Annotated in this window: 50 protein-coding genes (1 of these 50 running past the window's edge); 16 read left to right on the forward strand and 34 right to left on the reverse strand. The window is 68.2% G+C overall.

What is annotated here, in order from left to right; translation table 11 throughout:
• Positions 1-91: 91 nt before the first annotated feature.
• From groL to EV643_RS20915, 8 genes are all read right to left on the reverse strand, one after another.
• Complete coding sequence (gene groL, locus EV643_RS20880) at positions 92-1,783, reverse strand: chaperonin GroEL (RefSeq protein ID WP_133801790.1); 1,692 nt, start codon at positions 1,781-1,783, stop codon at positions 92-94.
• A gap of 47 nt (positions 1,784-1,830) precedes the next feature.
• Positions 1,831-2,856 (reverse strand): NAD(P)-dependent alcohol dehydrogenase, encoded by a 1,026-nt coding sequence (locus tag EV643_RS20885; protein WP_133801791.1) that lies wholly within the window; start codon positions 2,854-2,856, stop codon positions 1,831-1,833.
• Positions 2,853-3,569 (reverse strand): iron-sulfur cluster assembly protein, encoded by a 717-nt coding sequence (locus EV643_RS20890; RefSeq protein ID WP_133801792.1) that lies wholly within the window; start codon positions 3,567-3,569, stop codon positions 2,853-2,855. Before EV643_RS20890 ends, EV643_RS20885 begins: the two co-directional genes overlap by 4 nt.
• 2 nt (positions 3,570-3,571) lie before the next feature.
• A complete protein-coding gene (locus tag EV643_RS20895; protein WP_133801793.1) occupies positions 3,572-4,612 on the reverse strand; it encodes an amidohydrolase family protein in 1,041 nt (346 codons plus the stop codon).
• Positions 4,613-4,629: 17 nt separating this feature from the next.
• Positions 4,630-5,001 carry a propane 2-monooxygenase effector subunit MimD gene (mimD, locus tag EV643_RS20900; protein WP_133801794.1) on the reverse strand — a complete coding sequence of 124 codons (372 nt, stop codon included), beginning with the start codon at positions 4,999-5,001 and terminating at the stop codon, positions 4,630-4,632.
• Positions 4,998-6,179: a ferritin family protein gene (locus EV643_RS20905; protein ID WP_133801795.1), complete on the reverse strand. Its 1,182-nt coding sequence runs from the start codon at positions 6,177-6,179 to the stop codon at positions 4,998-5,000. Before EV643_RS20905 ends, mimD begins: the two co-directional genes overlap by 4 nt.
• Positions 6,176-7,249, reverse strand: coding sequence for an NADH:ubiquinone reductase (Na(+)-transporting) subunit F (locus EV643_RS20910; RefSeq protein ID WP_133801796.1), 1,074 nt, complete (start codon positions 7,247-7,249; stop codon positions 6,176-6,178). Before EV643_RS20910 ends, EV643_RS20905 begins: the two co-directional genes overlap by 4 nt.
• 77 nt (positions 7,250-7,326) lie before the next feature.
• Positions 7,327-8,976: a ferritin family protein gene (locus tag EV643_RS20915; RefSeq protein WP_133801797.1), complete on the reverse strand. Its 1,650-nt coding sequence runs from the start codon at positions 8,974-8,976 to the stop codon at positions 7,327-7,329.
• Positions 8,977-9,299: 323 nt separating this feature from the next.
• On the opposite strand from EV643_RS20915, the gene EV643_RS20920 reads away from it, so the two are divergent.
• From EV643_RS20920 to EV643_RS20930, 3 genes are all read left to right on the forward strand, one after another.
• On the forward strand, positions 9,300-11,102 hold the full coding sequence (locus tag EV643_RS20920; RefSeq protein ID WP_202869669.1) for a sigma-54-dependent Fis family transcriptional regulator: 1,803 nt from the start codon (positions 9,300-9,302) through the stop codon (positions 11,100-11,102).
• Between the two features lie 119 nt (positions 11,103-11,221).
• A complete protein-coding gene (locus EV643_RS20925) occupies positions 11,222-12,253 on the forward strand; it encodes an LLM class flavin-dependent oxidoreductase (protein WP_133801798.1) in 1,032 nt (343 codons plus the stop codon).
• A gap of 1 nt (position 12,254) precedes the next feature.
• The gene (locus EV643_RS20930; RefSeq protein WP_133801799.1) at positions 12,255-12,962 is read left to right on the forward strand and encodes an NADPH-dependent F420 reductase; all 708 of its coding nucleotides are present in this window, start codon (positions 12,255-12,257) and stop codon (positions 12,960-12,962) included.
• Here EV643_RS20930 and EV643_RS20935 read toward each other — a convergent pair.
• Both EV643_RS20935 and EV643_RS20940 read right to left on the reverse strand, forming a co-directional pair.
• Entirely contained in the window at positions 12,959-15,715 is a 2,757-nt protein-coding gene (locus EV643_RS20935) for an ATP-binding protein (RefSeq protein WP_133801800.1), read from the reverse strand. The two genes, EV643_RS20930 and EV643_RS20935, sit on opposite strands and share 4 nt — an antisense overlap.
• Positions 15,716-15,781: 66 nt before the next feature.
• Entirely contained in the window at positions 15,782-16,411 is a 630-nt protein-coding gene (locus EV643_RS20940; protein ID WP_133801801.1) for a sigma-70 family RNA polymerase sigma factor, read from the reverse strand.
• Positions 16,412-16,640: 229 nt separating this feature from the next.
• Between EV643_RS20940 and EV643_RS20945 the strand changes: the two genes are divergently transcribed.
• A complete protein-coding gene (locus EV643_RS20945) occupies positions 16,641-18,371 on the forward strand; it encodes an L-aspartate oxidase (protein WP_133801802.1) in 1,731 nt (576 codons plus the stop codon).
• A 106-nt stretch (positions 18,372-18,477) separates the two neighbouring features.
• The gene (locus EV643_RS20950; RefSeq protein ID WP_202869670.1) at positions 18,478-20,076 is read left to right on the forward strand and encodes an alkaline phosphatase D family protein; all 1,599 of its coding nucleotides are present in this window, start codon (positions 18,478-18,480) and stop codon (positions 20,074-20,076) included.
• A 37-nt stretch (positions 20,077-20,113) separates the two neighbouring features.
• Here the strand turns inward: EV643_RS20950 and EV643_RS20955 are convergent, their stop codons facing one another.
• From EV643_RS20955 to EV643_RS20965, 3 genes are read right to left on the reverse strand one after another with little or no spacing between them, the layout of a single operon-like run.
• Positions 20,114-21,052 (reverse strand): hypothetical protein, encoded by a 939-nt coding sequence (locus EV643_RS20955; protein ID WP_133801803.1) that lies wholly within the window; start codon positions 21,050-21,052, stop codon positions 20,114-20,116.
• Positions 21,049-21,528, reverse strand: a complete 480-nt coding sequence (locus EV643_RS20960) for a hypothetical protein (protein ID WP_133801804.1) — start codon at positions 21,526-21,528, stop codon at positions 21,049-21,051. Before EV643_RS20960 ends, EV643_RS20955 begins: the two co-directional genes overlap by 4 nt.
• Positions 21,529-21,531: 3 nt before the next feature.
• Positions 21,532-22,755, reverse strand: coding sequence for a macrolide family glycosyltransferase (locus EV643_RS20965; protein ID WP_133801805.1), 1,224 nt, complete (start codon positions 22,753-22,755; stop codon positions 21,532-21,534).
• A gap of 164 nt (positions 22,756-22,919) precedes the next feature.
• Between EV643_RS20965 and EV643_RS20970 the strand changes: the two genes are divergently transcribed.
• Complete coding sequence (locus EV643_RS20970) at positions 22,920-25,676, forward strand: helix-turn-helix transcriptional regulator (RefSeq protein WP_133801806.1); 2,757 nt, start codon at positions 22,920-22,922, stop codon at positions 25,674-25,676.
• Here EV643_RS20970 and EV643_RS20975 read toward each other — a convergent pair.
• Entirely contained in the window at positions 25,673-26,512 is an 840-nt protein-coding gene (locus tag EV643_RS20975) for an alpha/beta fold hydrolase (RefSeq protein WP_133801807.1), read from the reverse strand. The two genes, EV643_RS20970 and EV643_RS20975, sit on opposite strands and share 4 nt — an antisense overlap.
• A gap of 145 nt (positions 26,513-26,657) precedes the next feature.
• On the opposite strand from EV643_RS20975, the gene EV643_RS20980 reads away from it, so the two are divergent.
• Positions 26,658-26,885 carry a hypothetical protein gene (locus EV643_RS20980; protein WP_133801808.1) on the forward strand — a complete coding sequence of 76 codons (228 nt, stop codon included), beginning with the start codon at positions 26,658-26,660 and terminating at the stop codon, positions 26,883-26,885.
• A 39-nt stretch (positions 26,886-26,924) separates the two neighbouring features.
• On the opposite strand, the gene EV643_RS20985 is transcribed toward EV643_RS20980, so the two are convergent.
• A complete protein-coding gene (locus tag EV643_RS20985) occupies positions 26,925-29,144 on the reverse strand; it encodes an NADP-dependent isocitrate dehydrogenase (protein ID WP_133801809.1) in 2,220 nt (739 codons plus the stop codon).
• A 129-nt stretch (positions 29,145-29,273) separates the two neighbouring features.
• Positions 29,274-29,783, reverse strand: a complete 510-nt coding sequence (locus tag EV643_RS20990) for a MarR family winged helix-turn-helix transcriptional regulator (RefSeq protein WP_133801810.1) — start codon at positions 29,781-29,783, stop codon at positions 29,274-29,276.
• Between the two features lie 96 nt (positions 29,784-29,879).
• Here EV643_RS20990 and EV643_RS20995 point away from each other — a divergent pair, with 96 nt between their 5' ends.
• Positions 29,880-30,452, forward strand: coding sequence for an NADPH-dependent F420 reductase (locus EV643_RS20995; RefSeq protein WP_133801811.1), 573 nt, complete (start codon positions 29,880-29,882; stop codon positions 30,450-30,452).
• An 18-nt stretch (positions 30,453-30,470) separates the two neighbouring features.
• Here EV643_RS20995 and EV643_RS21000 read toward each other — a convergent pair whose 3' ends face one another.
• Complete coding sequence (locus EV643_RS21000; protein WP_133801812.1) at positions 30,471-31,817, reverse strand: FAD-binding oxidoreductase; 1,347 nt, start codon at positions 31,815-31,817, stop codon at positions 30,471-30,473.
• Between the two features lie 168 nt (positions 31,818-31,985).
• On the opposite strand from EV643_RS21000, the gene EV643_RS21005 reads away from it, so the two are divergent.
• Positions 31,986-32,918: a GTP-binding protein LepA gene (locus EV643_RS21005; RefSeq protein ID WP_133801813.1), complete on the forward strand. Its 933-nt coding sequence runs from the start codon at positions 31,986-31,988 to the stop codon at positions 32,916-32,918.
• Entirely contained in the window at positions 32,915-33,514 is a 600-nt protein-coding gene (locus EV643_RS46510) for a TetR/AcrR family transcriptional regulator (RefSeq protein ID WP_202869671.1), read from the forward strand. Before EV643_RS21005 ends, EV643_RS46510 begins: the two co-directional genes overlap by 4 nt.
• Before the next feature lie 15 nt (positions 33,515-33,529).
• Here the strand turns inward: EV643_RS46510 and EV643_RS21015 are convergent, their stop codons facing one another.
• The 6 genes from EV643_RS21015 to benA form a co-directional block, all read right to left on the reverse strand.
• A complete protein-coding gene (locus EV643_RS21015) occupies positions 33,530-35,776 on the reverse strand; it encodes an outer membrane protein assembly factor BamB family protein (RefSeq protein WP_133801814.1) in 2,247 nt (748 codons plus the stop codon).
• Positions 35,777-36,103: 327 nt separating this feature from the next.
• Positions 36,104-38,773: a helix-turn-helix transcriptional regulator gene (locus EV643_RS21020; protein WP_133801815.1), complete on the reverse strand. Its 2,670-nt coding sequence runs from the start codon at positions 38,771-38,773 to the stop codon at positions 36,104-36,106.
• Positions 38,770-40,104 (reverse strand): MFS transporter, encoded by a 1,335-nt coding sequence (locus EV643_RS21025; RefSeq protein ID WP_133801816.1) that lies wholly within the window; start codon positions 40,102-40,104, stop codon positions 38,770-38,772. Before EV643_RS21025 ends, EV643_RS21020 begins: the two co-directional genes overlap by 4 nt.
• Positions 40,105-40,150: 46 nt before the next feature.
• On the reverse strand, positions 40,151-42,790 hold the full coding sequence (gene benC / locus EV643_RS21030) for a benzoate 1,2-dioxygenase electron transfer component BenC (protein ID WP_133801817.1): 2,640 nt from the start codon (positions 42,788-42,790) through the stop codon (positions 40,151-40,153).
• 14 nt (positions 42,791-42,804) lie between these two features.
• Positions 42,805-43,326 carry a benzoate 1,2-dioxygenase small subunit gene (benB, locus tag EV643_RS21035; protein WP_133801818.1) on the reverse strand — a complete coding sequence of 174 codons (522 nt, stop codon included), beginning with the start codon at positions 43,324-43,326 and terminating at the stop codon, positions 42,805-42,807.
• 11 nt (positions 43,327-43,337) lie between these two features.
• On the reverse strand, positions 43,338-44,714 hold the full coding sequence (gene benA / locus EV643_RS21040; protein ID WP_133801819.1) for a benzoate 1,2-dioxygenase large subunit: 1,377 nt from the start codon (positions 44,712-44,714) through the stop codon (positions 43,338-43,340).
• A 201-nt stretch (positions 44,715-44,915) separates the two neighbouring features.
• On the opposite strand from benA, the gene EV643_RS21045 reads away from it, so the two are divergent.
• Genes EV643_RS21045 through pcaD form a run of 5 tightly spaced genes read left to right on the forward strand, consistent with a single transcriptional unit; the run spans position 44,916 to position 48,924 of the window.
• Positions 44,916-45,824, forward strand: a complete 909-nt coding sequence (locus tag EV643_RS21045) for a LysR substrate-binding domain-containing protein (RefSeq protein WP_133801820.1) — start codon at positions 44,916-44,918, stop codon at positions 45,822-45,824.
• A complete protein-coding gene (locus EV643_RS21050; protein ID WP_133801821.1) occupies positions 45,821-46,924 on the forward strand; it encodes a mandelate racemase/muconate lactonizing enzyme family protein in 1,104 nt (367 codons plus the stop codon). Before EV643_RS21045 ends, EV643_RS21050 begins: the two co-directional genes overlap by 4 nt.
• Positions 46,925-46,945: 21 nt before the next feature.
• Entirely contained in the window at positions 46,946-47,785 is an 840-nt protein-coding gene (gene catA, locus EV643_RS21055) for a catechol 1,2-dioxygenase (RefSeq protein WP_133801822.1), read from the forward strand.
• Entirely contained in the window at positions 47,785-48,060 is a 276-nt protein-coding gene (catC, locus tag EV643_RS21060) for a muconolactone Delta-isomerase (protein ID WP_133801823.1), read from the forward strand. The genes catA and catC overlap by 1 nt, the downstream gene beginning before the upstream one ends.
• Entirely contained in the window at positions 48,061-48,924 is an 864-nt protein-coding gene (pcaD, locus tag EV643_RS21065) for a 3-oxoadipate enol-lactonase (RefSeq protein WP_133801824.1), read from the forward strand.
• On the opposite strand, the gene EV643_RS21070 is transcribed toward pcaD, so the two are convergent.
• The 6 genes from EV643_RS21070 to EV643_RS21095 form a co-directional block, all read right to left on the reverse strand.
• A complete protein-coding gene (locus EV643_RS21070; RefSeq protein ID WP_133801825.1) occupies positions 48,921-49,151 on the reverse strand; it encodes a hypothetical protein in 231 nt (76 codons plus the stop codon). The genes pcaD and EV643_RS21070 overlap by 4 nt on opposite strands.
• Positions 49,152-49,234: 83 nt before the next feature.
• Complete coding sequence (locus EV643_RS21075; RefSeq protein ID WP_133801826.1) at positions 49,235-49,675, reverse strand: Imm1 family immunity protein; 441 nt, start codon at positions 49,673-49,675, stop codon at positions 49,235-49,237.
• Entirely contained in the window at positions 49,672-50,391 is a 720-nt protein-coding gene (locus EV643_RS21080; protein ID WP_133801827.1) for a DddA-like double-stranded DNA deaminase toxin, read from the reverse strand. Before EV643_RS21080 ends, EV643_RS21075 begins: the two co-directional genes overlap by 4 nt.
• A 6-nt stretch (positions 50,392-50,397) precedes the next feature.
• Entirely contained in the window at positions 50,398-50,658 is a 261-nt protein-coding gene (locus EV643_RS21085; RefSeq protein WP_133801828.1) for a hypothetical protein, read from the reverse strand.
• Positions 50,659-50,826: 168 nt separating this feature from the next.
• A complete protein-coding gene (locus EV643_RS21090; RefSeq protein ID WP_133801829.1) occupies positions 50,827-51,036 on the reverse strand; it encodes a hypothetical protein in 210 nt (69 codons plus the stop codon).
• Positions 51,033-51,227: a hypothetical protein gene (locus EV643_RS21095; RefSeq protein ID WP_133801830.1), complete on the reverse strand. Its 195-nt coding sequence runs from the start codon at positions 51,225-51,227 to the stop codon at positions 51,033-51,035. Before EV643_RS21095 ends, EV643_RS21090 begins: the two co-directional genes overlap by 4 nt.
• 72 nt (positions 51,228-51,299) lie before the next feature.
• Here EV643_RS21095 and EV643_RS21100 point away from each other — a divergent pair, with 72 nt between their 5' ends.
• Entirely contained in the window at positions 51,300-52,496 is a 1,197-nt protein-coding gene (locus EV643_RS21100) for a helix-turn-helix domain-containing protein (RefSeq protein ID WP_202869672.1), read from the forward strand.
• A gap of 383 nt (positions 52,497-52,879) precedes the next feature.
• Here the strand turns inward: EV643_RS21100 and EV643_RS21105 are convergent, their stop codons facing one another.
• The 5 genes from EV643_RS21105 to EV643_RS21125 all read right to left on the reverse strand — a co-directional run.
• Positions 52,880-53,878: a sugar phosphate isomerase/epimerase family protein gene (locus EV643_RS21105; RefSeq protein WP_133801831.1), complete on the reverse strand. Its 999-nt coding sequence runs from the start codon at positions 53,876-53,878 to the stop codon at positions 52,880-52,882.
• 15 nt (positions 53,879-53,893) lie between these two features.
• Positions 53,894-55,066 carry a Gfo/Idh/MocA family protein gene (locus EV643_RS21110; protein ID WP_133801832.1) on the reverse strand — a complete coding sequence of 391 codons (1,173 nt, stop codon included), beginning with the start codon at positions 55,064-55,066 and terminating at the stop codon, positions 53,894-53,896.
• Positions 55,063-55,872 (reverse strand): ATP-binding cassette domain-containing protein, encoded by an 810-nt coding sequence (locus EV643_RS21115; RefSeq protein ID WP_133801833.1) that lies wholly within the window; start codon positions 55,870-55,872, stop codon positions 55,063-55,065. Before EV643_RS21115 ends, EV643_RS21110 begins: the two co-directional genes overlap by 4 nt.
• 2 nt (positions 55,873-55,874) lie before the next feature.
• A complete protein-coding gene (locus EV643_RS21120) occupies positions 55,875-56,864 on the reverse strand; it encodes an ABC transporter permease (protein ID WP_202869673.1) in 990 nt (329 codons plus the stop codon).
• A 152-nt stretch (positions 56,865-57,016) separates the two neighbouring features.
• On the reverse strand, positions 57,017-57,671 hold the 3' portion of the coding sequence (locus tag EV643_RS21125; protein WP_166665521.1) for a sugar ABC transporter substrate-binding protein. The gene runs 416 nt beyond the window's last position; the window shows 655 of its 1,071 coding nt (coding positions 417-1,071); the start codon falls outside the window, past its right edge — the gene reads right to left on this strand; its stop codon occupies positions 57,017-57,019.

A 57,671-nucleotide genomic window follows, 5' to 3' on the forward strand; every position in this document is an offset into this window, starting at 1 on the left:
CTGCGACGACCCCAAACCACTGAAACCGACCCGCTCGACCCAAACCCGTCCGTCGAGACCGACCCGGAAACGCACCTATTTCAGCGGCCTCCTAGGCGACCGAGGGTCCCAGCCCGAGGGACTGTGGCGTGCTGGAGTCCGGGGATGGCTGGTGCAGGCCTTCGTCGAGGGCGCCGAACTCGGTCATGAGCGCGGCGCTTCCACCCCACGGGGTCTGCTCCTCGGCGATCAGCGTGTTGGTGGTGAGTAGCAGGCCGGCCACCGACGCGCCGTTCTGCAGAGCCGATCTGGCCACCCTGAGCGGATCGACGATGCCCATCTCGAGCATGTTCCCGTAGCGGCCCTCGAGCGCGTCGAACCCGTCGTCCGGGCCGAGCTGCCCGATCCGCTCCAGCACCTCCTCGCCGTTGTAGCCCGCGTTCGCGGCGATCAGGTACGCCGGCTCGCGGAGCGCCCGTCGTACGATCTCGACGCCCGTCGCGTAGTCGTCCTTCACCTCGAGATCGTCGAGTACCGACGCGGCGTGCAGGATCGCCACCCCGCCACCGGCGACGATCCCCTCGGCCATCGCCGCCCGGGTCGCCGAGAGCGCGTCCTCGACGCGGTGCTGAAGCTCCTTCAACTCGGCCGGTGTCGGTGCTCCGACCTGGATCACCGCGACCTTGCCGGACAGCGCACCGATCCGCTCGGTCAGCACGTCCTCGTCGACCCCGAACGTGGCCCGCTCCAGCTCGGCCCGGAGCTGGGTGAGCCGGAAGCCGACCTCCTGCTCATGGCCCGGGGAGGCGATGATCGCGGTCCGGTCGGCGGTGACCCGCACCTGCTCGGCCCGGCCGAGCCGGCCGACATCCATCGACTCGAGGGTGAAGCCCGAGTGCCGGCTGAGCACCGCGCCACCGGTGATCGCGGCGATGTCCTCCAGCTTGTGCAGCCGCCGGTCGCCGAATCCCGGTGCCTTGATGCCGACGCACTGGAAATGCCCGTTGACGTGGTTGTGCACGAGCATGCTGAGCGCTGTGCCCTCCAGGCTCTCGGCGATGATCACCAGCGGCTTCGGATCACGCATGATCTTGTCCAGCAGCGGCATCAGCTCCTGCACCCTGGTGATCTTCTCGCTGCAGAGCAGGATGTACGGGTCGTCGAGCACCGCCTGCAAACTGCCGGGATCGGTCACCATGTACGGCGACAGGTAGCCGTTGTCGAACTCGAATCCCTCGACGAAGTCGACCCGCATCCCGTGCGCGGCCGACTCCTCGATCGTCACGATGCCGCCGTCGCCGACCGAGTGCAGGGCCCTGGCGATCACCGCGCCGACCAGGTCGTCGTCGTTCGCCGAGATCGCCGCCACCCGGGCCAGGTCGTGCTCGGTGGCGACCGGGTGCGCGACCTGGCGCAGCCGCTCGACCAGGCGCGCGACCGCGACGTCGATACCGCGCTTCACCAGCACCGGGTTGCCGCCGGAGCCGATCGCCCGCATGCCTTCGCGGACGATCGCGTGCGCCAGCACCGTCGCGGTGGTGGTGCCGTCGCCGACGATGTCGTTGGTCTTGATCGCCGCTTCCTTGACCAGCTGGGCGCCCATGTTCTCGAACTGGTTCTTGAGGTGGATCTCCCGGGCGATGGTGACGCCGTCGTTGGTGACCACCGGTGAGCCGGTGATCTTCTCCAGGATCACGTTGCGGCCCTTCGGCCCCAGCGTCGACTTCACCGCCTCCGCCAGCTGGTCCACCCCGGCCAGCATCAGCTCGCGCGCCTGCTCACCGAATCGCAGTTCCTTGGCCATCGGTCCCTCCTCCTTGCCTGCCCGGTCAGGGCGAACGGTGTGTTGTGCTAGGGAACGAGGATCGCGCGGCCCCGTACCCGGCCGGCGTCGAGATCCGCGACCGCCTCGGCGGCCGCGTCCAGCGGGTAGGTCCTGGTGTGCAGCGTGACCTTGCCGGCCTGGGCGAGCGCCATCAGCTCGGCCAGCTCGTTGAACGTGCCGACGATGTTGCCGATGATGTTTCGCTCGGTGGAGATGATGTCCAGGGTCGGGACCTGCAGCTGGCCGCCGTACCCGATCACGAAGTACGAACCGTTCGGGGCGGTCATCGCGAAGCCGTCCTGCTCCGCGCCCTGCTCGGCGACGAAGTCGAGTACGACGTGCGCGCCCGCGCCGCCGGTCAGCTCATGCACCGCCTGGATCTGGTTGCCGTCAGCAACGACCGTGTGGTCGGCGCCGAGTTGTTCGGCGAGCTTCAGCGCGTCCGGGTTGCGGTCCACCACGATGATCGTGGTGGCGGTCAGCGCGGCAAGGCACTGGATGCCGATGTGGCCGAGGCCGCCGGCGCCGATGAGCACGCAGGTCGTCCCGGGGTACAGCTGCGGGATCGCCTTGCGGACCGCGTGGTAAGCCGTGATGCCGGCGTCGGCCAGCGCCGCGACGTCCTTCGGCTGCGTCGTCGGGTCGAGCTTCACGCAGGCCCGCGCGGAGGTGAGCAGGTACTCGGCCATCCCGCCGTCGCTGCCCAGGCCGGGGAAGGTGCTGGTCGCGCAGTGCATGTCGTTGCCGGCCCGGCAGGCTTGGCAGAGCCCGCAGGTGGGAGTCGGGTGCAGGATCACCGTGTCGCCGACCTGCACGTTGGTGACCGCCGAGCCGATCTCGTGCACCCAGCCCGCGTTCTCGTGGCCGATCGTGTAGGGCAGCGTGGGGTGCATCGCCTCCGCCCACTGGCCCTCGATGATGTGCAGGTCGGTGCGGCACACCCCGGCGCCGCCGATCTTGACGACTACGTCCAGCGGACCTTTGACGCTCGGCTCCGGGACGTCCTCGACCACTGGTTGCTGGTGGTATCCGTGCAGTCGAACGGCCTTCATTCCTCGTCCTCCTCCTCACCCACACCGGCGGTTCCGTAGCGGTGTCGCAGCATTCCCCGGCAGATGCCGGTGTTGGCCTCGATGCCGACCCTCGTGATCCGTGCTCTGCCCAAGTGCAGCGACACCGCGGCACCGGTGATCGGGTCACCGGTGCCAGGGTCGACGAGCAGGGGCGCAGCGGGGTCCGTACGTAGGCCGAGCTCAGCCCGCCGCCGGCACAGCCTCTCCAGCTGTGCCGACTCCTGCATGTCCCCGAGCGTCATCGTCGTCAGCGCTGCCGGATCGAGTCCGGCGGCCAACAGCGGACGGCAGACCTGGTCGGTGCCGGCCAGCACCGCCTTCACCAGGAACGTCCGCCGTAGCTCGTCCAGTTCGCCGATGGCTTCACCGGCGAACGACACGGCGAAACCGGCCCGCGCCGCCACGCCGGCGTTGATCTCCGCCGACGCGAAATGATCCTCCAGCGCGACGTCGGCGCTGCGTACCTCGGGCAGCGCCGACACCACGTCGTACGCGTCGGCGACCATCAGGAACGCGAAGTTGGGCGCACAGAAGTACGTCGGCAGCCGGAGCCGGACCACGACGTCACCGGCCGCCGACACGACACACGACGACACGAACCCGAGCGTCGTGATCGGCTCGTCGAGCTCCGGGTCCCGCACCGCGTCGAGCGCGGTGAGGACCCGGGACCGCTCCGCGACCGCGGCCGTCATTACTACGTGACCAGTTTCGCGTCGTCCTGCGCGGCGGGCCTCCCGCCGTCGAGCTGCAGCTCGTCCGGCACCTTGATGTCGTAGAGCTTCGCCGCGTTCAGACCGAGGATCTTCTTCTTGCCCGCGGTGCCGAGCCGCGGGTAGTCCGAGAACTCCTCGTCGGCCGGGAAGTCCCAGTCGACGAAGCCCTCGACCTGCCACTTCGGCTCCCAGATGCCGTAGTCGCTGCCGAAGGTCATCTTGTCCTCGCCGACCCAGAACAGCAGCTCGCCCATCACCTTGGCGAAGAACCGCGGCCGCGCGTGCATCAGACCGCCGATGACGACCGCCAGGCCGGCGTACACGTTCGGCTCCTGAGTCGCCATGAAGCAGAAGTCCTCGATCCGCGGCAGGCCGACGTGCTCGACGATGAAGTTGAGGTCGGGGAAGTCCGTCGCCGCGTGGTCGACGTCCGACACGTCGAACGCGTCCTTGTCCAGCGGCCAGATGGTGGGGCCCTTGTGGACGTGGATGTTCTTGATGCCGAGCTGCTGGCAGGCCTCCAGGTAGCGGTAGGCCTCGGGGTCGGTGAGCTTCCAGCCCCGGGATCCCTGCCGCCACTCTGCGGTGTAGAGCTTCACTCCGCGAGAGCCGTAGCGGTCGACGTTGGCCTTCAGCTCGTCCAGGCCGGCATCGCCGTCACGGGGGTCCCAGCGAGTGTTGTGGATGAACATGCCCGAGTGCTTCTCACCCAGGGCGGCGTTCCGCTCGGTGGTGTTGAACCCTTCCTTGTACCACTCCTTCAGGTACGTCGGCTGGAAGATCGCGACGTCGACGTGGCCCTCGTCGAACACGTCCTTCATCAGGTCTTCCTCGGAGTACTTCATGAACTTCTCGATCGGCCAGTGGGTCTCCTTCGGTGCCAGGCTCATGTACGCGTGGAAGCACTCGATCCACCCCTTCGCGTACTGCTCGGCACCCGGGACCCAGTTGTCCGGTGCGGCGTTCCAGAAGTGCATGTGGCTGTCGACCACGAAGTACTTCTCGCCGTTCTTCTCGTACACGGTCGCCTCCTGGGTTCTCAGACGGCGGTGAGGTCGAAGCCGAGGTATTCGGCGGCGTCCTCGGGGTTGGCGACCAGGATCGTCCGGTCGTCGGTGTGGATCATCCGGCCGTAGTGCGTCGACATGTTCTCTTCGAACTCGGCCTGGTCGAAGTAGCCGGGCTCCTCGCCCAGGGCTTCGGAGATCTCGTCGTAGACGACCTCCATCTTGCCCACCGCGTCGACCCTGATCATCGACGGCAGCGGCGTCAGGGTGACGTTGTCCAGCTGACCCATCACCTCGGCGACGACCTCCCCGACCTGGTTGTTCATCAGGGTGAAACCGCACCGGTTCGACGCGGTGTTGTCGGACTTGAAGGGACTCTCTGCGGTCGTGAAGGTGGTGCTCACTGTGCCAGCTCCTTCGGCTCCTCGAGGCCGAGTCCGATGACGATGCCGCTGAAGCGGCTCTTCGCCCGGTCCAGCCCGTCTTCGAATCGTGGCGGCTTGCTGTCCGGCTGCGACCAGAGCGGTTGCAGCGTCCGGGCTGCCTCGATCGCGCGCGTCGTCCAGTCGGACAGCCAGTCCTGCAGGATCGCCTTGTTGTGGTCGGCGAACTCCTTGTCGGCGGTCAGCAGCTCGAACATCGCCTTGGTGTAGCGCAGGTCCCGCTCGGCGAAGTCGTACTCCGCCGCGCCGACCAAGGTGGGCGTCACGAAGTCGCCGTTGCCGGGGGCTGCCTGCTGGACCAGATGGCTGCGGAACAGCTCGCCGACGAGCGGTTCGAACACGACGTTGGCGGCGAAGATCGCCTCGCACCAGTCGTCGATCGCGGTCAGCCGCTCGGCCAGGTCACGCACACCCTGCCAGGCCGAGTCGGATTTCCAGGTCTCCAGGTGCGCCGTACCGTCGAAGCCGTCGAGTTCCTCGCTCAACGTCAGGTTGTAGAGGGCGAGGTCCTGCGCCGCGCGGATCCGGTGCATGCTGTTCACCGAGATCGCGTTGTTGTGCATGTTGGTCGGCGCCCGCCGGTTCGCGTTCGCGAACAGGTAGAGACCGAGGCCGTGGTCCACATGCATCCAGGCCCCGACGTGCTGCTCGATGAACCGGACCCAGTTGCGGTTCCACTGCTCGAAGGCCTTGGACTGCTTGGCCGCCTCGACGTTCTGGGTGACCTGCCGGACGACGTTGGAGTTGTACCGGTAGAGCGTCATCTCCCATTCTTCGTTCGGGTCCCGGAACTCGTGCCAGCCGGTCGCCGGCCAGTCGTAGCCCTTGCCGCCCGTGCCCGGACCGCGCTCCGGCTCCGGCCGGTCCGAGCCCCAGGCCTTCAGTACGGTCCAGTCCAGCGGGTAGCCACCGCGGCCGTCGGCGAACCCGTACAGCCAGCCCTGGCTGAGGTAGTGCCGTGGATCCGGCTGCACCTCGACGGTGACGTCCTCGTAGTGGCTCTGCTTGCGCTTCTGTGGCGTGTAGTAGTTGAACTGGCGCGCCAGCGAGTCCGGGAACACCTTGGCGCCGGCCTCGGCATCGGTGAAGACCGGCTTCGGCACGCTCCGTACCTGGGGGGAGTCCTGTGTGGTCGTCATCTGATCTCTGCCTCCAGCACCTTCGGGTCACCGGCGTCGCCGGTGGTGGTGAACTTGTCGTAGAAGATTCGCTTCTGCGCGACGCCCAGCCGTTCCAGCAGGGGTAGCGCGGCCTCGACCATCGGCGGCGGGCCGCACACGTACGCGTCGGCGCCGGCCAGGTCGTCCTCGTGCCGGGCGACGACGTCGGTGATCAGACCGACCTCGCCGTCCCACTCGTCATCGTCGGCCGGCTCGGACAGCGCCGGTACGTAGCTGAAGTTGGGCAAGGTGCCGGACAGTGCCCTGAGCTCCTCGTCGAAGCACAGGTCACGCTTGGTACGCGCCCCGTAGTAGTAGACAGTCGGACGGTCGATGGCGCGCTCGGCCATCGACCGCAGCAACGCCAGGACCGGCGCCATCCCGGCTCCGCCGCCGAGGAAGACCAGCCGCGCGCCGGGGTTGTCCCGCAACGTGAAGACCCCGAACGGTCCGGTCAGGTCGAGCTGGTCACCGACCGACAGCCGCTGGTCCAGGTACGACGAGAACATCCCGCCCGGGTAGATCTTGATCACGAACTCCAGCAGTCCTCCCTCGCGGCTGGACGTGTTCGCCATCGAGAACGACCGGGTCGCCCCGGACCCCGGCACCGCGATGTCGACGTACTGGCCGGGGAAGTACTTGAGTTCGCCGGGCTCCAGCAGCCGTAGTACCAGGCGCCTCATGTCGTGCGTGACCGCTTCGTTCGCGACCACCTCGGCGACGGCCTCCTGGATCGGCAGTCCCGAACGGATCATGTCCTCGTCGTAGTTGAGCAGCTCGATCGTCAGGTCCTCGTACGGATGCGCCCGGCAGAGCAGCGTGTAGCCCTCGTCCAGTTCGTAGTCCGGCAGTGCGAACGTCGAGTACCGCTCCAGCTCGATGTCGTCACCGTCGAGCACGAACGACTTGCAGGACGAGCACTGGCCCTCCTTGCAGCCGTGCATCAGCATGACGCCCTGTTCGGCCGCGGCCCGCAGGATCGTCTGCTTCTCGTCGACCTCGATCTCGATGCCGACGGGTTCGAACCGTACGACGTGCTTGTCGCCCATGGCCCCTCACAGCTGCGTGGACAGGAGACGTAGCGGGAGGGCAAGGACATTTGCCCTCCCGCGTGGCGTTGCGTCGGTCAGGCGTCGACCGGAGCGCGTCCGGCAGGTCCGCCACGGACGTAGCGGGCGGCGAACGCCGTACGCTCGTCGTCGGTCATCTCGTTCAGCAGTACGTTCGGGCTCTGCAGAGGCGGGCACTTCCGCAGGTGGTCCAGGGTCCACATCTTGTCCGGGTTCAGGTCGAGATGCGGCTGCGCGACCATCGTCTTGCCGTCATCGCGGACGAACCCCATGTCCGACACCACGTCGGCCCAGTTCCAGCCGTGGTACAGCGTCTCCCACTCGCGGTGGCCGATCAGCTGGCCCATGTTCGGCGTCTGCCGGCCTTGGTACGTCGGCCGGAACGCGGTCTCGTCGGTCCACTTGCACATCTCATGGCAGTACGTCCGCCACTGGCCGTCGACCTTCGCCATCACCATGTCCTCGCGGACCAGGCACGGCACCATGCAGGTCCAGCAGCGGTGCGGGTACTCGTAGTCGACGTCCTCGAACACGATCGGCTTGTGACCGTTCGGCCTCGAGAGCCGGTTGTAGTTCTCCCACCACTTGCCGTACTTGTCGTACCAGCCCGGGTACTTGAACTCGAACCACTCGAAGTCCTTGTCGGTCATCGGGTCGATCCGCCAGTAGTTCGCGAGCCAGCCGGTGGCGAAGAACTGCGCCACCTCGTGCACGTACCCCTTGTTCCAGATCTGGTTCCACGCCTCCTCGATCAGGTCGTGCGGAATCTCCAGGCCGTACTTCTCCAGCGGCACCAGGTAGCTGCGGTAGTAGTCGTCGTAGATCCACCGGCGCCACATCTCCGCGTAGCTCTCCCGGTCCTTGCGACGGTCCTTGGTGCCGTACTCGATGAACGTGCCGATCGCCGCGTCCACGACCCGGTGGTTGTTCCACCACGCGTACCGCAGGTCGCGGGCGAGCAACTGGTGGTTGCCCTCGTCGGCGAGCGCCATCAGCAGGGTGGCGTACCCGTTGCTGATGTGCCGGGACTCGTCGGACTGGACCGAGTGGAACACCGTCGGCAGCAGGTAGTCGCCGTTCGCGGCAGCCTCGGCCGGCATCGCGACGAACAACGTGTTGGTGAAGGCGGTCTCGGCAACGATGGTGAGGTAGATGCTCGCCGCCGTGATCGCGTCACCGGTGATGAAGCCTTCCGCGAACTGCCGGCCGATGGTCCCGCAGTAGTCGTTCTGGAAGTTGCGGAGGCTGGAATTGAAGCCCGCCGGGTCGATGTAGTTGTTCATGTACAGGCGCTTCAGGTTCTGCTGGATCGTCGAGTGCCTGACCTCGTCGATCATCTGGATCGCCTGGCCGTTGTGCAACTCGGGGTTCGGCACCGTCCGGAACAGCAGCGGCATCGCCCGGGCCGCCGAGATCTCCGGCAGCGGGATGATGCTCAGGAACAGTTTCTGCCACTCCAGCCAGCGCTCCTGGACCTGGCGGAACATGTTGCCGCGGATGGCTCCGTCGGAGGCGCCGTAGACCCGGTGGTCCTTCTCCTCCTGCATCGGGAAGTACGACCGCAGCACCTGCTTGAGCGGGTCCTTCTTCTGAGCCTTCTGGAACGTGTAGTCGGTTCCGTACTGCGAGACAGGCTCGTGGTACTTGGGTTCCCAGGACAACTCCTGGATCTTCTGGTGGGCCTTAGCCACACTCTGGCGACTCATGGCACTCCTCACGCTCGCGGTGGCCGTTGGCCTGGCCCCAGGCGGGGCCGTGCGGGCGTGGGCCCTCGGCGCGAGCCCACGTCTTGCTAGCGTTTGAAGTAAGTACATCGCCGCCGTGCGCGCCCCGAGGTCTCAAATTGAGACAAGCTCAGCTCAGCTGCCGCCGAACACGCGACTTCGGATCAGACACCACGGCGCTGGGTCCGGCAGTCTCAATATGAGACTGCCGGACGTCCGCGAAGCACTAGCCTGGAAAGAGCCGTGCCCCGGTGGGGGAGACCCACACATTCACCAGGCCTCCCGGCCGGTGGCCAGGAGGTCACGTGGACGAACTGGAAGCTGCGTCAGGTGACAGCAGCCGGATAGCCCATGCCCGGGTGAGTTTTCTGACCCACGACGAGTTCCCGGTGACCGACGTACGCCGACCGGTGCTGGCGTCGTGGGTTCGTTCCCGGCGGTGGAACCTCCCCGCCGACCGGATCGACCTGCCGTACGTCACGGACCCCGATCTCGACCCGCCCTTGGCCCGTAGTGCGACCCCGGTGCTGCGCCGGCTGCACGAGCATCTCGACGGACAGCCGATCAGCGTCATTCTCACCGAACGCAACGGGCTGGTGCTCCGGCGGCTGACCGCCGATGCCCAGCTGAGCAGGCACCTGGACCGGGTCCACCTCGCGCCGGGCTTCAGCTACTCCGAACAGTTCGCGGGCACCAACGGCATCGGCACGGCGCTCGAGCGCGGTGGCCCGATGCACGTCTTCGGGCATGAGCACTACGCGGAGGATCTGGAGGACCTCGCCTGTGCCGGGGTGCCGATCAAACATCCGATCAGCGGCAAGATCGTGGGTGCCATCGATCTCACCTGCTGGCGCAAGGACGCCGGATCGCTGCTGATCACGCTGGCCAAGACCACCGCGGACCAGATCCGGGCGGCACTGCTGACGGACGCCTCGGCCCGGGAGCAGGAACTCCTGCACGAGTACCTGCTGGCCGGACGCCGGTCCGGTGACATGGTGCTCGCGGTCAACGAGGACCTGCTGCTGATGAACGCCAGCGCACAGCAGAACCTCGACGGGAGCGATCAGGCGGCCGTCCTCGCTCACGCCGCCGACCTGCTGGCCCAGGCCGGCACCAACCCCCAAGCGGTCGAGCTCCCGAGCGGTCGACGGGTCCGGATCACCAGCCGGCCGGTACCCGAGGGTGGCCGGGGCGCGGCCGCCGTTATCCAGGTCACCGAGCAGACGCCGGGCAGTTTGACGAGTGTGAGTGCGAACCGGCCGCCACCACGTCCGGAGCTGCCGGGCCTCGTCGGCAGGAGCGCGCCCTGGCTCGCCACCAGCCGGGAGGTCGACAACGCCTATCGCGCCGGGCACTGGATCGTGCTCAGCGGCGAGCCAGGAGCGGGAAAGGTGGCGCTGGCCCGCGCGGCCCACCAGCAGAACAACCCGGCCGGATCGTGCCGCCTGGTCGATGCCGCCAAGGCAATGGATCACTTCGCGGACGACCTGGAGGCGGAGCTGGCCGATGACACCGTCCAGGCGCTGGTGATCCGGCACGCCGAGCGGCTCGACCCGAGGCGGCTCGACGAGCTGATCGGAGCCTTGTACGGCGGACTCGAGCGTCGGCTGTCGGATCCGCCGTGGGTCGTGGTGACGCTGACGACCGGAGGCCAGAAAGAGCCCGATCTGAGTGAGTTGCTGACGTTGTTCCCCCTCACCGTCGATGTGCCACCGCTGCGGCACCACATCGATGACGTACGTGAGCTGGTCCCGTTCTTCCTCAGCCAGTTGAGCCACGGCGACCTGACTTGCTCACCGGAAGCGATGCATCAACTGCTGCGATCGGCCTGGCCGGGCAACACCGCGGAGTTGCACCAGGTCTTGAAGCAGGTTGTCCAGCACCGGCGACGGGCCGGCGTCATCATGTTGGCCGACCTGCCGGCCGACCTCCAGGCGATCAGCCGCCGGAGTCTCAGCCAACTGGAGGCCCTGGAGCGCGACGCGATCATCCAGAGCCTCGTCGACAACAACGGCGACAAACGTGCCGCCGCGCGGTCGCTGGGGATGTCCCGAGCCACCATCTACCGCAAGATCCACGACTTCGGGATCCAATCACCCGGGCGCTGAAACCGGTCCGACCCCGGGTCCGTTCCCACCATCGCGATGTCGTCGGAATGAACCCGCTACCATCTGTGTTGACACGTCAACCTAAGCTTTGACGTGGACATCGGATGGGAAGTGGGCAAATGACCGACCTCGTGTTCGGGCTGGACACCTTCGGCGACATTCCGGAGGACGACAACGGGGTGCTCATGTCGGACGCCGCGGCGATTCGGCAGGTGGTCGACGAAGCGGTGCTGGCCGATCAGCTCGGCGTCGACGCGATCGCACTCGGCGAGCACCATCGGCCGGAGTACTCGATCTCCACGCCGGAGACGGTGCTGGCCGGGATCGCCTCGCGGACCGAACGCATCAAGCTCGGATCCGGCGTGACCGTGCTGAGCTCGGACGATCCGGTCCGGGTGTACCAGCGATTCGCGACCGTCGACGCGCTGTCGAACGGGCGAGCCGAGGTCATCCTCGGGCGCGGGTCCTTCACGGAGTCCTTCCCGTTGTTCGGCTACGACCTGGCTGACTACGACGTGCTGTTCGAGGAGAAGCTGCAACTCTTCGTCCAGTTGCTCGACGAGAAGCCGGTGAGCTGGAGCGGGACCACCCGAGCAGCGCTGGACAACGCCGACGTCTACCCGAAGACCGAGTCCGGCCGGCTGAACACCTGGGTCGGGGTCGGTGGGTCGCCGCAGTCCGTCGTCCGTACGGCGTACCACGGGCTGCCGCTCATGCTCGCGATCATCGGTGGAGCGCCCGACCGATTCGCGCCGTACCTCGACCTGTACCGGCGCGCTGCCGAGCAGTTCGGCACCGTCGCGTATCCGGTCGGGATGCACTCGCCGGGTTTCGTGGCCGAGACCGACGGGGAGGCGAAGGAACTGTTCTATCCGCGCTTCAAGGTCGTCCGCGACCGGATCGGAGCACTGCGCGGCTGGCCGCCGATCCGTCGTGAGGAGTTCGACGCCGACGTCGAGCACGGCTCGATGTACGTCGGATCGCCGGAGACTGTGGCTCGCCGGATCGCCGGTGCTGTCCAGCGGTTGGGAGTCGGCCGGTTCGACTTGATCTACACCGCCGGCACGCTGCCGGTCAGCGCCCGGATGAAGGCGGTCGAGCTGTACGGCACGAAGGTGATCCCAATGGTCCGCGACATCCTGGCCGGCTGATATGACTCAGGAGAATCCAGGCACCATCGCGATCCTCGGTGCGGGCAAGGTTGGGACCGTACTGGCCCGCCTCGCCGTCGCGGCGGGGTACCGGGTGCTCATCGCCGGTTCCGGGGAGGTCTCGAAGATCGCGCTGATCGTCGAGATCGTCACGCCTGGCGCCGTCGCGACCACGGCGGCCGACGCGGCGGCGCGGGCCGATGTCGTGATCCTGGCGCTGCCGCTCGGCAAGTACCGCACGATCCCGGCCGAGGCGTTGCGCGGCAAGCTCGTGATCGACGCGATGAACTACTGGTGGGAGGTCGACGGGATCCGCGACGACCTGACCGATCCGCGCACGTCGTCCAGCGAGATCGTGCAGGCCTTCCTGCCCGAGAGTCGCGTCGTGAAGGCGTTCAACCACATGGGGTACCACGATCTGGAGGACGGCGCCCGCCCGCGTGGATCCGTGGACCGCAAGGCCATCGCGATAGCCGGCGAACCCACGGATGCTTCGGCGGTCGCCACGATCGTCGACGCGCTCGGTTTCGACTCGGTGCTCGCCGGCGGATTGGCCGAGGGCATGCGGTTCGAACCCAATACCGAACTGTTCGGCGCCAACGTCCGCGCCACCGAGGTCCAGGCAATGCTCGACCGCTTCCCGAACACCCCGCGCGGCCGCGTTGTCACCCACGCCCGATCCACCCAGGACGACCTGGATGTGGCCTAGCCGGTTTCGCCGGTGAGCTGGGGGCGGAGCTGGCGGCGGGATGTGATGCCGAGCTTGGTGAAGACCTTGCGGAGGTGCCACTCGACCGTGTGCTGACTCAGGAAGATCTGGGCTCCGATCTGAGCGTTGGTCAGGCCGGCGCCGGCGAGCTCGGCGATGTGCGCTTCCTGCGCGGTCAGCGCGTCCATCGCGCGCCCTGCTCGCCCGTCGACGGCCTCGCCCGTCGCCGCGAGTTCGCGGCGGGCACGCTCGGCGAAGGCATCGGCGCCCACCGCGGCGAGGACGTCGTACGCCTTCCTGAGCTGCCCGCGTGCGTCCTGGCGCCGGCCCTCGCGGCGGAGCCACTCGCCGTAGAGCAGCTGTGTCCGGGCGAGGTCCAACCGGAGCCGGGTCCGGCCGAGTCGCTCGATGGCCTCCTGATAACCGGACTCCGCCGCCGGTCCGGTCGCCAGCAACGCTCCCGATCGAGCAAGCAGGCCGAGTGCCCAGTCCGTACCGCTGGCCCGCGTCAGCTCGGCCAGCTGGTCGTGGCCCTCAGCCGCCAGCTCGGGCCGTCCGCTTCGCACCGCCGCCTCGACCAGCTCGGGCAGGGACCAGCTGGCGACACCGAGATCTTTGGGATCCTCGGTCGCCGCTCGAGCCGAGGCGAGTGCGTCGGAGTACCTGGCGAGGCCGTTCATGAGCACGGCGTTCGCCCAGTGGGTGAAGGTCAGCCCGCCGCCTTCGCCTCGCGCCAGGACGTCGTCCATGGTGGTGGCGATCAGGGGCGCAGCCTCGTCCACGCGGCCACGCAGGACGGCCAGGCTGATGGCGCCGTACGGTGCCAACCCCATCCCGGTCGCATCGGCGATCGTCTGGATCTCCGCGAGCAGCGAGGCAGCCGCCGAGAACTCGCCGGCGAACAGGTGCATGGCGAGCCGGGAGTTGAGGACGAGCGGGAGTTCGGTGAGATCGCCCAGCTCACGGGCGATCTGTACGTGCCGGGCGGTGAGGACATCCCAGTGCTCGTGGTCCCAGAGGTCGACGGCGGTTCGCGATGCCAGCCACAACCAACGCAGATCGCTCGGATCTGCCAGGGCCGGATCCGCGAATTCTTCGATCGCCTTCCTGGCCAGAGGCATCGCCGCCGGATATCCGTCGGTGAACGAGACAGCCAAGGTCTCGAGCAGCAGATCGTGCTTGCGGCGGGTCACCGGCTGCGGGGCGGCGCGAGCGGCTCGCGCCACGTCGGTCTGCGGGGAACCGGGGGCGAGACGCCCGGCGAACATCGCCGCCGCGAACGCGTCGAGGTAGGTGTCGCGGGCAATGTCGAGGTCGAGAGGTTCGAGCCGGCGGGCGGCATCCAGGAGCAGCTGGGCGGCTCGCGCGCCGTGCCCGGAGGCGAACGCGATCTGCGCGCGGAGGAGATTCACCCCGGCCTGGTGCAGCTCGTCGGCCAGCCCGTCTTCGGCGATGACAAGCAGTTTCAGTGCGGTCTCGAAGGCACCCGCTCGGAGGGTGGCCTGGGCAGCGGTCAGGGCGCGGCCGGCGCGGGTGGCCGGGTCCGGGGTCAGGTCGGTCGCCCGCTGCAGAAACGCGGCCGTGGCGGCGACACCGCCGCGGCGCTGCGCCCGGTCGGCGGAGGCGACCAGCTCGCCGGCTACGTCCTCATCGGGTTCGTCGGCCGCCTGGGCGCGATGCCAGGCGCGCCGGTCGGGATCGAGGCTCGGGTCGATCGCCCCGGCGAGGGCTTGGTGCACTTCACGACGGCCGGCTGAGGTCGCCGCCCGGTACGTCGCCGATCGCACCAGGGGATGCCGGAACCGGACTCGTGCACCGAGCTCGATCAGGCCGGCCTCTTCGGCAGGTGCGGCCGCACTCACCGGGACCCCGAGGATCGCGAGAGCCCGGAGCAGCAGCGGCACATCGCCAACCGGCTCGGCGGCGGCGGTCAGCAACAAACGCTGCGTCTCCGCCGGCAACAACCGCACCCGTTGAGCGAAGTTCTGCTCGATCTGACTCGCCAGCGGCCGGGCATCCGGCCGTTCGAACCCACCGGCCAGCTCGGCCGCGGTCAACCCGCGTGGCAGTTCCAGCAGAGCGAGTGGATTGCCCCTGGTCTCCGCGACGATCCGGTCCCGGACGTGTTCGTCCAGCCGCCCGGGGACCACGGCATCGAGCAGGGCTCTCGCGTGCCGGTCCGTCAGGCCGCCGACCGTCAACTCCGGGAATCCTCGCCACTCGGGACCGGTCACGGGTTCCCGGATGCCGAAGACGACCCCGATGCGGTCGGCGAACAGCCGCCGGCCGACGAAGGTCAGCGCCTGTGCCGAGGCTTGATCCAGCCACTGCGCATCGTCGACGATGCACAGGAGTGGCTGGCGGTCGGCCGCCTCGGACAGCAGACTCAGCAGCGCCGCGCCGACCAGAAACCTGTCCGGCGGCCCACCGAATTCCAGGCCGAACGCGACGGCCAGCGCCTCGCGCTGTGGCGGCGGCAGGTGCTCGCTGAGATCCAGCATCGGAGCGCACAACTGATGCAGACCGGCGAACGGGAGCTCCATCTCGGACTCGACACCCGCTGCCCGGGCGATCCGGCACCCGTCGGCCTGGCCGGCCAGGTAGTCGAGCAGAGCGGACTTCCCGATGCCCGCCTCACCACGGACGATCAGAATCTGACCCTGGCCGGAGCGCATGTCGGCCACCAAGCGATCCAGGCGCGCGCACTCCGTCCGCCGACCGCGAAGCTCGGGCGCCGTACCCCCAACCGTCATGCCTCAACCCTCCCGCACAAGAGGCTAGAGGCGCACACCCGCTCCGCGGTAGCGGTTGACCAGACGTCAGACGGCCTGTTCGGCGAGGTCGGCGTTGAGGAGCTCTTCGAGTTTGGCCAGTTGGCCCTCCTGGGAGGCCGATTCGAGGGCGTGCACGAGTTTGCTGTGCGCGGCGGGGCTGTACGGACGGCGTCGGTCGGAGGAGAGGCGGTCGCGGGCCCGCTTCACGAGCTGCCTGGCGCTGGGCGCGCCGATTCGCAGGGTCTCCGCGATCCGCCGGTACGGGTACTCGAAGCCCTCCCGGAGTACGTAGGTGGCCCGTTCGGCAGGTGACAGCCGTTCGAGCAGGAGCCGGACGGCGAGGTCGATGGACTCGTGCTGCTCGGCCTGCGTCTGTGGATCGGCGCCGTCGTCCGCGTTCTCCTCGGGCAGCCAATGGGCCGCGCAGGTTTCGTGCCGTCGACGGGCGGACTGCACGAGGTTGATGGCGAGCCGGCCGGTCGTGGTCGCGAGGAACGCCGGGGGATCGATCACGGCTGTCCGGTCGGTACGGTGCCAGCGGAGCCAGACCTCCTGGACGATGTCCTCGGCCTCGTGCACGTTGCCGACGATCCGGTAGGCGATCCCGAACAGTCGAGGGCGGGCCTGGACGAAGACCGAGGCCGCTTGGTCCAAGGTGGCTTCTTGCGTACTCATCGTCCGGCTCCTCTACTCGTCGTACGGTCCGCCGAAGGCGGCTGAGGTGATGCCACCCTCGCCGCTGGACCGTGGTCGCCGCGCCCTTGGAAGTCCGTGGTCCAGTCCGTGGTGTACGTGGTCGTGAGCTTGCTCGCACCGGCGCGGTTTGTGATGGACGTGACAGTCACAGATCGACGCCTTGTGCGGTCCTAGTGGTGAGACAACTCGAGGAGTCGAAGGGGACCCGATGAGCGTCACTGAGCAGCAGATCGCCACTTCCGTCCTGGTGATCGGAACTGGCGGTGCCGGTCTGCGGGCCGCGATCGAGCTGGCCGAGCAGGGTGTCGAGGTGCTCGCCCTGGGCAAGCGTCCGCGCGCGGACGCGCACACCGCGCTCGCCGCCGGCGGGATCAACGCGGCGCTCGCCACGATGGATCCGGAGGACACCTGGCAGCAGCACGCCGCCGACACGTTGCACGAGAGCTACCTGCTGGCGAACCCGGTCACGGTAGGCATCGTCGCCGAGGGGGCGGCGCGTGGCATCGCCGATCTGGAGCGCTACGGCATGCCGTTCGCCCGGGAGGAGGATGGCAGGATCTCGCAGCGATTCTTCGGCGCCCACACGTATCGGCGGACCGCCTTCGCGGGCGACTACACCGGACTGGAGATCCAGCGGACCCTGATCAACCGCGCGGTCCAGCTGGGCGTCCCGATCCTCGACACCGTCTACGTGACGCGCATCCTGGTGCGGGACAAAACCGTGTTCGGCGCCTACGGGTTCGACCTCACGACCGGTCGGCGCTACGTCATCCACGCCGACGCGGTGATCCTCGCCGCAGGTGGCCACACCCGGATCTGGCGGCGTACGTCGTCCCGGCGCGACGAGAACACCGGTGACTCGTTCCGGCTGGCGGTCCTGGCCGGCGGCCGGATCCGGGACGCCGAGCTCGTCCAGTTCCACCCGTCCGGCCTGATCGAACCCGAGAACGCCGCCGGCACCCTGGTGTCCGAGGCGGCTCGTGGCGAAGGCGGTCAGCTGCGGAACGCTCTCGGGGAGCGGTTCATGGCGCGGTACGACGCGGAGCGGATGGAGCTGTCCACGAGGGACCGGGTCGCGCTCGCGGCGTACACGGAGATCAAGGAAGGCCGCGGTACGCCGAACGGCGGGGTCTGGCTCGACGTGTCCCATCTCCCGCGGGAGACGATCATGCGCCGGCTGCCACGGGTCTACCAGACGCTGCTCGAACTCCAGATGCTCGACATCACCAAGCAGCCGATCGAGATCGCACCGACGGCGCACTACTCGATGGGTGGTGTGTGGGTCCGCCCCGAAGACCACGGGACCGGGGTCGACGGGCTGTACGCGATCGGTGAGGCGGCCAGCGGCTTGCATGGTGCGAACCGATTGGGCGGCAACTCGTTGATCGAGCTGCTGGTGTTCGGCCGGATCGTGGCGGAGGAGGCGGCGAAGTACTCGACCGGTCGGCAGTCACAGCACCGGTCGGCGGAAGCTGTCGCCGAAGCACGGGCCGAGATCGACGCGCTGCTGGCCAGCGACGGTGAAGAGAACGTCCGTGCAGTGCAACGGGCGCTGCGCGACACGATGACCGAGCGGGCCGGCGTGGTCCGCGACGAAGCCGGTCTGCTGGCCGGCCTGTCGGAGCTCGCGGAGATCGAGGATCGGATGACGCGGATCGGAGTCCACCCCGACATCGCCGGCTTCCAGGATCTGGCCCACGCGTTCGACCTGTTGTCCTCCGCCCTGGCCGCGCGGGCGACCCTCGACGCAGCCCTCGAGCGCCGTGAGACCCGCGGCTGCCACAACCGCTCGGACTTCCCCGACCTCGACGAGTCCCTACAGGTCAATCTCGTCTGGTCAGGCCCGGGCTCGGTCCAGCGCGAGCAGATCCCGCCGATCCCAGACGAGCTCCGCCCCCTCATGCGCGACGTCTCCACCACCGGCAAGCTGGTCGAGTGAGTGCTGCGTGAACTACAGCTTTCGGTGACGTTTAGGCGGGCTTCACTCGACCTTGGCTCGCGATGGTTAGACCGGGGTTGTCCTTACCCCTGCCTCGGGAGTGCCTGTGTTCGAGCCGTCAGCTTCCAACCCTGCCGCGTCGCCTTCTGTCCACCGTCCTGGTCGCCGTTCTCTGCTGCTGGGCGGTGCGGCCGCCGGTGCCTCGCTGCTCCTTCCGTCCTCGCCGGCCTCCGGTGCTCCAGCCTTGGTGCGGTCGGGCCGACCTGCGGTAACCAACGGGATTCAGTCGGGTGATGTCTCCGCCTCGAACGCGGTCGTCTGGACGCGGGCCGACCGGCCGGCGCGGATGTTCGTCGAGGTGAGTCCGACCGAGACGTTCCGCCGGGTACGCCGGGTGGCCGGGCCGGTCCTGGACGAACGCACCGACTTCACCGGCAAGACCCTGCTTCGTGGCCTGCCCGCCGGTGAGGACGTGTTCTACCGAGTCGTGGTCGCGGACCTTGACGATGAGCGGCTCGCAGGCGCACCGGAGTACGGGCGGCTTCGAACGGCTCCCATCGGATCGGCTGACATCCGATTCCTGTGGTCGGCCGACCTGGCCGGCCAGGGATGGGGCATCGACCCGGCCCGCGGTGGTTATCGGATCTTCAACGCTATGCGCCGGCTGGCACCGGACTTCTTCATCTGCTCCGGCGACCTGATCTACGCCGACGGCGTGCTGCCCGCGGAGAAGCCGCTCTCCGACGGCACGGTCTGGCGCAACCTCGTCACCCCGGAGAAGTCGAAGGTGGCCGAGACGCTGGCCGAGTACCGCGGCAACTATCGCTACAACCTGCTCGACGAAAACCTCCGCCGGTTCAACGCCGAGGTGCCGCAGATCAACTCCTGGGACGACCACGAGGTCACCAACAACTGGTACCCCGGAGAGGTTCTGGACGACACCCGGTACACCGAGAAGCGGGTCGACGTACTCGCCGCGCGGGCCCGTCGAGCGTTCCACGAGTACCTGCCCACCAGCACCAGCCGCGACGACGAAGGCCGCGTCTACCGGGTGATCAGGTACGGCGAACTGCTGGACGTGTTCGTGGTCGACATGCGTTCGTACAAGGACGCCAACACCGCCGGCCTGGAGACCGTCAGCGACGGAGGCGTGTTCGGGCGGCGCCAGCTCGAGTGGCTCAAGCGTGAGCTGAAGGCATCCCGGGCCACCTGGAAGGTCCTCGCGGCCGATCTCCCGATCAGCCTTGTCGTGCCGGACGGCGCGGCCATCGAGGCCATCGCCCAGGGCGACCCCGGTACGCCGCTCGGCCGGGAACTCGAGATCGCCGAGCTGCTCGCCGACGCCAAACGCAACCGTGTCACCGGGATGCTGTGGGTCACCGGCGACGTGCACTACACCGCCGCCCACCACTACGACCCGTCGCGGGCCAAGTTCACCGACTTCGACCCGTTCTGGGAGTTCGTCTCCGGCCCGCTCAACGCGGCGGTCGGGGTCGAGCCGAGGCCGAACCCGGTGGATCCGACCTTCGGCCCCGAGGTCGTCTTCGCCAAGGGAGCACCGTCTGCCGACGTGGGCAACCCGGCCTTCGGCTACCAGTACTTCGGTGAGGTGGCCATCGACGGCGACACCCGGCAGCTGACCGTCCGCCTCCGTGACATCGAGGGAACGGTCCTCCACACCGTCGAGCTCCCGCCCGCGGAATGACACCTGCTATTGCGTGGGGCCTGCTGCCGCGGCCGCGTTATTGCTTAGGGCCGTCTGCTGTCGCGGTCGTGCTGAAGTGGGCGCGGATGAGTGAGATGACGGTGTCGGCAGTCCGGTCGAGGTGGCTGCGGCCATCGGGAAGCTGGGCTGTCGGGCTGATGTAGCTGCGTGGCCCGACGTGAGTGGCCGGGTCGAGCCGATTGATGGTGACCTTCCCGGCGCGGCGAGCTCGGTTCCATCCGCTGCGGCGGAACAGCCGCCAGCGCTGAGGGAAGATCCAGGTGCCGACTCGCTCGATCCGGTCGCTCGCGCTGGTGAGCTGATGGAACCGCAGGGCGTGAGTGAGGTCGTTGGCGCCATTGTGGAACCCGCCGATCGAGATCAGCAGGACCGGGGAGTGGAGCTGGGTGTGCAGTTCGTCAACAGCACCGGTGGAGACCTGGGCGCCGCCGCTGTAGCTGAGCAGCACGACAGGCATACCACTGTCGGGCTGGTAGCCGGCGAGTCGTAGCTGAGTGGCGATCTGGGCGCCGACGGCCCGGTTGTAGAGCGGGCGGTACCGGTGGTCGGCGGCGACGAAGGTCTGCATCACGTTGTGCAGAAAGAGCAGCAGCCCGGCGCGGCGGCGCAGCCACGCCCATACCGGCCGATCGGCCAGCGGGTCGGCCAGCGGTGAGTAGGGCTGCACCTGACCGAGGATGCGGAGTTCCGGAGCTCCGGCTATCAGCGCCTTGACCAACTGGCCGCCGTCCCGGCTGTCGTGGAAGCGACGTTTGCCGATGCCGTCCAGGTAGACCAGGTAGGCATCCGGGGGTCTGTCGGGGGCCGCACCCCGGGCATAGGGCACGCCGGCCGGGAGCTCGGTGGTCGGGGCTCGCCAGCCGGCGCTGTAGATCAGAAGTTCGTAGCGGGCCAGCAGACCCTCGGCGAGCAGGACCGGTCCGATCAAAACGACCCAGAGCAGGAAATCGTTCATGCGATCGGCACCCCGATCGCACTGATCCTCACGACCAGGCGCCGTACGAGCTCGACGGCGACGCCAAGCCCGGCGCCGGCGACGGCCACGCAACCGGCCGCGACGACCCAGCTCAGTCCGGTCTCCGTCGCGAGCGGGCCGGCCAGACCGGCGCCGACCCCCACAAAGAGCAGCAGATGGAGCAGGGGCCCGAGCAATGGGAAGGCAAGGACGGCAGCGAACACCAGCGGGGCGACCAGGCCCGGTGTCCACACCAACCCGGTACCTGGCGGTGGAGGGGACAGCACGAGTTCGGCGAGGGTCCACGCCGTGAGGGGCCACAGCGCGAACACCACACCCTCGACGAGGCCACCGGCCAGCAGCAACCCGACCACCGACGGCCGCGACATGCCAGGCCGGCGCACCACCAGAGGCAGGATGCGTCCGGCGGCCTCCGACAGCCCGGCGAACAGCAACAGGACGATGACGGGTGACATCGCTCAGCCTCGCTGGGACGGATCGACGGGAGCCCGCTGACCTTTCGGGCCGGCCGTCTGCAGATACTGCTCGAGTTCGTCGGCGGCTCGCTGATATCCACCCGCCTGGTGCTGGGCGAGCTGCAGTGTGGCCGCGGCTGCCCGCAACCCTTGATCGTCGAGGAGGCGCCGGGCGAGAGCATGAACGGTGCCCTCGGCAACTTCCTGGGTGCGGATCGACAGGCCGGCGCCGAGTTCCACGACCCGGCGGGCCACCATCGGCTGGTCGGCGCCCTGCGGGACCACCAGCATCGGCACCCCGGCGTACATGGCCTCGTTGACGCTGTTCATCCCGCCATGGGTGACGAAGAGCGCCGCGCGGTCCAGTACCTCCGGTTGCGGCACGAAGCGGCGTACGAGCACGTTGGCCGGCAACGGACCCAGCGCGGCGGGATCAGTCTGCCCGGCGGAGATGATGACGGTGCCGCCCAGCGGGGCGAGCGCGGTGGCGAAACTGCGCAGCAGCTTTGGGTCGGCGTTGAACACCGTGCCCAGGGATGCGTACAGCACCGGGTCCTGCAGCCGATCGGCGGGGAACGACGGGTCTTTCGGGCGGGCGCCGATGCTTGGGCCGACGAACCGGTAGGACAGGTCGAAGCCCTCGACGGCAGGCTGGAACGCCCGCGAGGTGTAGACCAGATTGAGCGGCTGACGGATGTTGCCCAAGTCAACCAACGGCAACCCGTGCGTGTCGAAGCGGCGGCGCAGTTCCCAGCGGGCGCGTACGTAGCCCTTGACGTTGCCGAGCCGAGCCGCCGCATCGGCCAGCAGCTCCCACGAACCGCCGGTGGGACTGGGCACCTGCCGGTTGAACGCGAACGTGGTGAACGACGACGCCGCCGGTACGCCGAGCTCGCGGGCCGCGACGGCGCCCCACAAACAGGCGGAGTCGTGGACGATCAGGTCGGGCTGGGCCCCGCGCAGGTCGGTGAGCACGTCGGGCAGCACATGGACGGCGGTTTGCGCGAGCCCCTCCAACAGGGCGACCGGTGTCGGCGGATCGGGGAGCGGCTGGTCGCCTCCGGGGTAGAGGTGGACAGTCGCGCCGGCGGCCTCGATCTCATCCCGGAAGGCGGGCGAGGTGTGGTACGTGACGGAGTGGCCGCGCCGTACCAGCTCTGCCACAACAGGCAGCGTCGGGTTGACCCGCCCATGCATAGCGATGTTGAGAAACGCGATGGTACTCACACCCACTAAGACAGAGCAGCCCCCCGATCTGTAACACCGCCGGGCGAGGGCAGCCCGACCTGCTTGACCACCGCAGAGGTCTGACGGTCCGGCGTACGCGTCCAGGACGTGCGCTGCTGCCCTGCTCACGCCCGCCGTAGTATCGTCACCGGCGGGAGGCCGCCGTGACAGGGAGCGTTTCAAGAGCTGGACTTCTCGGGCGGCAAAACGAGTGCCAGGCCCTCGACGACCTGTTGGCGGGCATCAGGGCCGGGCGTAGCGCGGCCCTGATCCTGCGCGGCGAGTCAGGGATCGGCAAGACCGAGCTGTTGAACTATCTCCTCGAGCATTCCACCGGATGCCGCATCGTGAGGGCTGCCGGCGTGCAGTCCGAGATGGAGCTCTCATACGCCGGCCTGCACCAGCTCTGCACCCCATTGCTCGCCGGCCTCGAGAATCTCCCCGGGCCTCAGCGCGACGCACTCTCCACGACTCTCGGTCTTCGTGACGGCGATCCGCCGAGTCGGTTCCTGGTGGGCCTGGCCGCGCTGAGCCTGCTCGCGGACGTCGGCGGGAATCAGCCACTGGTCTGCCTCATCGACGACGCGCAGTGGCTCGATCACGTGTCGGCACAAACCTTGGAGTTCGTCGCCCGCCGACTGCTCGCCGAGTCGATTCTGCTCGTCTTCGCCGTCCGTGAGCGCAGCCCTGGCGAGACTCTCGCCGGCCTCCCCGAGCTCCAGGTCACTGGCCTGACTGACACCGACTCGCGAACGCTCCTCGACTCCGTCGTCGCCGGTCGGCTGGACGAGCGGGTGCGCGACCGCATCGTCGCTGAGACGGGCGGCAACCCGCTGGCCCTGCTGGAACTACCCCGCGGGCTGACAGCAGCCGAGCTGGCCGGCGGGTTCGCGCGACCCGACGCGCGCCCCTTGTCGAGCCAGGTCGAGGAGGGCTTCCTGCGCCGCGTCCAGTCGCTCCCCGCCGAGACGCAGCGCCTGCTGTTGACTGCCGCCGCCGAACCGGTCGGCGATGTGCCCTTGTTGTGGCGTGCGGCCGCGCAGCTGGGGATCGCCGTGGACGCGGCCGCGTCGTACGCCGAAACGTCCGGGCTGATCACCCTCGGCACGCGCGTACTCTTCCGGCACCCTCTCGTGCGCTCGGCGGCCTATCGCGCGGCGGGGCCTGACGACCGTCGCAAGGTACACCGGGCGCTGGCGGACGCGACTGATGCTCAACTCGACCCCGATCGTCGGGCGTGGCACCTGGCCCGCGCGGCGGCGGGGCCGGACGAGACGGTGGCTGCCGAGCTGGAGCGCTCGGCGGACCGGGCACAGGCGCGCGGCGGGGTCGCCGCCGCGGCGGCCTTTCTCGAGCGTGCTGCCGAGCTGACGCCCGACGCCGCAGGCCGCGGAGCCAGAACCTTGGCCGCGGCGCAGGCCAAACATCAGGCCGGCGCGTTCGACGCCGCGTTCGCGCTGGCGCGCACCGCGGAACTGAGCCCTCTCGACGAACTCGCTACCGCGAAATTGACGTTGCTGCGTGGTCAGATCACGTTTCTGACCAGGGGCGCGAGCGTCGGTTTGCCGCTGCTGCTCGAAGCGGCCAACCGGCTCGAGCCGCTCGACTCGCGACTCGCGACCGCGACCCTCCGGGATGCGATCTTCGCCGCTCTCACCGCCGGCCGAGTACCGAGCGAAGTGGCCGAGGCCGTCCTTGCCGCGCCGAAGCCGGCCGAGCCAACGCACGACCTTCTGCTGCTGGAGGGGATGGCACGGATCATCGCACAGGGTTATGCCGCCGGGGCGCCGATGGTTCTGCAGGCGTTGACCGGCTTCCGGAACGGTGGGATCTCGCGGGACGAGGAGCTCGGCTGGCTCCTGCTCGCGTGTGGGGTGGCGCAGGACACCTGGGACTTCGAAAGCTGGTCCGTGCTCTCAGCGCGGCTGGTCGACCTGTCTCGCGAAACGGGAGACTTGTCCGTGCTGCCGACGGCACTCCTTCACCGGGTGGGAAATCGGGTCCGTGCCGGTGACCTCGCCGGCGCGGACTCCCTTGTCGGGGAGGGAGTGGCGATCGGCGAGGCGACTGGCAACAGTATCTGGGCGCACTACGGAGGTGTGTTCCTCGAGCCATGGAAGGGCCGGGAATCCGCGACGCGCCAGGCGATCGAAGGCATCATCCAGAACACTCTCCTCGGCGAGCAGCCGAAGGTGCTGGCCGACACTCAATGGGCGGCGGCGGTGCTCTACAACGGCCTTGGCCGGTACGAGGAGGCCTGCGTGGCCGCCAAGCGCGGCTGCGAGAACCCGGAGGAGCTCGGCCACACGATCCCGTCGATGGTTGAGCTCGTCGAGGCATCAGCACGACTCGGCCGGCCGGCGGACGCGGCCGAGGCGGTCCAGAGAATCAGCGACATGGCGCAGGCGACCCGCACCGACTGGGCGCTCGGCAACGAGGCCTTCACGCGAGCTCTGGTCAGCGAAGGGCAGGCAGCCGACGACTTGTACCGTGAGGCGATCGAGCGGCTCGGCGACACCGAGGTCCGGATGGAGCTGGCACGCGTCCGGCTCTGCTACGGCGAGTGGCTGCGCCGCGAGAACCGCCGCGTCGACGCTCGTGCTCAACTCGGCGTCGCCCAGGAGGTGCTGAGCCAGATCGGTGCGGCGGCGTTCGCGGAACGCGCGCGTCGCGAACTGCGGGCCGCGGGAGCGACGGTGCGCAAACGCACCGTCGCAACGTACGACGCCCTCACTCCCCAGGAAACGCAGATCGCTCGACTCGCCGCCGATGGGCTCACGAACCCCGAGATCGGCGCCCGCCTGTTCATCAGCCCTCACACGGTCGAATGGCACCTCCGCAAGGTGTTCTCGAAGCTCGGCATCGCGTCCCGCAGGCAGATCGGCACCATGCTGTCCCAAGGCGCCGTGACCTCGGCCTAGTGTCGCGCGGCTCGTTCGATGACTCGGGTGACGGTGCCGGGGTCCGTCATCAGGCCGACGTGGCCTTCGTCGTACTCGGTGGTGGTGGAGCCGGCACGTTTGGCCATGGTCCGTTGGACACTGGCCGGGATGATCCGGTCCTCGGTGCCGATGAGGTTCCAGGACGGGATCGTCCGCCAGGCTGGCGTTCCGGACGGCTCGTTGAGTGCGCCGATCGTGGCCGGTCGCTGGGTTGCGGCGACGAGTGCCTTGTCGTCGGCGCTCAGCCCGGTCGCGAACGATGCGAAGACGGTCGACCTCTTCAGGTACAGGTCGGTCGCCGCGGTGGGCGGAAGGGTCGCGGGTACGAAGTCGAACACGGTCGTCGGGTCCGCCGATAGCGCGGAGTCCGGCCCCGCGAGCTCGGTCGGGGTCTCGCCGGCGTCGGGTGCGAAGGCGTTGACGTAGACGAGTGCTTTGATGTTCGGGTTTCCCGTGGCTGCGTTGGTGATCACGGCCCCGCCGTACGAGTGGCCAACGAGGACGATCGGGCCCGCCAGCGTTTCCAGCAGGGCTTTCACGTACGCGGCGTCGCCGGACAGCGATCGTAGGGGGTTGGCGGCCGCAATGACCTTGTATCCGTCGTCCTGGAGCCTGGTAACGACTCCACTCCAGCTCGAAGCGTCCGCCCAGGCTCCGTGCACGAGCACGACGGTGGGCTTCGCCGTACGCGACTGGGCGACGCTCTGCGCCGGGTTGAGGCTCACCAGCAGGATGGCGACTGCGGCCAGGAGGATCGCCGCGCCGGCGGGTCGTCTTCGGGCGTGGGTGACTGCGGAACTCAGGGGACTGGTCATGAGGGGTCCTCTCCATGGGATGGGTGACTCCTGTGTAAGACCGGACACCAGCCCGTGGTGTGACAGGCCCAGAAGGCAAGCGGCTCACAAACCACGTGCCTGTCCTGTCTTTGCTTGCAATCCGCCATCGACCGAGGAGGTCGTGATGAGCACCATCCAGTTGTCGGTGTTGATGCAGCTCCGGCGTCTTGGGTTCGGGCGCAATCCGTTGCGTCGAAGGGTGGACCGGCTCGAGTCCGCGTTGCTCCTCGGCGTACTGGTCGCTGCTTTGCTGGTGATTGCTGCGGCGGCAGTTCTCGGCACGACGATCCACAGCCGCGCTGAACACACCGAAGTACTGACTTTAGGAGACGGACCGCAAGGCGCCCGGTGACCGGTTAGGTGGTCACCGGGCGCCTTCGCGGGTGGGGGGTCAGCTCAGGATAGATAGAGCGTCGTTCCAGGTCTTTGACGGGCGCATCACGGACGCGGCCTTGGTGGGGTTGGGCTGGTAGTAGCCGCCTAGGTCGACTGGGGTGCCCTGGACGGCGAGGAGTTCGTCGACGATGGTCTGCTCGTTGGTGGCGAGGGTCTCGGCGAGGGGGGTGAAGGCCTTGGCGAGGTTGGCGTCGTCGGTCTGCTTGGCCAGCTCCTGCGCCCAGTACAGGGACAGGTAGAAGTGGCTGCCGCGGTTGTCGATGCCACCGACGCGGCGGGTGGGGGACTTGTCCTCGTTGAGGAACGTCGCGGTCGCGCGGTCCAGGGTGTCCGCGAGGATCTGGGCGCGGGCGTTGCCGGCGGTCTGGGCCAGGTGCTCGAAGCTGGCGGCCAGGGCGAAGAACTCGCCGAGGCTGTCCCAGCGCAGGTAGTTCTCCTTCACCAACTGCTGGACGTGCTTCGGCGCCGAGCCGCCGGCCCCGGTCTCGAACAGGCCGCCACCGGCCATCAGCGGGACGACCGACAGCATCTTCGCGCTGGTGCCCAGCTCAAGGATCGGGAACAGGTCGGTCAGGTAGTCACGCAGTACGTTGCCGGTGACCGAGATGGTGTTCTCACCGCGCCGGATCCGCTCCAGCGAGAACTTGATCGCGTCCACCGGCGCCAGGATCTTGATCTCCAGGCCGTCGGTGTCGTGCTCGGTCAGGTACTCCTTGACCTTCGCGATCAGGTTCGCGTCGTGGGCGCGGGTCTCGTCCAGCCAGAACACCGCCGGGTCGCCGGTGGCCCGGGCCCGGGTCACGGCCAGCTTGACCCAGTCCCGGATCGGGGCGTCCTTGGTCTGGCAGGCGCGGAAGATGTCGCCTGCCGCGACCTTCTGCTCCAGTACGACCGTGCCGGCCGCGTCGACCAGGCGGACCGTACCGGCGGTGCCGATCTCGAACGTCTTGTCGTGGCTGCCGTACTCCTCGGCCTTCTGCGCCATCAGGCCGACGTTCGGGACCGAGCCCATCGTCGCGGGGTCGAACGCGCCGTTCGCCCGGCAGTCGTCGAGAACGACCTGGTAGATCCCGGCGTAGCTGCTGTCCGGCAGCACCGCGAGGGTGTCGTGCTCCTGGCCGTCCGCGCCCCACATGTGCCCGGAGGTCCGGATCATCGCCGGCATCGAGGCGTCGACGATCACGTCGGACGGCACGTGCAGGTTGGTGATGCCCTTGTCGGAGTCCACCATCGCCAGCGCCGGGCCGTCGGCCAGTTCCGCGTCGAAGGACGCCTTGATCGCATCGCCGTCCGGCAACGCGGCGAGCCCGGCGAGGATCCCGCCGAGCCCGTCGTTCGGAGTCAGGCCAGCAGCGGCGAGCGTTTCGCCGTACTGCGCGAAGGTCTTCGGGAAGAAGACGCGGACCACATGCCCGAACACGATCGGGTCGGACACCTTCATCATGGTGGCCTTCAGGTGGACCGAGAACAGTACGTCGTCAGCCTTCGCCCGGGCCACCTGAGCGATGAGGAACTCGCGCAGCGCGGCGACGTGCATCACCGAGGCGTCGACGACCTCGCCGGCCAGTACCGGGATCGACTCGCGGAGCACGGTGGTCTCGCCCTCCGCGCCGACGAGCTCGATCCGGAGCGTGTCGTCGGCCTTGATCACGGCCGATTTCTCGGTGGAGCGGAAGTCGTTCTCGCCCATCGTCGCGACGTTGGTCTTCGACTCAGGCGTCCAGGCGCCCATCCGGTGCGGGTGGGTCTTGGCGTAGTTCTTCACCGAGGCGGGCGCGCGGCGGTCGGAGTTGCCCTCGCGCAGGACCGGGTTCACGGCCGAGCCCTTGATCTTGTCGTACCGGGCGCGGATCTCCTGCTCGGCGTCGGTCTTCGGCTCGTCCGGGTACTCCGGCAGCGCGTACCCCTGGCTCTGCAGCTCTGCGATCGCGGTCTTGAGCTGCGGGATCGAGGCGGAGACGTTCGGCAGCTTGATGATGTTCGCGGCCGGCGTCTTGGCCAGCTCCCCGAGCTCGGCGAGCGCGTCCGGGATCCGCTGGTCCTCGGTGAGGTGGTCCCCGAAGACGGCGATGATCCGCCCGGCCAGCGAGATGTCCCGGGTCTCCACGCCCACCCCGGCCTGCGCGGCGTACGCCTGGACCACCGGCAGGAACGAGTAGGTGGCCAGGGCCGGAGCCTCGTCCGTGTGCGTGTAGATGATGTTTGACTCAGTCACCGCGTACTCCGCTTCCTCTACTCCGTCGAATCGCTCCCGGGCCCACGCCGTGGACGCACCCCCACCCTAATTGGCCGACCGACCGTGCCGACGGGGGAGTGGCGATGCTCACCAACCAGGCGTGTGCCGTCAGCGATCGGGCCGCGGTGTCGTGTCGTAGCGGTGGTAGAGGGCCGTCAGGTTGCCGTCGGGATCGAGGGTGCTCAGGATCGATTCGGCGATCGCGCTGAGCTGAGTGATCTGCTCGGGTGTCAGGGCATCGATGACGTGCTGTCGGACCGTGGCGACGTGGCCAGGTGCGGTTTCGCGCACCTTCTCCCAGCCCTTGGCGGTCAGTCTGGCGTTGGTGGCGCGGGCGTCTTCCGGGCAGGGAAAACGCTCGACCAAGCCCCGGTCCTCGAGTCTCCTGACGACGTGGGAGAGCCGGGGGAGAGTGGCGTTCGTCTGCTGCGCCAGGGACGTCATCCGCAAGGTGTGTTTCGGCGCTTCCGACAGCATGGCCAGGACGTAGTACTCGAAATGCGTCAGTTCGGAGTCCCGCCGCAGTTGTGAGTCGAGGACGCCGGGCAGGAGTTCGAGTACGGCGGCCAGCCGCACCCATGTCGCGAGTTCTGTGTCGTCGAGCCATCGTGTCGTCACGGGACCATTCTGGCAGCCAATGGTTGTAGCGACAACTTTCTTGCGCTATGGTGATGGTTGTAGCAACAACTATTCAACATTCATCCAGGAGTGGTCATGGCACACGTCAGCATCATCGGCACCGGTAACATGGGACAGGCGATCGCGAGCGTCGTCTCCAAGGGCGGCAACACGGTCGAGCTGTTCGGCTCGGCCGACAAGGCTCAGCAGCTCACCGGTGAGATCGTCGTCCTCGCGGTTCCGTACCCGGCCGTGGCGCAGGTCATCGCCGAGCGCGGTGACCAGCTCGCCGGCAAGGTCGTCGTCGACATCACGAACCCGCTGAACTTCGAGACCTTCGACTCCCTCGTCGTCCCCGCGGACGGTTCGGCGACCGCCGAGATCGCGGCGGCGCTGCCCGAATCACGGGTTCTGAAGGCCTTCAACACCACCTTCGCCGCCACCGTGGCCTCCGGTACGGTCGGCGACGCTCCGACGACCGTGGCGATCGCCGGTGACGACGCCGACGCGAAGGCGTTGCTGGCGGGTGTCGTCTCCGCGGGTGGGCTGCGCACCTTCGATGCAGGCGCCCTGAGCCGGGCCCGCGAACTCGAGGCTCTCGGCTTCCTTCAGCTCACCCTCGCGGTCGGCGAGAAGATCACCTGGACCGGCGGCTTCGCCCTCGTCTGACCAGCTGTTCGGGCCGGATCAGGTGGCCGGCGGGATGTTGAGGTTGATCCGGAACATGTTGTCCGGGTCGTACTTCGCCTTGGCTTTGGTGAGGCGGGTGTAGTCGGCGGGGGTGAAGGCGAGCTTGACCCGGTCGGGGCCGACGGCGCTGAGGCCGGAGAGGTTGTGGATCGTGCCGCCGGTGGACCAGGGGCGCAGCTCCTCGCGAAGCCGGTCGTGCGCTCGGCGTACGGTGTCCTCCTCGCCGGGTTGGAGGATGCTGACGGCGAACAGCACGTGCTCGGCGTCCCGGCCGCCGACCGCGCTGGGGATCGCCGGTGGCCGGGTGTAGGCGCCGCCGAGATGGCGCAGTTCGACGATCAGCGGCGAGCCGGCGTCGGGCCCGGCCAGCGACAGGATCGTGTCGACCGCGCCCTCGTCGACGGTGTGCAGCGCGACGTTGGAGTCGTACGCCGGCGCCGGGTCGGTGGGATCGTTGTAGATCGACCCGACCTCGGCGTACGGGAGTTCGCCCAGCGTGTCCAGGATCGGCGTCCCGATGTCGCGCAGTGGCTGGACCAGCCGCTCGCCGTCTTCGACAGTGCCGGTGTAGGCGATCCGCACGTTGGCGATGTACTTCCCGCGGAACAGTTCGGGGACCTCCGGAATCGGCGGGAACTGGACCAGCAGGACGCTGGCCGTCATCTCCTCCGGCAGCGTCGTCGTCCACCGGCTGTAGGTGCGCAGTACGTCGGCAGTCGCCTCGGCGGGGAAGAACAGCCCACCGCCGTACAGCCGGGATACCGGCACCAACTCGAACTCGAGCCCTACGACGACACCGAAATTGCCCCTGCCGCCCCGCAGAGCCCAGAACAGCTCCGGCTCGTCGTCAGCCGTGACATGGCGCAGTTGTCCGTCGGCGGTGACGATGTCGACGCTGCGGACTCGGTCGGCGGCGAATCCGTAGGAACGGCCGAGCGGTCCGATGCCACCGCCGAGTGTGTAGCCGACGACGCCGACGTCCGGGCTGTTCCCCATGAGCGGCGCCAGACCGTGCGACGCTGCTTGCGGCAACACCTGATGCCATCGCACTCCACCGCCGACTCGGGCGGTCCTCGTCGCTGGATCGACCTGGACGTCGCTCATCCGGCGGGTGTTGATCAGCACCTGGCCGTCGGCGGGCACCGCCGCCCCATGGCCGGTGGTCAGTACGGCGACCGCGAGCCCTCGTGCCGAGGCGTAGTCGACGGCCGCGATCACGTCGTCAGGACCGGTCGCCCCGACGATCAGCTCCGGATGGTGGTCGATGGTGAGGTTGAAAACCGCTCGCTCGGCGTCGTAACCGTCGTCGCCCGGTCTGAACACGGGCCCGGTGAAAGCTCCCATATCGATCAACCTAACGCCGTCGAGGCCATCCGGGCAGGGGATTCAACCGAAGTACAAAGGTCTGCTGTCGTCGAGGTCACAGGGTCTGACTGACTGATCAGTCAGTTAGTTTGTTACTCTCGAAATGGGACTACCGGGTATCACTTTCAATGGGGTGAGGTGCCGCAAATGGCGCTGACAGGTGTGACTGGTTCTCGCCGGGGTGGCCGCCGGCGGGAGGATTCGAAGCTGGCCGACCATGTCGATCGGCTGGGGGAGGAGCATCCGCCGATCCCCTTGGGCAGTGTGGACTACACGATGGTCCGGCCGAAGCTGATCGCCGAGCGGTTCGGACCGGTGCTGTCGTTCATGGCGCGGGTCGAGCTCGAGGTGGAGCGGAACGTGCTCGAGCTCAACGTCCTGCTGCCCGATCCGCCGGACGTCGATCGGCATTTCTACGCCGACGTGTGGATGCCGCAGGAGACGCATCACGGGCTGATCCTCGACAAGCTTCAGGGGCTGGCCGGTATCGAAGCCTCCGAGCCCGATCTGACCGACGTGTCCCTCAAGCTCAAGTTGCTCGGGGCTCTCGGCCGGGCGCGCGGCGTACAGGACGTGAGCCGGATGCTCTACTACCTGACCGGGCTGGCCACCGAGCGGTCGGCGGTGCTTGCCTACAACAAGCTGCACGCCGGCTTGGTCGAGCTGGGCGAGCGGGCCATCGCCGCCACCGTGGTCGCGCCGATCAAACGGCAGGAGCCGGGTCACTTCGCCTATTACCAGATGGCCGCTCGCGGGCTCTGGACGCAGTTGGGTTCCTGGCAGCGGGGCCTCGTTCGCGCGTTGCGGAGGCGGACGTTCGAGCCCGTCGGCGTCTACAACAACAAGCAGCGGGCGGAGTTCGGTGACGTCATGAGCGCGCTGGACATGAGCTCCGGCGACCCTGCGGATCTGCGGCACTACGCCACCCAGGTCGGACGGGTCGAGCACGAGCTGCTGTGGTCGCACCGGCGCGGTCTGCGCGTGCCGGACTACGTCTTCAAGGCACTCCGGCGCGCCGCCGAGGCAGCCGCGGACCTGAAGGGGGACAGCCGGCCTGCCGCTAAACGGAGCGGATCATGACCGCGCACGCCGTAGCGCGCCACAGCAAGCGTGAGGTCATCATCGAGACCGCCGAGCGGCTGTTCGCCGAGCGCGGGTACGACGGGACGTCGACGGCACGGATCGCTCACGAGGCCGGCGTCCCTTCCGGCCTGGTGTTCTACCACTTCGCCACCAAACTGGATCTGCTGCTCGCGATCGTGCACGAGCGGCCGACGCCCAGTCAGGTGATCCGGTCGGCGACGCAGGGCCGCACGGTACGCCGGAGGCTGCGTGCCGTCGTCGCCGTGATGGCCGAGGAACTGGAACGCGACCGCGCGGCCCGGATCATCATCTTCCGTGAGGCGCAGGCACGGCCCGAGATCGCCGCCCGGGGCGCGGAGCTGTTCGCCGAGGCGACCACGACGGTCGCCGACGTGCTGAGCGGCGCCGACGACATCGTCGTGGACCGGGAGCAGGTGCAGACCGCGGCGGAACTCGTCGTCAGCCGGGTGTTCCTCGACATCGTCGCCCTCGGCCAGGCCGCCACCGCGGCGAAACGCCACGCGCCGATGATCGACCTCGTCGCAGAGTCCCTCACCACCCCAAGACCCAGGACAGAAGGCAGCTCGTTCTGAGTTGTCCGGGCTTGATCAGCGCAGGGCGATGGCGCCTTCGTCGGTTTCGATCATGATCAGGTCGCCTAGGGCATAGACAATGCTCCGGCAGTAGTTGTCGGCGGTGATCTCGGGGGCGCGGACGTCGACGGTTTGGGCACCGGTGCGGTCCACACTCAGCACCTTGCAGCCCTTGCCGGTGTCGTTCGTGCCGATCACCACACGGCTGGAGGCGGACACCGCGTACCGGTTGCCTTCGACTTCGGGGGTCTGGTGTTGCCAGGCCGTTCGGCCGGTGGCCGCCTCCACGGCGACGAACCGGGTCAGGTTGCCGGTCTCACAGGCGAGGATGAGCAGGCCGCCGGCGGGGACGGGTCGGATGCAGTCGCCGGACGGCGCCGGCGTGCGCCATACATCGTTGCCTGACCTGGGGTCGATCGCCCGGAGTTCGCCCAGGTCGGGGAGAGCACTCTCCGGGCCTTCGACCACGACGACGACGCCATCGGCGGCGATCGGTCCGAGCGGCATGTCCGGGCGGTCCTGGCTCCACAGCTCCTTGCCGGTGCGCAGGTCGAGACCGACCAGGCGGTCGGAATCGCCGCAACTGGAGTCCAGGAACGCGACCACTGCCTCGTTGGCTGCCTCGGCGCTGATGTTGAGGCAACGGCCGGGCTCGTAGGTCCACCGGGTGTGCCCGTCCAGATCGGTGCCACGCAGCTTGTCGGAGCCTTTGCTCACCGACTGGCCGGTGACCAGCGGGTCGACCGACTCCAGATCGCGGTGCTTGTCGCGGGATCCCGGCGGCCAGGTGGCGATCCGGCGGCCGGTGGCGGTGTCCAGCACCAGGTCGCCGGCGTCATCCCAGCGCACCAGCAACGCAGCACCACCGGCGAGCGCGAACAGCTTCGGCCGCTCGTCCAGAACGTCAGAGCGCCGGTAGTTCCAGCGCTGCTCGCCGGTCTGCCCGTCCAGCATCAGTACGCCGCCGGACCGGTCAGGGACGGCGATTCCGTGCCGGGTGGCCACGGCATCGGCGAACGGCCCGGCGCTGCGGTTGCCGACGCTCCACAGCACCGTGCCGTCCAGGGTCGACGCCGGTGCCGGCTGACCAGGCGTGCTCGATTCGCTCAGGTGCTCGTTATTACTCACGACGTACGACTGGGCCAGCGGCACGGCGGCGTACACCAACAGCAGCACGACGACCGCTGCGGTTCCGAGCCAAGCCAGCACCTGGCCGCGGTTGCGCTCCGGGACGTGGCGCCGGGTCCGGGCCCGCAGCAGTCCGGCCGCCACAGCTGCACCGGCGGACAGCATCAGCAGCGGGGCTGCTGTGAGGAACAGTGGGACCCGGAGCCCGATGCCGTTCGCCGGGTTCACCTCCGGCATCCGCACAAGGCAGACCACGAACGCGATCAGGCCCGTTGCCGCAATCCCACCGGCGGCGATCCGTGCTCTGCGGTCGGACTCCCGGCCCAGCTGGTAGAGGACGGCGGTCAGCACCAGACCGCTCAGCCCGAGCAAGACCGTCACTCCGCCCGGTGCCCCGTCACTGGCGGGCTCGCTCCACGGAGACCACGAGCCGACGACCGTCAGAGAGGTCGCGGCCAGCGCGCCGAACACCGCCACCGCCCGCAGCGCCGCGATCTCCCAGCCGCGCCAGCGCGCCGGGATCACCTCGTCGGTCAGCTCCCGCTCGTGCTCGAGATTCGCGCGGGCTGCCGCCTCCATCAGGTCCCGGGCGAGCGGGGTGCGGAAGATCCCGGTTCGCAGCAGTTGCTCGATCTCCCGATGCCGCTGCTCGGCGTACCGCTCCCGGTCCCTGGCGGTACGCCGTACCTCGGCCGCGTGAGTCTGGTACGCCGCCGGCGCGGACGCGGTGACGGCCATCGCAGCGTCGTGCACCACCGCGCCGTTCGGGTCGTCCTCGGCGGCAGGGGTTTGGTCCGGGGAGCCGGTCAGCCGGATCAGACGTTCCACCTCGGCGACCCGGGTGGCGCTGACGCCGTACCGGGGGAGCAGTTCAGCGGCGAGCCGGGCAGACGCCTTGGCATCGTCGGCACGGCTGGCGCCGTCGCTGTGCGCCGCCCGGTGGAACCAGACCGCGAGCTGGACCGCGACCGGGTCGGTGGCGAGCTGGATCAGGTCGTCGGCGGCGTCCAGCGCGGTCACCAGGTAGCGATCCCGGTACGCGCGCCGGCGCCTGTCGGTGTACCTGTCGACTAGATCGCCCACCAGCTCGCCCGCGTCCGGGATCAGATCGTGCCACCGCTCACGAATGCTCACGGAGAGTCATTCTCGCCTAGATGCGTGTCACTGCGGGGAAAGAGTCAGAACGGGAAGGCGTGGGCCTGGTCGCGGGAGGTGACCCATTGCCAGGAGGTGAACTCGTCCCAGCTGGACTGGGAGCCGAAGCGACAGTCCGTCGCTGACGCCGCCGGCCCGGATCTCCGCGCCGGGACCAGGCGCACTTCACCCGGACCTTCCGGGCCCGGTACGGCGTGACCCCGGCGAAACTTCGTCGCGACAATGCCACGCCCGACTGAATTCAGTAATTGATCTCCGCTGCCTATCGATCGCGGCGATGAATGTATTGATCGCGGCTGCGTACATTCATTGCCGACCCCGCAGGGCGGCCAATTCCGCTCGGGACCGGATCCCGAGCTTCGCGTAGATCCGGGTGAGGTGGTACTGCACGGTCTTGGTGGACAGGAACAGTTGGGCGGCGACTTCGCGATTGGACAGCCCGCGGGCGACCAACTCCGTGACGGCCTGCTCCTGCGCGGTCAGTTGCTCGTCGCCCCGATCTGCTCTGTCCAGACCGCCGGCCTTCAGTTCCCGGTCGCAGCGGGCCACATAGACCTCGGCGCGCAACGCCACGAAGACGTCACGTGCCGACGAGAGCAGGGCGGTCGCTTCCCGCCGCTTCCCGGCCCGCCGAAGCGCCTGGCCGTAGGCGAACTCCACCCGGGCCCGGTCGAAACGCAGTGGCAGCCCGGCCAGTGCTGACAACGCCGTGTCGAACGATGACCACGCCCCTGCCTGATCACCGACTGCCGCCTGCAGTCGTCCCCGGGCGCGGGCAAGCCGCGCGATTGCGGAGCGGTGGTGCTCGGCTGCGGCGCGTTTCTCGTGCTCTGTCAGCAGGATGTCGGCCTCTTCGTGTCGGCCGAGCAGGATCAGGGCGGTGGCGTAGAGATCGATCCACGGCAGCAGGCTGGGCTCGGCAGCGGCCTCCCGCAAGGCTGGTGCGGTCAGTGGCTGAAGCGCCCGGATCACCCCGTGGTCGTCGGCCTGAGCCTCAGCCAGTACGGCGTGCGCCAGGTGGATCGGGATCCGCATCAGCTCGTAATCCCGCGGCCACCTCTCGGCTCGAAGCAGCGCGGCACGGGCAAGGTCCCACTCGCCCCGCAGAGCGTGAATCTGCACGGTTGTCCACGCCATGATCGGTCCGGCCAGCACGATCTCACTCTGCTGCAGCAAGGGCTCCGCGGCGGCGCTGGTCTCGAGCGACCGGTCCCATTCCCCGATCAGGAACTGGGTCCGGCTGAGCCAGGCTCGCGCCCACAGGGAGATGCGTGCGGAACCGCCGCGGACGCTGGTCGGGACGGCACTCTCCAGCTCGGCCCGCGCGGTCTCCACCTCGTCGAGGGCCAGATGCAACCAGCCCGAGCCGAGGGTGACGCGCTGGACCTGGGCGCCCTGCCGGACCCGCTCGGTGAGTTCCGCGTACGTCGTCCGCGCGGCGGCGGGCTCGCCACACGCCACCAGTCCGAGACCGCGGATCGCCGCCGCCTCGATACCGGCCGGATCCTCCAGATCGACCAGAGCGAGCGCCCGATCGGCCCACCGAACCAACTCTTGCCAATGGCAACGAGCCAGCGAGTGCAGGACGTAGCGCTGAGCCACCAGGGCAGCGACATCGGGGGTCCGTTCGGCGTTCGCCAGCTCCCAGGCCCGGGACAACCGGGCCTCGGCCTCGGCGCCACGGCCGCGGAGGATGGCCAGGTAGCCGAGCACGGCATTGCGCAGCGGGGTCTCACGCAGGCTCTCGATCTCCGGGATCAGCGCCGTCGCCCCCGGCCCGTCCCCGGCGCCGACCAGGGCGTCGACGGCTCGGGTCAGCCGCGCCTCACGGCGCAATCGATCCTCGGTCAGTCGGCTGGACTCGGTGAGCAGTGACGCCGCCTCGGCCCAGGCACCCTGGGCCGACCGAACCTCGGCCAGCGAAGCCAGCTCGTCGGCCAGAGCGGCGTCAGGCGCGGCCGCCGCGGCGACGAGATGACGCAACCGAGCAGCGTCGTCGGCGACCGCGGCGGCTGCCCGCCGATGAAGTTCGGCAGTCCGGTTGCTACCGATCTCAGCACGCGTCGCCGCGGCGACCATCGGATCGGCTGGAGCCAGCAACCGCGCACCTGGCGGCCCGGACAGAGCCACGAGCCCTACCCGCTCGGCCTCCTCGACGGCTGCCCAGGGGTCGTCCGCGTCGGCCAGGCCGGCGACCAGGTCGATCGGCCGCGGCGACTCCAGGACGGCCACGGTTTCGGCGACTCGCCGTCCGGCTGCGGTCAGCTCGCCGAGGCTGCGTGCGACCCGGGCCGCGACCACCGTCGGCGCAGGCAGAACCAGTTCGGTATCCGACCAAGCGGTCCGCGGCAGCTCGTCCAAGAGCGCGGCGACGGCGCCAGGCAGACCCCGAGTGTGCAGGTGCAGCCGGCCGGCGAGCCAGGTAGGCAGGCTGATGCCGCGCAGGCCCGCGAGCTGTGCGATGTCCGTAGGCGTCAACGGGTCGAGCACGATGCGCCTGTCGGGCTCGCGCACGAGTAACTCGGCCGTCGCCGAGTCCGTCGCGGGTTCGGTTGTCGGCGCAGTCAGTACGACGACGAAGCACGCCTCGCGATGACGTCGTACAGCGGAAGACAACACCTGCAGCGAGAACGGGTCGGCGTGGTGTGCGTCGTCAACGACAAACAAGGTCGGCTGGCCGCCACCGACCCCCTGGACGACAGCTGCCGCCGTGGCAATGGGGTCGTCGCCGGGCAGCTCACCTGGCAGCAGTTGCGCCAGGACAGCACCCGGCGCGCCGGCTTCCCAAGGTACGGCGCGGGCACGGCGAACCGGGCCGTCGTACTCGCCGGCGAAATGTGCCACGACCGAGGTCAGCCCGATCCAGCGCGGCCCGGTCAGCAGCACCGATGACGGACCGTGCTCACCGGACCGGATCACCACCGCCGACAGGTCGGCGAGTACGGCGTCGCGGCCGATGAGCACGGACGAGGTCATCCACCCAATGTAGAGGCCCGGACCGCGGTTGCCTCGACGATCGGCTCGACCTCCTCACCGGGGGCGCTGGGCAGCAGCCGGGTCACCAGGGCGCCGATCAGCGCGACTCCGCTGAACAGGTAGAAGGCGGTGGTTCCACCGACGCCGGCGCCCACCAGGATGCCGCCGAGGATCGGCCCGACGATGCCGCCGAGCCGGCCGAATCCGGCGCACCAGGCGACACCGGCGGCGCGGGCTCGGGTCGGGTAGTAGTTCGAGACGAGTCCGTAGATGAGGACCTGGGTGCCGATCGTGCCGACACCGGCCACTGCGACCGCCAGGAGTAACAGGGCGAACGGGAACGCGAGTGGCAGTGCGGCCAGGGTGAGGGCCGCGAGGACGAAGGTCGAGGCGATGACGGTGCGGGCGCCGACCCGGTCGGCGATGCCGGATGCGAGCAGGCCGCCGATGATCGCGCCGAGGTTCAGCGCCAGCAGGAACGTGAGTGCGTCATCCTTGCCGTAGCCGTTGTTCTCCATGATCTGTGGGAGCCAGGTGTTGAGGGCGTAGGTGAGCAGCAGCCCGCCGAAGCTCATCACCCCGAGCAGGAGGGTCGGCACGGCCAACGGACGGCGTACCAGTGCTCCGAAGCCCACCTGCTGACCAGTGCTTGCCGGCGTGGTGCTCGCCGCCAACGTGACGCCGAGACGTCCCGCAAGTTCCTCCGCGGCTTGGGTCCGGCCGCGAGCCTGCAGCCACTTCGGTGACTCCGGCAACAAGATGATTGCCAACGGCAAGAGCAGGATGATCGGCAGCGAACCGATCCAGAACAGCGGCCGCCAGCCCGCGCTGTCCGGCATGAGCAGAGCGATGACCGACGCCAGCACGCCACCGGCCGGGACACCGCTGTAGACGACGGCATTGAGCCTGTTACGGCGGCCCGGAGGTGCGAACTCGGCGACCAACGCACCCACGGTGGCAACGAGCGCACCGACGCCGATTCCGGTGAGGAACCGGGTGATGGCGAAGGTCTGGACAGTGTGCGTCAGTGCCGTCGCACCCATGCCGAGGGAGAACCAGGCGAGGTTCACCAGCATCACCCGGCGCCGGCCGATCCAGTCGCCTACCGCGCCGGCCGCCAGGGCGCCGACGAGGACGCCGACGAGCGCGTAGCTGCCCAGAGCACCGGCCTGGGCGGGAGTGAGCGGGCCGATCTGGCTCGGGTCGTGGAGCAGCGTGGGTACGACGGTGCCGTAGACGACGAGGTCGTACCCGTCGAAGGTCAGGGCCAGCGTGCTCAGCACGACAACCCAGAGAAGGGTGTGCCGGCGGTGATTGGTGGCAGCGGACATGGCGGGGCTCCCTTACGGGTGTGGAGGGGACAGCAGGCGGACGGCGTCAGCCGAGGTCGCCGCCGGCGACCGGGAGGACGGTTCCGGTGATGTACGACGCCTCGGGCGAGGCGAGGAAGGTGATCGCGGCGGCCTGTTCGTCGAGCGTGCCGTAGCGCTTGAGGAACGACGATCCGACGGTCTGGTCGACGATGGTGCGGTACCAGTCCTGTTCCTGGCCGGATGCCGGTGCCGGTCCGCGCGGGATGCGTCGTTGCGGTGCGTCGGTTCCGCCAGGTGCGGTGGCGACGACGCGGACGCCGTACGGCGCGACCTCCATCGCCAGCGCCGTGGTGATCGCGTTGACCCCGCCCTTCGCGGCGGCGTACGGGACGCGGTTCAGGCCCCGGGTCGCAACGGACGAGACGTTGACGATCGTCCCCTGCCCGCGCTCGACCATGTGCGGGACGACGGCGCGGCAGGACCAGAGGGTGGGGTAGAGCGACCGGTTGACTTCGGCCTCGATCTGGTCAGCGGGGTAGTGCCAGAACGGTTTGGCCCAGATCGTGCCGCCGACGGTGTGCACGGCCACGTCGATGCGGCCGAATCTCTCCAGAGCCGCGGCGACGGTCGCCTCGGCGCCTGGCCAGGTCTCGAGATCGGCAGTGGTCGCCAACGCCTCCCGGCCCGCACGGGCCAGCTCACCTGCCAGCTCGTTGACGAGTTCGGACCGATCGGCGAGGACGACCGCACCTCCCTCGGCGCTGATCCGCCGGGCTGTCGCTTCGCCGATACCCTGCGCGGCTCCGGTGACGAGGACCACCAGCCCGTCGAACCGACCGGGACTGATGTACGCCGGGCGCCGCCGCTCCTGGTTGTCGGCCATCGCGCGGCGCATGGTGATCTTGGATCGCTCGGCGTGTTCGGCGACCAGCCTGCGCACGGTGTCGCGATCGGCTGTCTCGAACGCGGCGACGATCTCGACGTGGTCGGAGGCACACCGCGGATGACACCAGGTCGCGTTCCGCAGCACCTCGCTCATCCGGCCCTTCACACCGAGCGCGTGGTACGCCTGCAGGAGGTGCTCGTTGCCGGTCAGCGTGAACAGGTAGTCGTGGAAGGCCGCGTTGGCCTCCGTGTACGCCGCAGCGTCGACGAACCGATCGCCTTGGACATAAGGCAATGTCGACTCGGCCAGCAGGCGGTAGCCGGCGAGCTGTTGCGATGTGAGCCGTCCGAGGGTCAGCTCGACCGCACCCAGCTCGAGCGCCTGCCTCGCCTCGAACAACGCGTCCGACTCCTGCACCGACGGATGCTCCTCACCAATCTCGTACAGATCCTCGGTCACGGGTACGACGCTGGCCGCCTCGGGTACGCCGCTCGCCGCGAACAGCTCCTGGCCGGCGATCGACCGTGCTCCATCGGCGGTCACCAGATCGCCGGCAGAGGGTGCGAGTTCGGCCGGTTCGCCGCCGGGACGGGACGCGAAGACCTCTTGGCCCGCGATCCGGCGCGAGGTTGCGGGATCGTGCACCACGTCAGACCGCGCCGGCGCCAGATCGATGGATCCGAAGACCTGCTGCCCCGCGACCGATCGCGCCGTGGCATCAGGAACGGCTTCGGCCAGTTCCGCGGGAAGTACCTCGGCCTGCCCCGCGAAGTCGGGTGCCGCATCGGTTCGGGCTGTGGGGACATCAGTGGGAGACGACAGCGCGAACTTCTCGTAGTAGAAGCCGGTTGGGGTCATGCCGATCTCGGTGAAGTGACGGCGGACGGCTTCGACCATGGCTGGTGGTCCACACAGATAGACGGCGACATCACCGTCGTACAGGTGCTGCGGTTGGAGAAGCCCGGTGACGTATCCCTTGTTCGGTGCCGAGCTGGCCGCGTCGGCGACGCAGTAGTCCCAGGTGAAGGCGGGCAGCGACGCGGCGAGCTTTTCGATGGTCTCCAGTTCGACCAGGTCGTCGTCGGTCGTCACGCCGTAAACCAGGTGGACCGGGCGGCGACTGCCTTCGGCGCTGAGCTTGCGGAGGATCGAGAGGATCGGGGCGAGTCCGGTGCCGCCGGCAAGCAACAGCACGGGCCGCTCGGTCTCGCGGAGGAAGAAGCTGCCGAGCGGACCGGTGAAGGTCACGGTGTCGCCGACCGCGGCCGCGTCGGTCAGGTAGCTCGACATGAGGCCGCCCGGAGTCTGCTTCACCAGGAAGGTCAGCTGCTTGTCCTCCGGCCCGTTGCTGAAGGAGTAGGAGCGTGTCTCCTCGGACCCGGGGACGGCGATGTTGACATACTGGCCCGGCAGGAACACCAGCTTGTCGCGTTCCGGCGTCTCGATCGTGAGCGCGATCGTTGTCGGTGACAACTGTTCGAGCGATGTCAGCGTTCCCGTGTACGTCGTGGCCCGGGTCTTCGCGACCGCCGACGTACTGGCGATCTGGAGGACCAGGTCGGACTTCGGTCGCATACTGCAGGGCAGGACGTACCCGGCGGCGGCCTCGCCGGCCGTCATCGCGTCCTCGATGTAGGTGCCTCCGTCGTACTCACCCGACTCGCAGAACGCTTTGCACGTCCCGCACGCGCCGTCGCGACAGTCGAGCGGGATGTTGATCCGGGCCCGGTACGACGCGTCGGCGACGGTCTGGTCCTCGGCACAGGTGATGAACCGGGTGACTCCGTCCTCGAAGGTGAGCGCGACCTGATGACTCATGGGGATCTCCCGGCTCAGAAGTGGTAGACGTCCACGACGTGGTGGATGTAGTCGTTCTTCAGGACGACGGTCTTGCGCCGGATCAGGGGTGAGTCGCCGGAGAAGTCGACGGTGTAGAACGACGTTCCGTAGTACGGGTCGACGGTCTTGTACCGGAAGTACATGGTGTGCCAGTTGAACCGGATGTCGACCACGTCGCCGCGGCGTTCGATCACCTCGACGTTGCTGATGTTGTGGCTGGTCCGCGGTTCCGGGATCGAGGTGGCGCTGGAGCGTTCGGTGCGGATCCGGAAGACGCGATCCTCCAGGCCGCCCTTGTTCGGGTAGTAGATCAGCGAGATCTCGGTCTGAGGGTTCTCGACCAGCCGGTCGTCGTCGTCCCATGACGGCATCCAGTACTCGCAGTCGTCGGCGTAGCACTCCAGCCACTTCTCGAACTCGCGGTCGTCGAGGTAGCGGGCTTCGCGGTACAGGAACTGCTCGATGTCGTTGTGCGTGATCAGCTTGGCTGCTGTCGTCGTCTCGATGATGGTCATCGTCGTACTCCTCAGACAGTCGCGTCGGCGAGGTGGGCGGTCTTCTCGCGTTCCAATGCCTCGCGCATCACCGAGAGCCAGTAGCCGTGCTGGACCGGGTACAGTCCCTCGTCCTCGTTCTTCAGCCCGGCTGAGATCACGCCGTTCATCTCCAGCGACTCCGCCACCGGATCGGGACCCTTCAGCCAGTGCTGGGCACCGCGGCTCATGTCGTTCCACGGCGCGGCCGACGCCTGGAACGTCAGTTGACACGACCGGAACTCCTCCAGGTCGTCGGGCGTAGCCATCCCGGAAGCGTTGAAGAAGTCCTCGTACTGCCGGATCCGGTGCGCCCTCGCTTCGGGAGCTTCGCCCTTCGGTGCGATGCAATGGATGGTGACTTCGGTCTTGTTCGGCGCGATCGGCCGGAAGTGCCGGATCTGGGTGCTGAACTGGTCCATCACGTAGACGTTCGGGTACAGGCAGAGATTGCGGCTGCCCTTGACCATGAACTCGCCCTTGGCCTCGCCGTACTGCGCCTTGAGTTCGTCCATCCGGTCCCACAGCGGCCGGTCCTGCGGGTTCGCGGCCCAGGTCCACAGGCACAGGTGGCCGTTCGGGTACGACCAGTAGCCGCCGCCCGACTTGCCCCACCCGCCCGCGTCGAGCGCCTTCACGTTGTTCTTCGATTCACCGGTACTGCGGCGTGCGGTGGTGGCGGCGTAGTTCCAGTGGGTCGCCGTGACGTGGTAGCCGTCGGCACCGTTCTCGGCCTGCACCTTCCAGTTGCCGTCGAAGGTGTACGTCGACGAGCCGCGCAGTACCTCGAGACCGTCCGGGGACTGGTCGACGAGCATGTCGATCACCTTGGTGGTGTCGCCGAGATGCTCCTCGAGCGGGAGCACGTCCGGGTTGAGGCTGCCGAACAGGAATCCGCGGTAGTTGCCGAACCGCGCCACCTTCGTCAGGTCGTGCGAGCCGTGCGCGTCGAACGTGTCCGGGTAGCCGGCGCCGTCCGGGTCCTTCACCTTGAGCAGTTTGCCGTCGTTACGGAACGTCCAGCCGTGGAACGGGCAGGTCAGGGTCATCCGGTTGTCGGTCCGGCGCCGGCAGATCATCGCGCCGCGGTGGGCACACGCGTTCACCAGGCAATGCAACGCGCCGTCCTTGTCGCGGGTGATGACGATCGGCTGCCGGCCGATGTAGGTGGTGAGGTAGTCACCGGGGTCCGGCAGCTGGCTCTCGTGACCGAGGTAGATCCAGTTGCCCTCGAAGATGTACTTCATCTCCAGCTCGAACAACTGCTCGTCGGTGAAGATCCGGCGGTTGGCGCGGTACACACCGGCGCCGGCGTCCTCGATCACCGCGTTGGCGAGCACGTTCTCCAGGTGCTCCAGCGACTCGCTCATCCGTCCTCCAGGTGACGTTCTGCATGGGGTGCCCGCCACCGTGGCACCCCCGCGGACGGAGGCACACCAGGGCAATGCCTAGTCCTGACCTGGGAGGGGTTCCATACGCAGCACTTATCAATGCAGCATGAATGAGTATTTGTGTTGACTGAATATTCGTACTTACCGTGAATCAATCCACGCCAACCCGGAGGACAAGCCATGGAACTGCGTCACCTGCGCTACTTCGCGGCCGTGGCGGAGACGTGTCACTTCGGCCGCGCCGCCGAGCGCCTGCACATGGCGCAGCCGGCCCTGTCGCAGGCGATCCGCCAGTTGGAGGCCGAGCTCGGTGCCGCCCTGCTGACCCGGACCACCCGGCAGGTCAGTCTCACCCCGGCCGGCGAGTTCCTGTACGACGAAGCACGCCGCCTGCTCCGGCAGGTCGACGATGCCGTGACCGGTGTGCGCCGGGTCGCGGACGGCCGCAAGGGTCTCGTCCGGGTCGGCTTCACCGGCACCGCGGCGTTCACCCAGCTGCCCCGGTTCGCCAGAGCTCTGCAGCAGCGCCTTCCTGAGGTGGCGCTCGACGTACACGCCGACATGCTCACGCCCGCCCAGAGTTCGGGCCTCCGCGAGGGCAGCCTGGATCTCGCCGTACTGCGGCCGCCGGTGACCGGAGGCGGACTCGAGGTCCGGTTGATCGAGGTCGAACCACTGGTGCTGGCTTTGTCGGCCGATCACCGGCTGGTAGAGGAGCCGGTGATCTCGCTGGCCGATCTCAGTACCGAGCCATTCGTCACCTACAGCGGTAAGGACTCCGCGGTGAACGAGGCGGTCCTGCAGGCTTGCCGGGCCGCGGGCTTCACACCGCGACGCGAGCACGAGGCGGCCGGTACCGCCGTACTGCTGCCGCTGGTCGCGGCCGGCCTGGGAGTCGCGTTGGTCCCTGGATCTGTCCGTTCTGTTCCGCTGGCAGGTGTGGTCTTCCGCGAGGTGGTCGACGCGGGCTCGATCGAGCTGGCGCTGGCCTGGCGCCGTGACGACCCGTCACCGCTGGTCCGTTCGGTTCTCGCCGTACTCGAGGACGCCGGCTTGTTCGAGCCGACCCTGAACGAGGTCGCCCGATGAAGATCAACCGGGTCGAGGCAATCCCCTTCGTGATCCCGTACCGCAAGCCGCTGCGGTTCGCGAGCGGTTCGGTCGAGGTCGCGGAGCACGTGCTGGTCCGGGTGCATACCGACGAAGGTGTGGTCGGCATCGCGGAGGCACCGCCGCGGCCGTTCACGTACGGCGAGACGCAGGCCGGCGTGATCGCGGTGATCGAGAAGCTGTTCGCGCCGAATCTGGTCGGCGTGAGCCTGCTCGAACGCGAGGTGATCATGAGCCGGCTGAACCGCACCGTCGGCAACCCGGTGGCGAAGTCCGCCATCGACATGGCCGTCTGGGACGCGCTCGGCCGGACCCTCGACCAGCCGGTCACCGAACTGCTCGGCGGTTACACGGACCGGATGCGGGTCTGCCACATGCTCGGCTTCGACGACCCGGCCGCGATGGTCGACGAGGCGGAACGGATCCGGGACAACTACGGAATCCGCACCTTCAAGGTGAAGGTGGGCCGTAAGCCCTTCCAGCTCGACACGGCCGTCGTCCGCGCACTGCGTGCGGGTCTGGGCGATGAGGTCGAGCTGTACGTCGACGGCAACCGGGGCTGGTCACCGGCCGAGTCCGCGCGGGCGATGCACGAGATGGCGGATCTCGGGTTGCTCTTCGCCGAGGAGCTCTGCCCGGCCGACGACGTACTGGGGCGCCGCTGGCTGGTGCAGCAATGCGACGTGCCGTTCATCGCCGACGAGTCCGCCGTCACCCCCGCCGATGTCACCCGGGAGTTCCTCGGCGGCGCCGCGACCGCCGTGAGCATCAAGACCGCCCGGACCGGATTCACGTTCTCGCAACGCGTCCATCACCTCGCCGAAGGCCTCGGTGTGGAGGTGGTGATGGGCAACCAGATCGACGGCCAGCTCGGCTCGATGTGCACGGTCGTCTTCGGATCGGCGTACCGGCTCACCTCCCGACGGGCCGGCGAGCTGTCCAACTTCCTCGACATGAGCGACGACCTGCTGACCGAACCACTGCAGATCGCCGACGGCACGCTGACCGTCCGCCCCGGCGCCGGCCTCGGCGTCGACATCGACCCCGACAAGCTGGCCCGCTACCGCCAGGACCGCTGAACCCCCTCGAAAGGCACCATCATGAACCAGACCGCCACCGCAGCCGCATCCGGCGCATCCGCCACCGAACGCTTCAAGACCGACAAGTCAGTCGGTTCGCTGGTGCCGAAGGAGCGGGTCGATCTGCTCGTCCGCGAGGTGCTCGATGCCGTCCACAGCACGATCCGCAAGCACAAGGTCAGCTACGACGAGTACAACGCGCTGAAGGCGTGGCTGATCAAGGTCAGTGACGACGGCGAGTGGCCGTTGTTCCTCGACGTCTGGGTCGAGCACGTCGTCGAGGAGGTCGCGACCGAACACCGCGACGGCAGCAAGGGCACGATCGAGGGCCCGTACTACGTTCCGGACGCCCCGGACCAGGGATCGCGCGGAACCGTCCCGATGCGCGACAACGAGTCTGGTACGCCGCTGACCTGGACCGGCCGGGTCACCTCGACGACCGGGGCGCCACTGGCCGGGGCGAAGGTCGAGGTGTGGCATGCGGACGACGACGGCTTCTATTCCCAGTTCGCGCCCGGTCTGCCCGAGTGGAACCTGCGCGCCGTCTTCACCACCGACGACCAGGGTGCTTTCGAGATCCACACCGTCCGGCCCGCGCCGTACCAGATTCCGACCGAGGGCGCCTGCGGCAGGCTGATCGACGCGGCCGGCTGGCACGCCTGGCGGCCGGCGCACATCCACGTGAAAGTTTCCGCGCCCGGTCACGAGCAGCTAACCGCGCAGCTGTACTTCCCGGGTGACGAGCACAACGACGACGACATCGCATCCGCGGTCAAGCCGGAGCTGATTCTCGGTCCGAAGCCCGCGGGCACTGGTGAGTCCGTGGACTACGGCTTCGTCCTCGATCCGGTCAACGGCTGATGCTGTTCCACGTGCGGATGGACGTCCGGCTCCCGCCCGACCTGGACCCGGACGTCCGCGCCGAGCTCCTCGCCCGCGAGAAGGCGTACTCCCAGGATCTGCAGCGGGCCGGCAAGTGGCCGCACCTGTGGCGGATCGCGGGGGAGTACGCCAACTTCTCGGTGCTCAACGTGGAGAACGTGGATGAGCTCCACGACCTGCTGTCCGGGTTACCGCTGTTCCCGTACCTGGAAATCAAGGTGACCCCACTGGCGACCCATCCGTCGGCGATCTGAATGAGTGTTCGGCTGCGCTACGCCGTCGACGGCCCGGCCGACGCGCCGACCGTCGTACTCGCCAACTCGCTCGGCGCTACTTGGAGCATGTGGGACCACCAGCTCGAAGCACTGACACAGCGGTATCGGGTGATCCGGTACGACGCCCGCGGTCATGGCGACTCGCCGGCGCCGACGGGCCCGTACTCGATCGACGACCTCACCGACGACGTGGTCGCGCTGCTGGACCAGATCGGCGCAGGGCGCGTCCACTTCGTCGGCCTCTCGCTGGGCGGCATGACCGGCCTGCGCCTGGCCGCGCGTCATCCCGGCCGCGTCGACCGGCTCGTCGTACTCTGCACCTCTGCACTCCTCGGCCCAGCCGCGATGTGGGCCGATCGGGCGGCACTCGTTCGTGCGCAAGGCACCGCGGCCGTCGCGGACGCCGTGGTCGCCCGTTGGTACACGAAGACATTCCGTGAAGCCCACCCCGACGTCATCGCGACCGCCGCCGGGATGGTCGCGTCGACCGCGACCGAGGGCTACGCGGCCTGCTGCGAGGCGATTGCCACCATGGACCTCACCACCGACCTACCCACGATCACCGCCCCCACCCTGGCCATCGCCGGAGCCGACGACCCCGCCACACCACCCGAGCACCTCGAGGCGATCACGGCCGCCATCCCGACCGCCCACCTCCTCGTCGTACCCGACGCAGCCCACCTAGCCCCCGCCGAACAACCAGCCCCCATCACAGCAGCGATCCTCGACCATCTCGGCACAGCAATTATGGCGAACCAATGCCCAGAGCAACGATCACCCGCGAGGTTGGCAGGTGTGACGGACGCGGATGCAGGCATCGACACGTCGGCCCCGCCGGTCTAGTGGACCCAGATCGCGCCATTGTCGTACTCGACGCACTCGGCGGTGTCGTGGATGTGCCAGTCGTTGCCCTTGTCGATCCACTCGACGCTGGTCCAACCGCCGTGCCCGTGGACCGCCAGTAAATCGTCGACCGACGCCCACAACGAGGTCGCCACGGGTTGACCGGGCCAGTACAGGGCGACCTGCCCGCTCGACCACACGGTGCCCTCCGCAACGATCCCGGTCACGCTGACGCGGGATCCGTGCCCAGATGACGGCGGAGGCGATTGAATCCGGCCGCATGCCGGGCGCAGCTGAGTGCCGTTGGCAACTAGTTCGGATCGACCGTCTCGTCCCAGCTGAATGGCTCGGTGTCAACCACGGTCGGGGATTCGACCAGCTTCCACTTGACTCCCTCCGGTCGGCGTCCGGTCCTCTGAAACTCGGCCGCCGCAGCCCGAGCCTCGGCCACGGTGATGGCGCTCCCGGTGTCCATCGTCGTTGGGACGGTGCCGAACTGGAAGGTGGCTTCCTGGGGAGAGTCCAGCGTGGGGGCTGAGTGATAGACCTGTCCGTCGTCGCGCCCCTCGATGAACCGCAGCGAACTGAAGTCCGATCCGAGGCCGACGTGGAGTGCATCCCCCTCCGGTGTCGCCAGTTCGAGCCACGTGGGCAGGCGCAACGACGCCACCTTGTCGAGCAGCGCCACCAGGTCGTCCGCCGAGGTAACCTGCTCGGTCTCGTAGTCGTAGGTCGCGTCCAGAACGCTCATGCCATCCCCTTTCCGTTGCCTCGGTAGACCTTATGGCCTCCGGGCCAGTAGACCGTGAGTTTCGTGCCGTTCGGAAGTTGATCTTCCAGGGTTTTGTCGCACCCGTACCTTCCGGGGCACGGCCTGTTGTTGAGGTACAGCGTCGCATCCTTCGGCGACCCGGCCCGGCGCAGTAGGGCGGCCACGTGACCTTCGACGTGGTCCCGTGCGACCTTCAGATCGGCGGTCCTCCCGATCAGTCTCGGAGCGCCTGCCCCCGGTCCGCGAGCCCCGCTGATCAGGTGCGTCATCCCTCGCCCATCGGGTGCCGTGAGGATGCCCCTGGTTGGCCCCTCATCATCGACCCGCTCACGCAGCCGCTTGAAGATGTGCTCGATGAACGGGGCCGGTGTCGGCTCGCTCGGTCCGCCGACCGGATCTCGGGATGGGCCGCTCCCGGACACGGTGCGAGCGCCGCTGACCATCTGCTCTGCCCACTGCCGCGCCGTCGGTGGCGCGAGTGAGGCCAGGTGCGCGGCCCGGTCGCAGGCTTGCGCGGCGGCGTCGAGTTGCAGCGCTGCCGTCCGGGCGGACGAGTTGGCGCTGCCGAAATCCGCGATCATGCCCGCGTTCTCGCGGCACTTCGCAGCCAGCCGCTGGAGGTGCGCCACGAGGTTGGGCATCTGGTCGAGGCATTCGACCAGCGCCGTGGCCACTCGCTGGAGGTCGGACGGCATCTGGGGTCAGATCTGGTTGGCGTAGTTCGCGCAGCCGGCCGAGGCGATCTGGAGTGCTTCGATGGCCTGGCCTACGGCTTTACCAGCGGCATCCAGTACCTCGCTGATCTGCCGGTCCGCGCCGGTCGCTGACCCGGCGATCAGGGCTTGGACCTGAGCGCTGCTCTGACCGAACTTGTTCTGGAAACTACCCAGGCCACCAGCCGCCTGGTTCGCCTCCATCGCGACGTGGTGCAACTGTTCCTTCAACCGCGTGAAGTCCGACATCTCTTGTCCTCACTCGTTGAACTACTTGGGGCGGATGGAACAGCAGGCGGGCGCAGGTATCAGGGGAACCACCAGTACGCCCGCCTGCTGGTCGTACGACGGAACCGGCACCGCGCGGCGATCACTCCGCGCCAGAGGTTGGATGCCGATTCCGTCAGACCGGGGGAGTCAGTCGCGAGGGTCGTACGGTCGCGAAGCGGGGTAGGCCAATTCATGTTCGCTGACCCGCTCGCAGTGCAACCGGCGTCCGGGCAGGCCCTGGATGCGCAGCCGGATCACGTTCGCGTACCGCTCAGCCAACCCGGCCGGTCCGATGTGCTCCTCAACGAGGTGATCACCCAGCAACAGTTGAACCCGCCATTGCTCCCCCTGGCTCATTGGTTGCTCGGCACCACCGGCTCGACACCGTTGCCGATCTCGTCGCCTGCCAGGTCGCGTTGCCCCCGCAGGTACGGACCGAAGGCCCAGCGGTGCTCTACCGGGCAGCGCGCCACGTAGTCCGCAATCTCGTCCTCGGACAGGGCATGCTGGGTGCGGAGCGCCAGATCCCTCATCGCTCTTTGCGTCATGGCGGGAACGCTAAGCGACCACAGAGTGGGAAAGTTTCCAGGCGGGAAACCAAGTCCTGTACCGTTACCTGCATGGACAACGACCTGCCCAACATCGGCCAGGAAATCCGCCGTCTGCGCAAGTGGCGAGGCATGACCCTCGAAGCCCTTGCAGGCCAGGCTGGCATCACCAAGGGCTATCTGTCCAAGATCGAGAACGGCAATGCCGCGCTCGACAGACGCTCGACCATCAAGGCGATCGCCGATGCCCTCCGCGTCAGCATGGCCGACCTGGTGGGCGACCAGTTCCTGATCGAGCGCTCGGACGGCGACGTGCTCGGGTCCATCCCGGACATCCGTCTCGCGCTGCTCTCCACCGACCTACTCAGCGGTCCGCCCGTGCCTGCACACCGGCCCATGGAAGCGCTGCTGACCGAGACTCAGCAACTGGCCGAGTGGCGGCAGATGTGCAAGGACGCCGAAGTCGGCCGCGCTCTCCCCGGATTGCTCTCCGACCTGCATGCGGCCGCCGCAGAGGGGCAGAGCAAACAGGATGCGCTGCGGTCGATCGTGCAGGCCACCCACACGTCCACGCTGTTCCTCAAGTCGCTGGGTGCCGTGGACCTGGCGTGGGTGGCCGCCGACCGTGGCCACCAGGCCGCCGTGATGCTGGATGACCCGCTGTTCATTGCCGCATCCGAGTTCGCCCGGTCGCAGGCGCTCATCGGACTGGGCGCGTACGAGCGCGCCGACAAGCTGGCCCAGCATGCCGCCGAGTTGCTGACCCCGAAAACCGAGGCCGACTTCGAGATCTACGGAACGTCGGTCATCACCACCGCCTTCACGGCACAAGTCCGCGGTGATGATCCGGAGGAGGCGATCCGGGAAGCGCAGAGCGCTGCCGAGCGCACCACCGGCACCAACGCCTTCTGGATGAACTTCTCCAAGACCAACGTAAACCAGTGGCGCATCAGCATCGCCCTCGAAGCCGACGACCCGATCAAGGCCGCCGAGGTCGCGGAACAGGTGCGCCTGGAAGACATCCCGGCCCAGTCCCGCAAGGTCGCGTTCCTGATCGACCATGCCCGCGCGTTGCACGCTCTCCGGGGTCGTGACGCCGATGTGGTGAAGCTGCTGCAGAAGGCCGAGAAGCTGGGACCGACCCGAACACGCAAGAGCGTATGGGCACGCGAGATCGTCAGCGAAATGCTGCTCCGTGCGCGCCGTGATGCAGGCGGCCGGGAACTGCGTGGACTGGCTGACCGCATGGGCATGCTGTCCGCCATCTGACCCCAACTGCAAGCGACCCCCGGCACGTACGCCGGGGGTCGTCTGTCGGCTACAGCGCGGGCGTGACGGTTACCTGCCGGATCGCCGCTGCTATGCGCCGGGGTGCCCCATGCCGGTTGTGCTCGAGGTACGCCCAGGCTGATGGCGCTCATCTGAATCTCCCCAGACCTGCTCACTGAAATTCCCCACCCCGTGTGGCTCCACTGGATGCGGTGGGGCCCCTTCGAGGCTTGCGGTCTCTGACCACCTGTGTAGAGGTAGCGGAGGCATTCGCCGACCGGTACGGCGTCAACCTGCGGGTAGCTTTCCGCTTGGCGCACGACTGGAGCCAACGCGATGCGGCGGACCCCGGTGAAAGGACAGCACCACTTCCGACTGGTGGCTCAGTCGAGTACGCCGGCCTGGTTGGCGGCTGCGAGGAGGTTGTCGGCGGCGAACTTGAGGCCCTCGATTTGGCCGAAGGAGGCGTCCTCGTGCTCGATGTTGACTGGTAGTTGCGGGTTGACCTTGTGGAGTGCGGTGAGGAAGCGGGTCCAGAAGTCGACGTCGTGGCCCCGGCCGACGGCGACGAAGGACCAGCCGGGGACGGTGGGCCAACGGGTGACGGTGTAGCGGCCGCCCAGACCGAGAGGCTTCTCCTCGGCCGGGATCCACTCGAAGCGGTCGTCCAGTACGCCGTTGATCGCGGCCGTCTCGTGGATGAGGGTGTCCTTGGCGGCGGCGAAGAACACCAGTTCACCCAGATCCTCCACCGCCTGGATCGGGTCGATGTGTTGCCAGAACAGGTGGCTGGGGTCCAGCTCGGCGCCGATGTGGGTCGCGTTGGTCCGCTCGACGAGACGCTTCAAGGTGGCCGGGTTGAACACCAGGTTGTGCGGATGCATCTCGATCGCGACCCGTACGTCGTACTCCGCGGCGAGCGCCTCGATCTCGGTCCAGAACGGCACCGCGACCTCGTCCCACTGATAGTCCAGCGTCTCCTTGTACACGCTGTCCCAGGGGATCACGGTCCACGACGGCCGGGTTCCGCCTGGCTCGGCGGCCGGTAGACCGGACATTGTGATGACGGTCTTGATGCCGAGCAGGCCGGCCAGCTTGATGGTTCGCTTCACGTCTTCGCCGTGGGTGATCTCGGGGTCGGGGTGGAGTGGGTTGCCGTTGCAGTTCAGCGCGGTGAGCTCGATGTCGTACTTGTCAAAGAGAGCGAGGTACTCCGCGCGGGCCGCGGCGCTCTCGAGCAGTTGGTCGACCGGGAGGTGCGGCGTACCGATGAAGCCGCCGGCGTTGATCTCGGCACTGGTCAGGCCGAGGTCGCGCAGGATCTCCAGCGCCTCGTCGAGGGGCTTGTCGTGCAGGCAGGCGGTGTAGGCGCCGAGCTTCATAGAGGGTGGTTCCTTTCAGCTGAGGGAGACGGCTTGGCCGCTGTTGAGCGCCGACTGGGTGACGGCGGCGAGGATCTCGAGGTTGTGCAGGCCGTGGGCGAGGGACGGCACCGGCGGGAGTTTGCCGAGGCCGGCGATCTGGTCCAGGAAGGCGCGCGCCTGCCAGGCGAACAGGTCGTTCTGGCCGTGGCCGACCGAGGGGAAGTCCATCGGGATGCCCTTGTCGATCCCAGGATGCTGTGGACCGACGAGCACGGATCGGAAGCCGTTGGTCTTCGCGTCGGGGCCGTGGTCGGCGAAGGTGAACTCGCCTGGACGGTTCAGGTCGAAGGCAGCGGCGCCGTCGGCCGCGAAGATCTCGAAACCGAGGCCGTTGGGCAGGCCGTGCGAGATGCGGCTGATGGAGAAGGTGCCGACGGCACCGTTCGCGAATGTGGCCGTGAAGGTGGCGATGTCCTCGTTCTCTACCGGCTCCAACGTGTCGCCCACGGCACCCGCTGCGTGTCCGACCGTGGCGCCGAGCGGTACCGGGCGCTCGGTGGTGAACGTCTGGAAGACGGCGCCGCTGACGCTCGCGATCGGACCGCACAGGTACTCGCCGAGGTCGACCATGTGGCTGCCAATGTCCGCGAGTGCGCCCGTACCAGGCCCGCCCTTGTATCGCCAGCTGATCGGGTTGCCGGGGTTCTGTCCGTAGTCGCACCAGTAGTGGCCGTTGAAGTGCCGCACCGGACCGATCGCGTCGAGCTGTTCACGGATCGCGTTGATGGCCGGCGTACGACGGAACGAGAAGCCGACACCCGCCACGGTGTCCGCAGCCTCGGCCGCGGCGACCATGGCCTTCGCGTCGTCGACCGAGGGAGCGAGTGGCTTCTCGCAGAGCACATGCTTGCCAGCAGCAAGCAATGCCTCGACCACCGGCCGGTGCAACTCGTTGGCGATGGCAACGGAAACGACGTCGATGTCCGGCGCGTCCACGATCGCCTGCCACGAGGTTTCGGCGCGCTGGTAGCCGAACCGCTTGGCGCCGTCGACCGCGAAGGGTTCGTGCGCGTCGGCGATCGCGACCAGCCGGATCTCGGGCAGGTCCAGGTCGTAGAGCTGGGAAGCGGCGCGATAGCCGGCGGCATGCGCACGGCCGACCATGCCGGCGCCGATCACTGCCACGCCAAGGGAGTTCTGGGTCACAGCTGTCCTGCCTTCGCTTCGGTGGTCGTGAACGCTTCGATCTCGGCCTCGAGTTCGGCCATCGCCTCGCCGCCGGCCATCAGGTCGGTGATCTCTTCCCGGGACCGCTCGCCCTTGCGGAAGTCGGCGGCCAGCGCACCGCGGATCAGTACGGCGAAGTGGTCGCCGACCGTCATCGCGTGAGTGACGTGGTGGGTGACCAGGACGACGGCGATGCCCTTCTGGCGCGCCTGCATGATGATGCGCAGTACGTGAGCGGCCTCTTTGACGCCGAGTGCCGCGGTGGGTTCGTCGAGGATGAGCAGCTTGGCGCCGAAGTACACGGCCCGGGCGATGGCCAGCGCCTGCCGCTCGCCGCCGGACAGCCCGCCGACGAGTCGGTCGCCGTCGGTGACGCGAGTGATGCCCAAGCTCTGCATCTCCTTGACCGCGATTCCACCGGCGTACTTGCGATCGAAGCGCCGGAACGGGCCGCGCCACTTGGTCGGCTCGGCGCCGACGAAGAACGAGCGCCCGATCGACATCAGTGGGAAGGTGCCGCCGAACTGATGCACGGTGGCGATGCCGCGAGCGCTCGCGTCCCGTGGACTCCTGAAGGCAACCGGCTCGCCTCCTGCCTGGATCGTCCCGGAGGTGGGCTGGTGGACACCGGACAGAATCTTGATCAAGGTCGACTTGCCGGCGCCGTTGTCGCCCAGCAGACAGAGCACTTCGCCCGGGTTGACCTGGACGGAGATGCCGGTCAGGACGTCGGTCGCGCCGAACGACTTGCAGACGTCCTTCAGTTCGAGAAGTGGGGCAGCCATGATCACGCCTTCCTCTTCGTGCGGGGCGCATGGGACAGGGCCATCCGCCGGAACGTGTTGTTCATCAGTACGGCGGCCAGGATCAGCACGCCGAGGATCAAGGCGGCCCAGTCGGAGTTCCAGCCGGTGTAGTAGATGCCCTGGCTGACGATCGCGAAGGTGAGGGTGCCGAGCACGATGCCGACGACCGAGCCGTAGCCGCCGGTCAGCAGCACCCCGCCGATGACGACCGCGATGATCGAGTTGAAGACGAACGACTGGCCGTTGGCGACCTGGGCGCTGTTGTAGAGGATGCTCTGGATGACGCCCACCAGAGCGGCACCGAACGCGGAGCCCATGAAGAGTCCGATCTTCACGCCTTGTACTGGGATGCCGGTGGCGCGGGCGCTTTCCTTGTCCCCGCCGACGGCGAAGACCCAGTTGCCGTACGGGCTGATGTGGAGCAGCCAGCCGACCGCGAGGACGACGGCGATCCACCAGAAGATCGCGACCTCGAACTTGCCGCCGACAAGCGTTCCCAGCACCTCCTTGGCAGGCGAGCCGGGTTTCAGGGCGACACTCGTCGTACCGGTGACGACCCGGGACAGGCCGAGGGTGAGACCGGAGAGGCCGAAGAGGGTCGCGAGGGTGACGATGAAGGACGGAACGTTCGTTCGTGTCACCAGTAGGCCGTTGAGGAAGCCGACGACGAGGCCCAGGGCGAGCGCGGCGACGATGCCGACGATGACCGGCGCTCCCCAGTGGCCCGAGATGATGGCGACCGTCATCGAACTCGACGCCAGGACCGAGCCGACGGACAGGTCCAGCTCACCCGCGATCATCAGCAGGCCGACCGGGATCGCGATGATCCCCAGCTCGGCCGCGACGTTGAGCCAGCTCGCAGCGCCGCCGGCCGAGAGGAACTGTCCGCCGCCGAAGATCGCGAAGAACACGAAGACACTGAGCGTTCCGATCAGGGCGCCGGTTTCCGGCCGGCGAGCCAGCTCGCTCACGGACGCTCCGGACGGTGAACCGAGCCTCGCTTTCGGCTGCGTGGGTTCGGCTAGTTGGACTGCCATGAGGTACCACCTTCGATGGATTTCCGGCTGGGCGAGAGGGGTGGCGACGGGGCCGGTGGCAGGTGGCCCCGTCGCCGGTCAGGGGGTCAGCGGACGCCGGCCTTCGCACCGGCGATCGCCGAGTCGACGTTCTCCGCGCTGATGATGGCTGGGCCGGTGAGGAGCGGGCGCTGCGGTAGTTCGAGGCCGTACTTGAGGTAGCCGTTGGCCATCGACACCGCCAGATAGCCCTGCATGTACGGCTGCTGATCGATGGAGAACAGCTGCTTTCCGTCCTTGATCCGGTTGAGCTGCGACTCGTCCATGTCGAACGTCCCGAGTTTGACCTTGTCGCTGAGATTGGCCTGCTGGATTCCGCTGTAGGAACTGTCGGCGTCCTGGGTGCTGATGGTCACGACGCCGTCGATGGTGTTGTCCTTGAGCAGAGCGGCCTTGACACCTTGGGCAACGGCGGTGGGGTTGCCGAAGTTGGACGACGGCATCGGCAGTTGCTTCGAGGTCCCGCCCGTGACCTTGACACCGTCCGCGACGCCCTTGCAGCGCGACTCGGTGTTCGCCGCACCGGGGACTGTGTTGACACACAGCACGTTCTTGGCGCCTTGCTTGCCCATGAACTCGCCCCCGGCCTTGCCGGCCGCGTACTCGTCGCTGCCGATGTAGTTCAGTGCGCCGACCCGGTCCGCGGCCTCGATACCGCCCGCGTTGTAGACGATGGCCGGGATTCCCTTGGCGACGACACGT

The sequence above is a fragment of the Kribbella caucasensis genome (assembly GCF_004361855.1).
In the GTDB taxonomy this organism is placed as follows: Bacteria; Actinomycetota; Actinomycetes; order Propionibacteriales; family Kribbellaceae; genus Kribbella; species Kribbella caucasensis.

What these genes read in the sequence shown, in the direction of transcription:
- EV643_RS20925 (WP_133801798.1), top strand. Translation starts at nt 11,222, where the DNA reads ATGACCGACCTCGTGTTCGGGCTGGACACCTTCGGCGACATTCCGGAG.
- benA (WP_133801819.1), bottom strand. Translation starts at nt 44,714, where the DNA reads ATGAGCGAGTCGCTGGAGCACCTGGAGAACGTGCTCGCCAACGCGGTG.
- groL (WP_133801790.1), bottom strand. Translation starts at nt 1,783, where the DNA reads ATGGCCAAGGAACTGCGATTCGGTGAGCAGGCGCGCGAGCTGATGCTG.
- EV643_RS21105 (WP_133801831.1), bottom strand. Translation starts at nt 53,878, where the DNA reads ATGAAGCTCGGCGCCTACACCGCCTGCCTGCACGACAAGCCCCTCGAC.
- catC (WP_133801823.1), top strand. Translation starts at nt 47,785, where the DNA reads ATGCTGTTCCACGTGCGGATGGACGTCCGGCTCCCGCCCGACCTGGAC.
- EV643_RS20940 (WP_133801801.1), bottom strand. Translation starts at nt 16,411, where the DNA reads ATGAGTACGCAAGAAGCCACCTTGGACCAAGCGGCCTCGGTCTTCGTC.
- EV643_RS21095 (WP_133801830.1), bottom strand. Translation starts at nt 51,227, where the DNA reads ATGACGCAAAGAGCGATGAGGGATCTGGCGCTCCGCACCCAGCATGCC.
- EV643_RS21020 (WP_133801815.1), bottom strand. Translation starts at nt 38,773, where the DNA reads ATGACCTCGTCCGTGCTCATCGGCCGCGACGCCGTACTCGCCGACCTG.
- EV643_RS21090 (WP_133801829.1), bottom strand. Translation starts at nt 51,036, where the DNA reads ATGAGCCAGGGGGAGCAATGGCGGGTTCAACTGTTGCTGGGTGATCAC.
- EV643_RS20915 (WP_133801797.1), bottom strand. Translation starts at nt 8,976, where the DNA reads ATGAGTCGCCAGAGTGTGGCTAAGGCCCACCAGAAGATCCAGGAGTTG.
- EV643_RS20945 (WP_133801802.1), top strand. Translation starts at nt 16,641, where the DNA reads ATGAGCGTCACTGAGCAGCAGATCGCCACTTCCGTCCTGGTGATCGGA.
- EV643_RS20890 (WP_133801792.1), bottom strand. Translation starts at nt 3,569, where the DNA reads ATGACGGCCGCGGTCGCGGAGCGGTCCCGGGTCCTCACCGCGCTCGAC.
- EV643_RS21005 (WP_133801813.1), top strand. Translation starts at nt 31,986, where the DNA reads ATGGCGCTGACAGGTGTGACTGGTTCTCGCCGGGGTGGCCGCCGGCGG.
- EV643_RS21100 (WP_202869672.1), top strand. Translation starts at nt 51,300, where the DNA reads ATGGACAACGACCTGCCCAACATCGGCCAGGAAATCCGCCGTCTGCGC.
- EV643_RS21115 (WP_133801833.1), bottom strand. Translation starts at nt 55,872, where the DNA reads ATGGCTGCCCCACTTCTCGAACTGAAGGACGTCTGCAAGTCGTTCGGC.
- EV643_RS20980 (WP_133801808.1), top strand. Translation starts at nt 26,658, where the DNA reads ATGAGCACCATCCAGTTGTCGGTGTTGATGCAGCTCCGGCGTCTTGGG.
- benB (WP_133801818.1), bottom strand. Translation starts at nt 43,326, where the DNA reads ATGACCATCATCGAGACGACGACAGCAGCCAAGCTGATCACGCACAAC.
- EV643_RS20995 (WP_133801811.1), top strand. Translation starts at nt 29,880, where the DNA reads ATGGCACACGTCAGCATCATCGGCACCGGTAACATGGGACAGGCGATC.
- EV643_RS20955 (WP_133801803.1), bottom strand. Translation starts at nt 21,052, where the DNA reads ATGAACGATTTCCTGCTCTGGGTCGTTTTGATCGGACCGGTCCTGCTC.
- EV643_RS46510 (WP_202869671.1), top strand. Translation starts at nt 32,915, where the DNA reads ATGACCGCGCACGCCGTAGCGCGCCACAGCAAGCGTGAGGTCATCATC.
- EV643_RS21025 (WP_133801816.1), bottom strand. Translation starts at nt 40,104, where the DNA reads ATGTCCGCTGCCACCAATCACCGCCGGCACACCCTTCTCTGGGTTGTC.
- EV643_RS21050 (WP_133801821.1), top strand. Translation starts at nt 45,821, where the DNA reads ATGAAGATCAACCGGGTCGAGGCAATCCCCTTCGTGATCCCGTACCGC.
- EV643_RS20930 (WP_133801799.1), top strand. Translation starts at nt 12,255, where the DNA reads ATGACTCAGGAGAATCCAGGCACCATCGCGATCCTCGGTGCGGGCAAG.
- EV643_RS20905 (WP_133801795.1), bottom strand. Translation starts at nt 6,179, where the DNA reads ATGACGACCACACAGGACTCCCCCCAGGTACGGAGCGTGCCGAAGCCG.
- catA (WP_133801822.1), top strand. Translation starts at nt 46,946, where the DNA reads ATGAACCAGACCGCCACCGCAGCCGCATCCGGCGCATCCGCCACCGAA.
- pcaD (WP_133801824.1), top strand. Translation starts at nt 48,061, where the DNA reads ATGAGTGTTCGGCTGCGCTACGCCGTCGACGGCCCGGCCGACGCGCCG.
- EV643_RS21045 (WP_133801820.1), top strand. Translation starts at nt 44,916, where the DNA reads ATGGAACTGCGTCACCTGCGCTACTTCGCGGCCGTGGCGGAGACGTGT.
- EV643_RS21080 (WP_133801827.1), bottom strand. Translation starts at nt 50,391, where the DNA reads ATGCCGTCCGACCTCCAGCGAGTGGCCACGGCGCTGGTCGAATGCCTC.
- benC (WP_133801817.1), bottom strand. Translation starts at nt 42,790, where the DNA reads ATGAGTCATCAGGTCGCGCTCACCTTCGAGGACGGAGTCACCCGGTTC.
- EV643_RS20910 (WP_133801796.1), bottom strand. Translation starts at nt 7,249, where the DNA reads ATGGGCGACAAGCACGTCGTACGGTTCGAACCCGTCGGCATCGAGATC.
- EV643_RS21075 (WP_133801826.1), bottom strand. Translation starts at nt 49,675, where the DNA reads ATGAGCGTTCTGGACGCGACCTACGACTACGAGACCGAGCAGGTTACC.
- EV643_RS20935 (WP_133801800.1), bottom strand. Translation starts at nt 15,715, where the DNA reads ATGACGGTTGGGGGTACGGCGCCCGAGCTTCGCGGTCGGCGGACGGAG.
- EV643_RS21085 (WP_133801828.1), bottom strand. Translation starts at nt 50,658, where the DNA reads ATGTCGGACTTCACGCGGTTGAAGGAACAGTTGCACCACGTCGCGATG.
- EV643_RS20960 (WP_133801804.1), bottom strand. Translation starts at nt 21,528, where the DNA reads ATGTCACCCGTCATCGTCCTGTTGCTGTTCGCCGGGCTGTCGGAGGCC.
- EV643_RS21000 (WP_133801812.1), bottom strand. Translation starts at nt 31,817, where the DNA reads ATGGGAGCTTTCACCGGGCCCGTGTTCAGACCGGGCGACGACGGTTAC.
- EV643_RS20885 (WP_133801791.1), bottom strand. Translation starts at nt 2,856, where the DNA reads ATGAAGGCCGTTCGACTGCACGGATACCACCAGCAACCAGTGGTCGAG.
- EV643_RS20975 (WP_133801807.1), bottom strand. Translation starts at nt 26,512, where the DNA reads ATGACCAGTCCCCTGAGTTCCGCAGTCACCCACGCCCGAAGACGACCC.